Source organism: Trichococcus flocculiformis, from assembly GCF_900113645.1.
GTDB lineage: Bacteria > Bacillota > Bacilli > Lactobacillales > Aerococcaceae > Trichococcus > Trichococcus flocculiformis.
Genome location: NZ_FOQC01000014.1, coordinates 1 through 48816 on the forward strand (window position 1 = coordinate 1; position 48816 = coordinate 48816).

Here is a 48816-nt window from a genome sequence, read left to right on the forward strand (position 1 = left end):
CGCTTATTCCTGTCATCAGGCCATCCAACTGGTCTCGCAGTGAGGCCCTCTGATGTCGCACTGTGACATCAGAGTACTTGACCGATTAGGTCACAATGTTTCCTTACTCAGGGCTGAACGAACCCGTTCAGCTTTTCTTAGTTTTGGGTTTGTTCTCGAGGTCAGTCCGGACTACCAACACATCGCAAGGTGCGTTGCGGATGACATACTCGGATACTGAGCCTATGAAAAGTCTCTCGATGGCATTAAGACCAGTCGCTCCAATCATAATTAGATCCACACCGTGTTCGGCAGGCAAATCTTTTGCGATGATCGCTTTTGGAGAACCATATTCGATGACTGTTTGAACATCTGTAATGCCTTCATTCGTAGCATAGATTTTGTATTCTTCCATCAACGTTTTGGATTGACGGACAATCTCATCTGTAAAGCTACCCTCGAAACCTGTAGGGGTCTGTATGGCTCTTGTGTCGATAATATGAGTGATGATGATGGCTGCTTTATTCCGTTTGGCTACTTCCACTGCCTTACGGAAAGATAATTCTGATTCTCTGGATCCGTCAACCGGTATCAAAATCTTCTTATACTCTTGAAACATATTAACCACTCCTCTAAACTAGTATCGCTTACAAGTTTATTTTACTTCACTTTCCTTAAAAATGAAAGCGCATGCGATTTTTTTCGGTAATTTATTGATCAGTGGCTTTGATCTTTCATCATGCCGGCCAAGCGGATGCTGAAGAGTGCTGTATACCCTGAGGAGATCAGCACGGCAAATACATAAAGCAGGGTACTCCTGAAAAAAATCGTCAGGAGGCAGAGAAATCCGATCAACATGTACAGAGCTCCGCCATTACGGAAAAAGAGCCAGATCTGCTGGCGTTGTTGTTCCGTGATCCGGTCCGGAGCCAATACGAAAACAGTGGGGCCTTTCAACGTCATGAAAAGGCCGGTCGAAACCAGCAGTAATGAAAAAAGGGCAATCAACAATTCTAACAATATGCATCCTCCTTAAAGGAATTGTGGGATAAGAGCTCAAGTAGTACTTTTACGTGCTTTTAAATCTGCAAAAAAAGCTGCTCAATGAGCAGCTCCAAAAGTATAAAACTTTATTAGAAATCCGATGGTGCCGGTGAGTATATTCTACTAGTTTTGAACCCGCATATAAGCAGGTGGGCTCCAATATCCAGTCTCTAACTACCAAATGATAAGGCGTGTTATCCACCGAAATAAACAGGATCCCAAGGTAGTAATAAATTGTTCGGTCAACACATTGAGAATATGTCGAACACCTCAGAAATCTATATACGTATAGTAGCATACTAATCAATTGTTGGCAAGCAAAACACATGGAACTGAGTCCGGAAACATAATGGCGACAATGGGTTAAACGCTACCAACAAATCATCAAGAATCTTTGTTGAAGCGGTGCTGCAATTGGTTGGCCAAGGCTTGCTCGTATTTGCCCGTTGCAGCCGGCTCGTAGTAGCGTCTACTCTTCAGCGAGTCTGGTAAATACTGTTGTTTGACCCAGTGGTCCGGGAAATCGTGCGGATATTGATAACCGATGCCGCGGCCTAACTTATTTGCCCCGCTATAATGGGCATCACGCAAGCTATCCGGTATGTCGCCGGACTTTCCGGCGCGCACATCCGCCAGTGCGCTATCCAAGGCAAGATAAGCCGAATTGGATTTCGGGGAAAGGGCCAGATCAACGACAGCATTTGCCAGGGGAATCCGAGCTTCCGGCAAACCTAACTTTTCTGCAGCCTGAACGGCCAAAACGGTCCGAGCCACAGCTTGAGGATTGCCTAGGCCGATATCTTCGTAGGCGCAGACCATCAGTCGTCTGCAGGCGATCAGCAATTCGCCGGCTTCCAACAGCCTGGCAAGATAATGCATGGCTGCATCGACATCACTGCCACGGATCGATTTTTGGAATGCCGAGATGACATCATAATGAGCATCGCCATTCTTATCGTGAACCAGGGCTTTCTTTTGGATGCACTCCTCAGCGATGTCCAAGGTGATATGGATCGTTCCGTCCGCATCAGGTTTAGTGGATAAGGCAGCCAACTCCAAAGCATTCAGCGAACCGCGGACGTCTCCCATCGTACTCCTGGCGAAATGGAGCAAGGCGTCTTCCTCGATCAGGATCTTTTCTTTTCCCAATCCGCGCTTTTCATCCGCAATGGCACGTTCCAGTGCCTGTATGACGTCTTGAGTAGTAAGGGGCTTCAATTCAAAAATTTGGGTCCGGCTCCGGATAGCAGGACTGATGCTGATATATGGGTTTTCGGTGGTGGCGCCGATCAGAATGACCTGGCCGCTTTCAAGGTGCGGCAAGAGAAAATCCTGCTTGGGTTTATCCAACCGATGCACCTCATCCAACAAGAGGATGACCTGGCCGGAAAATTTGGCTTCTTCCACGACGATCTGCAAGTCTTTTTTTGTGTCGGTTGCGGCGTTCAACTGACGGAAAGCCGAATGGGTCGATCCGGCGATGGCGCTCGCAATGCTGGTTTTACCGATTCCCGGTGGGCCATACAATATCATGGAAGAAAGCATCTTCGCATCGACCATGCGACGGATGATTTTATTTTCGCCGACCAGATGACTTTGACCGATGACTTCGTCAATGTGGACGGGACGCATACGGTATGCTAAAGGTTGTTTCATGATTCTCCGCTCCTTTTTCTCTACCCATTATATGCCATCTGATAAAAAAGAACAAACATTCGCCCGATTGTTTTTTGAAGAATTCTGAAAATTGATTGAAAAGAAAGACAGGCAACATCTTTACTATTTACAAGCAGAAAAGCTATAATGAATACATTGAAAATTGGAAGCAGAAAGTGAGCGTACATAATGACGGATTTCAAAGAGATTATTCTAACACACAAATTATCGGCATTATTTTCGAAAGCCTCTTTTGGAATCGAAAAAGAAAGCCAAAGGATAACGGACGAAGGCACAATCGCCAAAACTAATCATCCGACAATATTCGGGAATCGCAGTTTCCATCCGTACATACAGACTGATTTCGCGGAGAGTCAACCGGAATTGATCACTCCACCGATGCAATCGATCGAAGAAATGCATGAATGGCTGATGGCTATCCATGACGTTGTTCTGCGGTCTTTACCCGAAGGTGAATACCTGTTGCCTTGCAGTATACCACCTGCTATGCCGGCAAGTGAAGAAATTAAGGTAGCCAAATTGGACAATGAGAGTGATATCGCTTATCGGGAATATCTAGTATCAGTGTACGGAAACAAGAAGCAGATGGTCAGTGGCATTCATTTCAATTTCGAATTGAATCCTGTACTTATCAAAGAGCTTCATCAGCTTTCCGGTTCCGTCAGGACGCTTAGGGAGTTCCAATCGGATGTATACTTGAAGATGGCTCATAATTTTATTCGTTACCAATGGATCATGACCTACCTTCTGGGCGGATCGATATCAGCTGACCGTTCGTACTTTGAAAAAGAATCACAGCATGATCTGCCGTTGGATCAGTATACAAGAAGTATCCGCAGCAGCAAGTACGGATATGTCAATAAAGCGGACGTGCATGTTTCTTTTGAATCGATTGATGCCTATGTGCAGGATATCGAAAAAATGGTGACAACCGGTAAGCTTATTGCCGAAAAAGAATTTTATTCCACTGTCCGTTTCAGGGGGGCCAACAAAGCGCGTGATTTGCTGACGAACGGAATCGCCTATCTCGAATTCAGGCTGTTCGATCTGAACCCATTTGCTGAGTTTGGCATGCATAAAGAGGATATGTACTTCATCCATTATTTCTTGCTCTATTTATTGTGGATCGATCAGGATGCCAGTGAGGCAGAGATGCAGCTCGGTAAAGAAATGAATTACAGCACTGCTTTGGAGAATCCTTTGCAGCCATCCGCATTCCAAGCGGAAGGACTATCCGTCCTGGAAGGTATGCTGCAGATGCTGGAAGCGATCGATGCAGAAGAGAAAATCAGCGCAATCGTCAAAGAAAAAATCGAAGCATTCCAAAATCCGGAGAAAACAGTGGCGGGCCAGATGGTCAAGGCATTGGAAGCGGGAGAGGACAAAACGGCTTGGGCCGCTTCCTTGGCCAAGAAGTACAAAGAGGCTGCCTGGAAACGTCCATATGCTTTGAGGGGATTTGAGGACATGGAACTCTCCACGCAAATCCTGATGTTCGATGCCATCCAAAAAGGTTTGAAAATCAACATGCTTGACCGTTATGACCAATTCATCTCGCTGACTTACAAGGACCATCGCGAATACGTGAAGAATGGCAATATGACGGCAAAGGACAGCTATATCGGTCCGCTCATTATGGAAAACAAAGTCGTCACCAAAAAAATATTGGCGGAGAACGGATTCGTGGTGCCGGACAGCGGCGAGTATCATTCTGCGGCAGCAGCTCTCCGTGATTATTCCATCTTTGCCGGGAAAGGCATCGTCGTCAAACCAAAGACCACGAACTACGGGTTAGGGATTTCCATTTTCAAGGACGGCGCATCCTTTGAGGGTTATGAAAAAGCCATCCATATGGCATTTGAAGAAGACGAAGATGTGCTCGTGGAAGATTACTTGTCCGGCACCGAGTACCGTTTCTTTGTCATCGGAAACGAAACGAAGGCTGTATTGCTGCGCGTACCCGCCAATGTGGTGGGCGACGGCAGCCAAACAATCCGCCAATTGGTCGAGGAAAAGAACAAAGACAGCTTGCGCGGCAAAAATCATCGTACACCGTTAGCATTGATCGGGACCGGGGAACTCGAGAAGTTGACGATCCAAGGCCAAGGGTATACTTTCGACAGCATTCCGCCCGCAGGAGTGACTGTCCGGTTGAGGGACAATTCGAACATCAGTACCGGTGGGGATTCGATTGATGTCACGGATCAGATGAACGACAGCTATAAAAAACTGGCCGTGCAGATGGCAGCCGCACTGGGTGTTGCGGTCTGTGGAGTGGATATCATCATCCCGGATCATTCGGTTCCGGCCACGCAAGCGGAGCCAAATTATGGGGTGATCGAGGCGAACTTCAACCCGGCCATGCTGATCCATATTTATCCGTACAAAGGGAAAAGTCGCCGTTTGACGATGGAAATCCTGCGATTATTGTTCCCGGAAATGCACCTGGAGGAAGAGTAGGGGGAACTGTATGAAAAAGTCATTTCTGAGAATTGCCTTCTACATTTCAGTTTCCGTCATTATGGCGTACGGATATCTGATTGCGAAGGGATTCAACAATTGGGGGAATCTGTTGTCATTTGATCCCCTCCTTATCCCGATACTGTCGGCAGGTTTGTTCCTATCCGTCTATGTGCACCTCCTCCTCCATGAAGGGGGACATTTTCTGTTCGGAAAGTTGAGCGGTTACCGGTTGGTGAGTTTTCAAGTCAGACATTTTAAGTACAGCCAAGCGGATCATAGACTGCATCATATTCAAACTACCTCGCCTTTGTTGGCGGGCCAATGCTTGATGGCGCCGCCGAAAGGGGACTATGCGGAATTACCGTACCGCGGTTATCTTCTGGGTGGGATTTTGGCGAATGCTTTGACGGGGGCGGCCCTCTACAGCTCGGCTTATCTGATGGAGCTGAAGGTCGGCTCCCTGTTCGTTTTGTTCAGCTTTGTGCCTGTCTGGATGGCTTTAGCGAATCTGCTGCCGAAAGGGCAGAACGATGGAGCCGTGCTGAGGGAAGCAAGCCGATCTTTGCAGGCGCGCAAGCTCCTGTTCCGGCAATTGGAAATGGCGCAGCTGATCGAAGAAAAAGTCCCTTTTGCGGATTTGCCGGATGCCTATTTCGCATGTTTAAGGGATACGCAGTATCAAAAAAGCTTCCTGGTGGATTACTTCTACATGGTCGCTTATGTCCGCGCTTTGGGGGAATTGGATTTTGAAGAAGCCGATAACTTGCTGTTGACATTTTCAGCCAACCGTCCGGTCAAAGAATCGGTCTATTGGCCGATTTATCTGATGGAATCGTTGTTTTGCGATGCGTTGTTCGGACGGATCGGAACCGCAGAAGAAAAATACGTCCAAATACAAACCCAGCCTTTGTTGAAAAGGTACTGGAATGCAAACAACAGGATAAGGGCGGCCTATGCGTTTTTCTGTCTTATCGATCTTGAGGCAACGAAGAAAATATTGGGACATGGTCCAGCAGAGGCTGAAGACTCCAATAAGGAATTGGACAACAATATCGAACTGCGCCTGTACCGATGGCTGAACAGTTATTTTGAACAGTAGAAAGACAAGTGAAAGAAAGAAGGTAACAAATTGATTTATTTCGACCATGCCGCTACCACACCAGTGAGACCAGAAGTTGTCGCGGTCATTCAGGATTCGCTTATCGAAGATTACGGGAATCCTTCCAGCACTTATGCGTTGGGGCGACAAACAAGACAGCATATCGACCAAGCCCGCAGAATTTTTGCGGCGTCAATCAAAGCGGATCCGGCTGATATCATCATCACAAGCTGCGGCTCCGAATCCAACAATACCGCAATCATACCGACTGCATTGGCTCTGAAGGGAAAAGGCAAACACCTGATCACTTCTGCGGCGGAACACCACGCAGTCCTGCATCCGATGCATTATCTGGAAACGCTAGGATTTGAGGTGACCTATCTGCCGGTGGATGAAACCGGCAAAGTAACCGTACAGTCTGTGGTTGATGCGATCCGGGAGGATACGATCCTTGTCTCATTGATGTACGCCAACAACGAGGTGGGCAGCATCAATCCGATTGCCGAAATCGGTGCGCTATTGGCTGGGAAGAACATCCTTTTCCATACCGATGCCGTCCAAGCGTACGGCAGCGAGCAGATTGATGTCCTGCAGCAGCATATCGATCTGTTGTCCGTTTCCGCACATAAGATCAATGGTCCCAAAGGAATCGGATTTCTATACCGCAAAAATAGCCTGCATCTGCCTAATTTCATCCATGGCGGCAGCCAAGAGAACGACCACCGCGGCGGCACGGAAAACACGCCTTACATCAGGGGATTTGCCAAAGCCGTCGCACTGATGGAAGCGGAACGCAAAGAGAGCAACCGCAAAAAGCGTGAATTGGGCGCTTATTTCCTGAACGGACTTGAAAAGAGTGGTGTCCCATTCGAATGCAACGGTGTCTACCCGGAAGGGGTTCCGCACATCTTGAACATCTGGCTGCCCGGCATGCGTTCTGACAAAATGCTGATCCAGTGCGATCTCAAAGGAATCATGCTGGCGGCCGGATCCGCCTGTACAGCCGGCAGCCTTGAACCGAGTCACGTATTGGCAGCGATGTACGGTAAGGGGAATCCGCGCGCAACGGAGTCCTTGCGCATTTCGTTCGGACCGGCTAACACAACCGACGAAGTGGACACCTTGATCGCATTGCTGCAAAGCATCCACAATAAGCAATACAAGAACGGCTGAACAAAGAAAAAAAGTATGTTATGATAGAGAAAACGTTATCTTGGAGGACTGCATATGGCATTCGAAAAAAATGTATCTTTAAAGGGGTCCGGCAAAACCTTTCAATTGAATGAACAGGTGAAGCGCTACACTTTACGCGACAATGGCTTTGAAGAAACCAAAAACGGTAATTTCCAGCTGGTCCGCGATTTGGACAGCAGCGTGCTGCATAAGCGAGGCATCAAAGTGAAAATTGTCGTCGCTGCCGATCTGAAGACATTCAAAGTTTCCACCACGACGAGCAACGGATTGCAGACAGTGGATGTCTACGGCAAGGAAACCATGTCGGCTGCGAAAGAACAGTTGGAATATATTTTGGACAGCTTGGTCGAAAACGGCGTCCTGACCGAAGCGGCGGAGTGAGCCAAAAATATCGGCGACAGATGAAAAGAACGGACCGGTTCTGTGAGAGTTGTTTAAATTCTTACGGCCGGTTTTTTTGTCACAAAATAAAAAGTGCAGTCCGCTTGGATACATGTACACAAAAAAACATGATGCACACTATAAGTGCATTAATATAATTATATAAACCGCCATTTTTTTCATTCCATTTTCTATGAAATATGATATACTTATTCAGAATCGCACAAACAATTCGGGAGATGAAGAAAGTGGAACAAAAATATCAAGGCGCAGCCATGACTACTGTTGATAAAAGCGCCCTAAAGAAGTCAAATTTATTTGAGACTTCGCAAGTAAAATATTTCATCAGATGTATGCTTGCCGGTATGTTTTTGACGTTGGGTACATCAATCGCTGTTATGGTCGCTGAAAAAGCAGAACATATGCTGCCAGGTAGCGGGAAATTTTTCTATTCATTCATGTTTGCATGGTCTTTGGTCATGATCAATTACATGAACACAGAATTGGGTACATCCAATATGATGTACATGACGGCAGCTGTTTACCGCAAGGTGTTGGCACCAAAAAGAGCTTTAGCAATTTTATTCGCTTGTATCCTTTTCAACCTAATCGGAGGCGCAGTCGCTTCATTCGTCATGTCATTCACGAATATTTTCCAAGATTTGCCGGCTGAGCACTTCCTGTTCCATGCAGTTGAAGGCAAATTGCTCAAAACACCTGTTCAGATGGTAGCAGAAGGTATCTTCGCGAACGTCATCGTGAATACGACTGTATTTGTGAGCGCCCATATGAAGGATGACGCGGGCAAGCTTTATTCGACCATTTTCATCATCTTCATCTTTGCCTTCTTAGGCTTTGAGCACGTTATCGCCAACTTCTCTTCCTTCAGCCTTGCGTTCTTCGCATTCGGCGGCGCTTTGCCAGGGATGACGGTCGGCAGCGTACTGACGAACTGGTTCTTCGCTATGATCGGGAATTACATCGGCGGCGGATTGATCATCGGTTTGCTTTACTCTTGGATGAACAAAGGTTCTGAAGTTTACGTAGACTAAAGACTATGGAAGCCCAACTGGGTACCTCTAAAAACGAGAAGGATCCGCAAGGACGGATCCTTCTCGTTTTTTCTTCTGCGGATAAAATACAGTCCGAATCAAATTATGTTCGTTTTTTGGGGGAGGATGCTTGCCCCAACGGATGATAAGCCTTAGGGATGGTTGACAAAAACGAAGATTATCTGTATTGTTTTATTGTTATTTGTTGATGGAAATAAAGCCTGCTGGCCGGCTGTGGCAAGCGGCTGATAGATAAAACGGAATGGAATCAGGGAGGATTTTTTATGAAATTGCTTGAAGAGCGCATATTGAAGGATGGCATTGTGTTGGGGGACAACGTGTTGAAGGTGGACAATTTCTTGAACCATCAGATCGACCCGGTATTGATGCAACAAATGGGAGATGAATTTGCAAGGTATTTTGCCGACAAAAAAATCACCAAGATTCTGACGGTGGAGACATCCGGCATCGTGCCTGCGGTATTCACAGGTTTGGCGTTGGGAGTGAAAGTTGTTTTTGCAAGAAAGCAAAAGAGTCTGACGATGAAAGACAATCTGTATTCGGCCACTGTCTATTCCTTCACAAAGGATGTAACAAACGAAATCACAATCTCCAAAAACTATTTGGATGCGGAAGACAATGTGCTGATCATCGACGACTTTTTGGCGAACGGACAGGCAACCAACGGTTTGATGGAGATCTGTAACCAAGCCGGAGCGGAGATCGCCGGTGTCGGTATCGTCATCGAAAAATCATTCCAAAAAGGCAGAAAAATTCTGGAAGAACAAGGCATGGATGTCTATTCATTGGCGCGAATCAAATCCTTTGAAAACGGAACGGTGCAGTTCATAGAAGAATAGCAAGTCAGGAAGACAGATAATCTCTGTCTTTTTTTTCATTTTCAAGCACGGGATTTTGCCCATCATGGATCTTTCGATTTAGCTTCAATATCTCCACAAAGCTTTTTGGAATTGTGGTAAAATGTTAAATATACATGAGATTATGAGCGTTATCTTAATGAGGAGGTTCAATAATGAGAATTGAAACACAATGTTTACACGAAGGGTATCATCCAGGGAACGGTGAGCCAAGTGCGCTTCCCATTTACCAAAGCACGACATTCAGATATGACTCAACGGAACATATCGGGAAATTATTCGATTTGACGGCTGCCGGACACATGTATTCGCGCATCTCCAATCCGACGGTTGCAGCCGTAGAAGAAAAAATTGCGGCGATGGAGGGTGGCGTAGGGGCTTTGTGCACAACATCCGGGCAAGCAGCCACCATGATCAGCTTGATGAACATCCTGAAGGAAGGCGACCATTTCATCAGCACCGCCTCCATTTATGGCGGAACCATCAATCTCTTTGCCGTAACCTTGAAGCGATTCGGAATCGAATGCACCTTTGTCGATCAAGAACTGCCTGAGGAAGAAATCCAAAAAATGTTCAAACCGAACACAAAGGCTGTATTCGGAGAAACCATCGCAAACCCCGCCTTGTCCGTCCTGGATATCGAAAAATGGGCAGCGATCGCGCACAAAAACAACGTGCCTTTGATCGTGGACAACACGTTCCCGACGCCGTACCTTTGCAGGCCGTTCGAGTTTGGAGCCGACATCGTGGTCCATTCCACCTCGAAATACATGGATGGCCACGCTGTGCAGATGGGCGGGGTCATTGTCGACAGCGGCAATTTTGACTGGAAGAACGGCAATTTCCCTGAATTCACCGAACCGGATGAATCGTACCACGGCATCGTCTATACGGACAGCTTCGAGAAAGCTGCGTATATCACAAAAGCACGGGTACAGATGATGAGGGACATGGGTGCGTACCCAACTGCCAACGCCGCCTTCTTGCTGAATCTGGGGCTTGAAACGCTGCCTGTAAGAATGGACAGACACTGCAGCAACGCCTTGAAAGTTGCTGAATATTTCAAAAAATCCGAAAAAGTCGAATTTGTGAACTATCCGGGCTTAGAAGGAGACAAGTACCACGAATTGGCAAAAAAATATCTGCCGCTCGGAACGTGCGGCGTCATTTCGCTTTCGATCGAAGGCAGCAGAGAGAATGCCATCAAATTCATGGACAGTCTGAAGCTGGCGTCCAATGAAGTCCATGTGGCCGACATCCGGACTTGCGTGCTCCATCCGGCAAGTTCAACCCACAGACAGCTGACCGATGAACAATTGGCGGCAGCAGGCATCACACCTGGCCTGATTCGCTTTTCGGTAGGGCTTGAAAACGTGGATGATATCATCGAAGACATCGAGCAAGCTTTGGCAACCCTGAATTTGGATGCAAAACCTTATACAGTCTGATCGACAGTCTCCCTGAAAATGAAGCAGAATTCCTTCCAAGGTGTTCTGCTTTGTTTTCTTTGTTGCGAAAGATTTTTTTGCAACGCATATAATTTCAGAAGATCGGATGTGACGGAATGGCGTACAACAACAAGACAGCGCTCATCAAATGGATCGCGATCCTCACCATGACGATTGACCACATCGGCTATTATCTGTTCCCTTCATTACTTTTTCTGCGTGTCGTCGGACGCATCGCCTTCCCCTGTTTTTTGTATACAACCGTGAAAGGGGTAAGGGAGACGCGTGACTTCCGCAAATATCTGCTGCGTTTGGTGCTGACCGGCGTCATCAGCATGCCAATAACCGCACAAACAGGGAATGTCTTCAATATCCTGTTCACTTTGGCTCTTTTTGCCTTATCGATCAAAGACTACCGGTTCATCTTGCCGGCAATCTTTTTAGCCCAATTTACGGAATATGGCTTATACGGCTTTTTGATGGGCTGGACAATTTATGTGCTGGCTGAAAAACAGGTCGGAGCGGGAATTGTTTTATTTTTATTGGTGAATGCTCTGCAATTCCCATCATTGCAGGGGTTCGCTGCCTTGGCGTTCATTCCGTTGCTTCTGCCGGTCACTTTCCCAGTCAGACCGTTGCCAAAATGGGCCGGGTATGCCTACTATCCCATCCATCAAGTTGTACTGATATTTATCGCTAGGCTGATGTGACAGTCAGCTTGTTTACGGATAGGCAAGAAAGCTTGAAATATGCGCCAGGATGGTGTAAACTGTTTCTTTGTATCGGATGTTACTTATATAATGTAAGAAGTGAGAAAATACACAAATCAAGTAAGGGTGTGATAGGCATGCAAGACAATTCAAAAATACGCGTGGTGGTCGGAATGAGCGGTGGTGTTGACTCTTCTGTCACAGCATTGCTTTTGAAGGAACAAGGTTACGACGTCATCGGCATTTTCATGAAGAATTGGGATGATACGGATGAATTCGGATGCTGTACGGCAACGGAAGATTACAAGGATGTTCAGGCTGTCGCACAACAGATCGGCATTCCTTATTATTCCGTCAATTTCGAAAAGGAATACTGGGATAAGGTCTTCCAATATTTCCTGGACGAATATAAGAAGGGCCGGACGCCGAATCCGGATGTCATGTGCAACAAGGAAATCAAATTCAAAGCTTTCTTGGATTATGCGATGGAACTGGGTGCGGATTATGTCGCAACAGGGCACTATGCGCAAGTCGTCCGTGATGAAGACGGCACCGCTCATCTGCTCAGAGGCGTGGACGACAACAAGGACCAAACCTATTTCCTGAATCAGCTATCACAAGAGCAACTATCCAAAACGATGTTTCCGCTGGGCGGAATCAAAAAGCCGGAAGTGCGCCGCATTGCTGAAGAAGCAGGCTTGGCGACAGCGAAGAAAAAAGATTCTACAGGCATCTGTTTCATCGGCGAGAAGAATTTCAAAGAATTCTTGACGAATTTTCTGCCGGCAATTCCGGGGAAAATGGTCACATTGAGCGGCGATGTGATGGGTGAGCATGCGGGATTGATGTATTATACAATCGGGCAAAGAAAAGGTCTGGGAATTGGCGGGGGCGGAGAATCCGATGATCCATGGTTTGTTATCGGCAAGGATCTGGCGACCAACACGCTCTATGTGGGCCAAGGTTACCATCATGAGAATCTGTATGCGGACAGCCTTGATGCGACCGATATCCATTTCACATCCGAAGGCAAGAAGCCATCCGTCTTCACGTGTACGGCTAAATTCCGCTACCGCCAACAAGACACGGCAGTCACTGTCTATCTGAACGAAGACCAAACGACCGCTCGTGTAGAATTTGCGGAACCGGTCCGTGCCATCACACCTGGCCAAGCTGTTGTGTTTTACGATGGGATGGAATGCTTAGGTGGGGGCACAATCGACAAGGCATATCAAGCCGACCGTGTCCTGCAGTATATTTAGAGGAAAAGAATAAGCGAGAGGCCGGTTTTTTCTCCGGCCTCTCTTTAATTTGGCCGCGAATTGTGGTATCGTTCTTAAGGAATCTTATAACAAATCTGAATAGTCAAAAAAGGGAGGGGATCATCCGGATGGATACAGAACAAGGCTATATCGTCGGAGAAATCAAAGCGATTTTCTTTGAAAACGCGAGTAATTTCTACAAAGTCATGCTGATTTCAGTCAACGAATCGAATCTCCCGCAAAAGCAGGATGAAATTGTTGTGACGGGAAGCTTCGGGCAGATAACCGAAGATACAGCTTACCGCTTTTTCGGTGAGGTCGTGGAGCACCCAAGATACGGTGTCCAATTCCAAGCCACTTCCTATCAGCAGGAAAAACCCACCTCCAAGAACGGCTTGATTGCATTCTTGTCAGGGGAACGTTTCCCAGGCATCGGTAAACGGACAGCTGAAAAAATCGTCGAGACTTTTGGCGAGGAAGCGGTCGACGTCATCCTTGATGACCCGGAAGCGCTGAAAAGCATCAGCGGCATGACGCCCAAAAAAAGGGAAATGATGCGCGATGTACTGATGCAGACGCAAGGAACCGAGAAGATCCTGATCGCATTGGGTAACTATGGCTTCTCCAATAATCAGGCAGCGAATATCTTTCATTTCTACCGCACTGAAACGCTGACTGTCCTAAATGAAAATCCTTACCGACTGCTCGAGGATATCGAAGGCATCGGCTTCAAGAAAGCCGATCAGCTGGCGGAGGAGTTGAACTTCGCTCCGGATCACAGCAGCCGTCTGAAAGGTGGCCTGATAGCGACGCTGCAGGAACTTTGCCTGTCAAACGGAGATACCTATGTCGATGGGACCGTCTTGCTTGAGCGAACAATCCACTTGCTTGAACAAAGCCGGCGCTTCATTATCGAAGATGCACCAGTAATCGAAGCGTTGATGGAAATGGTCATGGACATGAAAGTGGTCGAGGATCATAGCCGCTTTGCCATCCCGTCCCTTTATTTCGCCGAAGAAGGCATCGCATCATCGATCGACAGACTGCTGAAACGGAAAACAAAAATTGCTTATCCGGGAGTGAATTTGGATCTGGAAATCGAGAATCTGCAATCCAATCTGCAGATCCGCTATGGGGCCTCCCAAATCGAAGCGATAAAAGCAGCTTTGCTTTCACCGTTCTTCATCCTGACAGGTGGACCCGGTACTGGTAAAACGACCGTTCTCAAAGGGATCGTGCGCATGTTCTCCGAATTGAACGATCTGCCGGAAGACCCTAAGGATTACAAAGACGGACTTTTCCCGATTTTGCTTGCCGCTCCGACCGGCCGTGCCGCAAAAAGGATGCAGGAGACGACAGGTCTGCCCGGCAGCACGATCCATCGCTTGCTGGGTTTGACGGGCCAGGAAAAGGAATCCGAAGAACTTTATACGCAAGAGTTGGAAGGCAAGCTGTTGATCATCGACGAAGTTTCGATGGTGGATACGTGGCTGATGCATCGACTCTTGAAATCCGTTCCGCCTGGTATGCAAGTGCTGTTTGTGGGGGATAAGGATCAATTGCCTTCAGTCGGTCCAGGCCAGGTGTTGTTCGATCTTCTGAACTGCAAAGCGTTACCGCAGGTCGAGCTGAATGAGATATTCAGGCAATCCGGCGATTCATCGATCATCCCGTTGGCGCACGAAATCAAGAACGGCATTCTCCCGCGCGATTTCCGCAACAATCAAGCGGACCGCTCGTTTCTGCCTTGCCAAACGCATCAGATCGAGCCGGTGATCCGGCAAGTCGTCGAAAAGGCGAAGTCAAAAGGGTTCACTGCAAAGGATATCCAGATTCTGGCGCCGATGTACAAAGGAGCTGCCGGCATTGATGCCATCAATACGATGATGCAGGAGATCTTCAATCCAAAAGGGAACAAGAAAAGACGGGAAGTCGCTTTTTTTGATGTCGTCTATCGGGTAGGCGACAAGGTGCTTCAGTTGGTGAACCAACCGGAAAATAATGTCTTTAATGGGGATATGGGTGAAATCACTGCCATCCAATTCGCCAAGGAAACGGAAGAGAAGGTCGACCAGATCACGATCCTGTTCGATACCGTGGAAGTCACTTACAATCGAAACAATTGGAATAAGTTTGTTTTGGCTTACTGTTGTTCCATCCATAAATCGCAGGGCAGCGAATTTACGATGGTCATTCTGCCGATGGTGAAACAGTACGGGCGGATGCTGCGCCGCAATCTGCTTTACACAGCCATCACCAGGAGCAAAAGCAAATTGATTTTGTGCGGGGATTATGAAGCTTTCGAAACGGCAGTCGTAAGCACTGGCGATATCCGGAAAACGATGCTGCATGAAAAACTGGAGCGCAACCTGAACAATGACAAGGTCTTCACTGCGGAAGAGTCTGCAAAGGACAAGGAAGCGAAGGCGCTCGGTACCGGGATTGAAGTTGCTGAAACGATCACCGAAACAACTGTAGAACCCGCAACCCAAAAGCCAGAAAAGAATGCGTCCCCAAATATATTACCCGTCTACCAATTGACGATCGAACAGATCTCCAACGGGAGCATCGATCCGATGATCGGCATGGGAGATGTAAGGCCGGAAACTTTCATGAGTGAAAAATAATCCGGGAAAAGTCCTCAGACAATGAATAATTTGTCTGCGGACTTTTCAGCTGTCAGAAAATCAATCAGCGCAGAATGCTCCGATCAAAGTCGCATCAAAATTCGGTAGGCTCAGCAAAAGAAATAAGCTACTCGCCGGATCAATATTCTGCTATACTGACAGTAAAGCATGTTACTGGTTTTCCAATACAGCTACAAGAAGAGAGTGGTATAATGGAACTATTTGATCAATTGATGAATCCGAACTGGAAGAACATTCCGATGGAGCACAAGCTTGTTTTGGCCAGCAGTGTCGTCCGTTATTTTGTGAACCCCCTGTTGCCTGTCGCGAATATCCAGCCGGTGTATTATCAAATGGGCGGAATCAAGACCGAGACATTTACAGTGGACATCAACGGAGCGGCGTTTGTTTTTGTGCCTGGGCACAAGGAGGCAGTCCTCGGATGGGACAGCGGAATCAATGGCCTGGACCCGTTGGATATCAGCTCCGACAGGAAAGAGATGTACCTTGCCATCGAAAATTGTCTTAAGCTTTCGGTTCAAGGCGCTGAGTTTCTGCATGACGATCATTGGATGAAGAAGAAAATCGGACCAATTCATAATTTGGAAGAATTGGAAGATTTGGTCAACAGTCAAATGTCTCAACTCCGGACAACAGAAATTCCGCCTTTATTGGTGGAAGTCAGTCCGAATTATGTGGGCATGACGAAAGTCGGGGATTATGCAGTCATAAATGGGAAATTTGAAGGCCAGAGCGATTGGTTCAGTATACACGAAAAGGACATTCATCAAGCTTTGATGCCGAGCGCAACTGGATCTTCGGTATTTGCGGATTTTCCGGCGCATCTGGTTCAAAATGACTCCTTCTTCCTGAGACAGAACGAAGATTTAGATTCATACACAGTTTTCGCGCCTTGCCAGACTACCTATGCAGAGATACGCAAGCAATTGGAGAAGGATGGCATGGGACTTTTATCCAGCAATGAGTGGGAATATTGCTGCGGGGCATCGACCCGCAGGCTTTTCCGTTGGGGCAATCAGTTGCATCGCAACCTGTTTGAACCGGAAGACAGTCATCTCTACAAAAAGAACATGTTTGGTCTGGAAATTGCGAACATGGGTTGGGGCCCGGAACTTGTCGAAGACGGGTTGTTGGTAAAGGGTGGTTGGATATCCATCCAAGCCGAGAATATATTGGAGAAACTCCTGCCGTATGCTACTTATTATGAAAACCATGCGGATGCTTTAAACGAGAAGCAGCAAGAGCCTTTGGCACCCGGATATTACTGTGCAAGACGTTCCATCCGCATAGAAATGTAACCTGTTCCGCTTTTCTGAAGAACAGCTTGCATGCGGCTGTAATTTTGGTTATACTAGTTTTTGATTGAAGCAGAGGATATACAAATGGATAACAAAAGAGAGTTTCCGCTTGGTGAAAGGAAACGCATCCGTTTATGCTCCCTTTGCGTGAATTATAGTAGAAATACTATCGCTTCCAGCGTTAACGGATCCGAGAGGTAGTGAATGATCAAAACATTTCATTGCAAACAAGGTGGTACCGCGTGATTCGTCCTTGTATGCAGTGGGATGTTTTTTATTTTTGTTCACTCAAAAAAAATAATGAAGAGAAAAGGAAGGTAACAATGAAAAATCTGACAAGCAGTGACATCCGTCAAATGTATCTTGATTTTTGGGCAACAAAAGGGTCGAAAGTGGAACCGAGTGCTTCGCTGATACCGGTCAACGACCCTACGCTATTATGGATCAACTCAGGAGTAGCGACATTGAAAAAGTATTTTGATGGCACATTGATTCCTGAAAATCCGCGCATCACCAATGCCCAAAAGAGCATCCGTACAAACGACATCGAAAATGTCGGGGTGACCGCAAGACACCATACTTTATTTGAAATGTTGGGGAATTTCTCGATCGGGGACTACTTCAAAGAAGAAGCAATCCCTTGGGCTTGGGAATTCCTGACTGACGAAAAATGGTTGGCGTTCGATCCAGAACTGCTTTATGTCACTTACTATCCTGAAGACACAGATACGAAACGCATTTGGCAGGAAAAAGTCGGTTTGCCGGAAGATCATATCGTTCCGATCGCGGACAATTTTTGGGATATCGGGGCAGGACCATGCGGACCGGATACGGAAATTTTCTACGACCGCGGACCATCCTTCCAGGATTTGCCTGACGGGGATCCTGAAATGTATCCGGGCGGAGAAAATGAACGCTACCTTGAAATCTGGAACCTTGTGTTCTCTGAATTCAACCACAAACCGGACGGCACCTATGAGCCGTTACCGCACAAGAACGTCGATACGGGGATGGGTCTGGAGCGCGTCACGAGCGTAGTCCAAAACACACCAACCAACTTTGAAACGGATCTGTTCATGCCAATCATAAAAAAAATCGAGACGTTGAGCGACGGCAAGAAGTACGGCGAAAACAAAACATTGGATATCTCTTTCAAAGTCATCGCCGATCATGTCCGCGCCGTCAGTTTTGCGATCGGGGACCGTGCCTTGCCGTCCAATGAAGGCCGTGGCTACATTTTGCGTCGTTTGATCCGCCGCTCGGTCATGCATGGGCAAAAATTGGGCATCGAAAAATTGTTCCTGAACGAATTGGTTCCGGTTGTGGCAGATGTTATGGAATCCTATTATCCAGAAGTAAAAGCGGACCAGGATTTCATCATCAAAGTCATCACAAATGAAGAGCAACGTTTCCAGGAAACGATCCACGAAGGGATGGACATCCTGAACAGCGTCTTTGAAGAGATGAACGAAAAGGGCGAAACAGCCGTAAATGGCAAGAACGCCTTCAAACTGTATGACACATACGGCTTCCCGTTGGAACTGACGAGCGAATATGCTGAAGAAAAAGGCTTCACAGTTGATACAGAAGGATTTAACCAAGAGATGCAGGAGCAACGGAACCGCGCCCGTGCAGCAAGACAAGTGGAAGACTCCTTCTCTGTGCAATCTCCGGTATGGGCTGAAGTGTTGGTTCCAAGCACGTTTTCCGGATATGCACAAACAAAAATTTCGTCCGAGCTTTCAGTGATGGTTGTGGATGACGAAATCGTCGAAAAAGCAGCTGCAGACGATCGCGTTCAGATCATTTTCCGTGAAACGCCTTTCTATGCAGAAATGGGTGGTCAAGTTGCGGATAAAGGAACGATCGAAACCGAAACGGGTGAAGTGATCGCAGAAATCGAAGATGTCAAACGCGCTCCAAATGGGCAAACGATGCACATCGCGCGTGTCCTGACGGAAATCCATTCGAACGAAACCTATGTCCTGCACGTGGATGAAGCCCGCAGAAGAAACATCACGAAAAATCATACAGCGACGCATTTGTTGCACCAAGCTCTGAAGGATGTTTTGGGCAATCATGCCAACCAAGCTGGATCGTTGGTGAATCCGAACCAACTTCGTTTTGACTTTACGCATTTCGGCCAAGTAACTGCAGAAGAGTTGGTGCGGATGGAAGAAATCGTGAATGAAAAAATTTGGGAGAGTCTGCCAGTCGTTACTGTCGAAACAACCATCGATAAGGCAAAAGAAATGGGTGCCATGGCTTTGTTCGGCGAGAAATACGGTAAAGAAGTCCGAGTAGTCGATGTCGGAGGCTATTCAGTCGAACTTTGCGGAGGAGTCCATGTTCAAAATTCACAGGATATCGGCGTCTTCAAGATTTTGTCCGAATCCGGAATCGGTGCGGGCGTTCGACGTATCGAAGCAGTGACCGGACAGGCAGCTTATCAGTATTTCCGTACAAAAGAAGCTGAGTTGAGCGAAGCGGCGCACCTTCTGAAGGCTCAACAAACAAAAGAAGTGGCCGGTAAAATCAATCAGCTTAAGCAGGAAATGAAGGAAATGCAAGGCGAAAATGAGTCTTTGAAAGCCAAAATCATGAATGCCGAAGCCAAAGACCTCTTTGAGAACGTGGAGACCGTCAACGGTGTCACGTACATTACCTATGAAACAAAGAATCAAGATATGAATGCCTTGCGTCAATTGGCTGACCAATGGCGTCAAAAGGCTGTCTCTGATCTTTTCGTGGCAGCTTCAGCTACAGACGGCAAAGTCAATATGCTGGCTGCAGTTTCCAAAGGCAAGTTGGAACAAGGCCTGAAAGCCGGCGATCTGATCAAGACGCTCGCTCCGTTTGCTGGAGGCAAAGGCGGCGGACGCCCGGATATGGCACAAGCAGGCGGCAATAACCCAGCAGGCATCCCGGATGCGCTGAAACACGTTGCAGTCTGGATCGCTGACAATACCAAATAAGCATCCTTTCCTAGGGGGCGGCATCCACATATGGATGCTGCCCCCTTTTTGGACATATAGGAATTTATAATTTTTTTCAACTGAGAAGTGCATCACCGTAGGTGTTTCACAAGTTTGCAACATGTTTCATGCATCTAAACTGATGTCCAGCTTCACGGGTTAGCCCTTCGGAAATTAGATAAATCTGTCCTATTGCGCTCTTCGATGCTCAGTCGGACAGATTTCCTAAATTTCTTTCAGGGCTGAACGAACCCGTTCAGCTTTTCTTACACAATCTGTCTGCAACAAAATGCGGAATATACTGACAGGAGGGGGAGCAGAAAGGTCATGAAGCCGATCTGAGGAATGACAACGGCATTTCTTTGTTGTAGTTTTTTGTGATTTCTTGTAAAATGGTAAATATACTAAAGAAAACTGGGGTGTCGCTATGAGTTCGAAAGATGAAACGATGTTGTTCAATTTTGATGACAATCTTAAAAAGAATGTACAAGAGACATTAGCCCTTGTTTATGACGCATTGGAAGAAAAAGGATACAACCCTATCAACCAGATTGTGGGATATCTGCTTTCTGGAGATCCGGCTTATATCCCGCGTCATAACGATGCCAGAAACCTGATCCGTCGTCACGAACGTGATGAAATAATGGAAGAATTAGTAAAAAGCTATCTTTCTGGAACAGGCAGAGTCATCCAATGAGGCTTATGGGCTTGGATGTCGGATCCAAAACGGTAGGAGTGGCTATCAGTGATCCGATGGGATGGACGGCGCAAGGGATAGAAATCGTCAAAATCGATGAAGCTAATGGAGAGTTTGGCCTTGCTCGTATTGCCGAATTGGTTAAGCAGTACGAAGTCGAGAAGTTTGTGCTCGGCTTGCCGAAGAATATGGATAACAGCATCGGGTTTCGGGCGGAAGCTTCCATTGCCTACGGAAAGTTGCTTGAAAAAGAGTTAGGCTTACCCGTCGATTACGTTGATGAGAGATTGACTACTGTCCAAGCAGAAAAAATGTTGATCAATGAAGGAAACGTTTCCCGAAAAAAAAGGAAAAAAGTAATTGACAAACTTGCTGCTGTCATTCTTTTGCAGAATTATCTGGACAGCCAGTAAAGAGAGTGGTTTTTTTGACCTTTTTGCGTTACAATATCCTTTGTTTGAATGAAAAAACAATACTTAGATAAAGAGGTGCATACCATGACTGACCATAATCACGATCACGATCATGACCATAATCACGACCACGACCATGACCACGAGCACATCACTATCGTGGATGAGAACGGAAATGAAGAGTTATTCGAAATCTTATTCACTTTCGAATCAGAAGATTTCGGAAAGTCCTATGTTCTGGTTTACCCTGCAGGAACTCCTGAAGGGGAAGAAATCGAGTTGCAAGCCTATTCTTATGTTGAGACAGAAGATGGCGGAGAAGGCAATTTGGAACCAATCGAATCGGATGCAGAATGGGATATGATCGAAGAAGTCCTGAACACATTTATGGAAGACGAAGATCTTCAATAATAATGTAAGTGACTTGTAAGGAAAACAAGGAAGGATCGGGACAAATGATATTGTCTGGATCCTTTTTTTGTTGCGGGATCGCTTTTTTGAATTTTTGGAATCCGAATGGACACGAACTGAAAATCTGATGAGAAACCTGTCCAAGATGTTCCGGATGTCTATGCAAATAGCGAAAAAGATTCAATTTAGATTGGTTTTCGTGTATAATTACGGAAGTCGAATGGCTAGTAGTGCATAAAATAGCCATATACTCAAGTAAGGAGGGCCTTATCTTTGTCACAAAATGATCAGCAAGAACCTCAAGGGCAACAAAAACTCATTCGTCCTACGTTGGAAAAAGAAGCCGTAGACAAAATGAAAATTCGCAGAAAAGAACGGTCACTAGTGCGGAAAATTGTCTTTGCAATCGTAACGATAGGAATCCTTTTAGGGCTCATCGTTGGCTTTGCAGGCTACAAATATATAACAGATGCACTTCAGCCACTGGAGCCAGAAAGTACGGAAGTTATAGAAGTGGAAATTCCGATAGGGACATCCACAAAAGGGATTACACAATTGTTGGAAGAAGGCAACGTCATAAAAAATGCTACCATCTTCAACTACTACATCAAGACGCAAAATGTTTCTGATTTCCAGGCAGGCTTTTATGAATTATCGCCTTCTATGAGTCTGGATGACATCATTGCGTCGCTTCAAGCAGGTGGCAGCCCTGTCCCGCAATCGAGCGATCATAAAATAATCGTAAGAGAGGGTAATACAATCGAAGAAATCGCAGCGGAAGTCGAAGAGAAGTCGGACTTCACTGCTGAGGAATTCTTGGCGAAAGTAAATGATCCGGATTTTTTGGCGAATGCGACTGCACGATACCCTGATATTTTGACGGAAGTCTCGCAACGCACTGATACGCGTTATCGTTTGGAAGGATACCTCTACCCGGCTACTTATGATTATCTGAACGGAAGCGGTTTGGACGAAGTCATTATGCAGATGCTTCAAAAAACGGATGATGTGATTAGGCCATATGCAGAGCAAATCGCTTCTTCAGGCTATACGCTTCATGAAATTCTGACAATTGCCTCTCTTGTCGAAAAAGAAGGTGTCACTCCGGAAGATCGTGCGAATATTGCCGGCGTATTCTTTAATCGTTTGGAAATCGATATGCCGATACAGTCGGACATCAGTATTCTCTATGCTCTGAATGAGCATAAGGAACTAGTGACTTTCAAAGACCTTGAAATAGATTCGCCATACAACCTGTATAAAAACACAGGAATGGGACCAGGTCCATTCAATAGTCCGAGCGAAGGGTCCATTCAAGCCACGTTGTCCCCAGCGGATACAGAATATCTGTATTTTGTTGCAGACACAGAAACCGGTATTGTTTATTTTTCCGAAACATATGAAGAACATTTACAGTTGCAAAATCAATACGTAGATAGCGAATAAGCCGAATATAATGCGTTTCAAAAAGAGAGGAAGTATACACCAGTGAGAAGACCTATCGTTATTGGGGTGACAGGGGGATCGGGAAGCGGGAAAACCAGTGTCAGCAGGGCCATCTTAGACAAGTTCACCGAAGTTTCCATTTTGCTGTTGGAACAGGATTTTTATTATAAAGATCAAAGCGAGCTACCGTTTGAGGAGCGTTTAAAAACAAACTATGATCATCCGTTTGCTTTTGATACGGATTTGTTCATCAAAGATCTTCAAAAATTAATCCAATACGAGAGCATTGAACAACCAGTCTACGATTACTCCAAACACACGCGAAGTGATCAAGTAATCCATCGCGAGCCGAAAGAAGTCATAATCGTTGAGGGAATCCTCATCTTAGAGGATAAGCGACTGCGCGATCTGATGGATATAAAAGTCTATGTGGATACGGACGATGATATCCGTATTATCCGCAGAATCAAGCGCGACATGGAGTCAAGAGGCCGGACTTTAGACTCTGTCATCCACCAATATCTGACAGTGGTCAAGCCAATGCATCAACAATTTATCGAACCAACCAAAAAATTTGCCGATATCATCATTCCTGAAGGTGGGCAAAATCAAGTCGCGATTGATCTGATGACTACAAAAATTGCTTCAATTTTGTCTGAAAAAGCAGACTAAAAATAAATCACAGTAATATTTTAAAAATATAATTGCTTTTACTGGAATTAAGTGGTATTTTATATTCACTATTAATTAGGCAGCCAATCAACGATATAGAGTTACAGGAAATGATTATTTCTCTTTGGATGAAATGCTGCCTGTTCTGTATATTGTGAATTGAATCATTACTTAAAAGGGGCATATTTCTTATGATCGAAAAAGCATATCCGATGACAGCTGAAGGTAAAGCTAAATTAGAAGCTGAACTTGAAGATTTAAAAGTGAATAAAAGAAAAGAAATCGTTGAACGCATCAAGATTGCCAGAAGTTATGGGGATCTATCCGAAAATTCGGAATATGAATCCGCAAAAGACGAGCAAGCTTTTGTTGAAGGCCGCATCACTACGCTAGAAAAAATGATCCGTTTTGCGGAAATCATCGAAGTGCAAAACGTCGACACTGATATGGTTTCGCTTGGACGCAAAGTGACATTCGTGGAATTACCGGATGGCGATGAAGAAACGTACATTATTGTCGGTAGTGCAGAAGCAGATCCGCTGGAAGGCAAGATTTCAAACGATTCTCCGATCGCTAAAGCTTTGTTGGGCAAGCATATCGGTGAAGAGGTTGTCATCGGTACACCAGGCGGCGATATGAACGTGAAGATCGTCAGAGTGGAGCAAGCTTAGACGCAGCAATCAAGAAGAGGGTAGGACAAAAATCATTCGGAATGATTTTGCTGTCCTATCCTCTGTTTGTTTATGCTTGATTGGTGGGTACGACTTTAGTCGTACGATCCTATCCATCCTTAGCTCACTGCCAAATTATTCAAGGTAATCTATAATATTGTAAGCAGGTAGTCAGGCTAATATTCAGCAAAAAAGTAAACTAGTTTATGGTATACAACAAAGGAAGGAGGGCCTGAGATGAAAAAGAGTGCCCTGAAATTATTTTTGCTCATGGAAGGGTTATTGGGGTTGGCCGTCCTGTTTCAATTGGTGCAGGATACCGATTTGCTGCTGGTTTTTCTGTTCGGGCTAATCTTCATCAAATTTGGTGCCGCTAAAAGCGAGCGGCGCCAGATTCTTGGCTTGGTAGGCTGGTTTATGGTAGGCATGAGCATACTTTCCACTTTCTCGGTGTGGCTGATGCTGATTCTTCTCATACTGTTCGTTGTTATCCATGGGAAAGGAATCTGGTCTGAGTTGAAGTTGGATTCGTATGTGGACGTTCCTTGGGAAGAAAAAGCATTCCGTACTGTCAAAACGAGAGAACCGGGACAGCGGAGCGGTACCAGAAAGCGCCAGAAATGGATTGGAAACACCAGTATCGGGACGGATGTCTATGAATGGGATGATGTCAATCTGACTATATTCATGGGCGATACAATCATCGATTTAGGGAATACGCTGCTGCCGAAAGAGGAAAATATCATCCTGATCCGCAAGGGATTCGGAAAGACCAGGGTAATCGTACCGTTGGGAATCGGCGTGTCTGTTCATCATTCCACCATCAAGGGCCAGCTATCATTCAACGAAGAAGAAATTGACTTGACCAATGAAATGGTCAAATTGTACAGTCAGGGCTATGATGAGGCAAACAGAAAGATCAAAATAGTGTCCAACAGTCTGCTGGGCGATCTGGAGGTGATCTACCTATGAGGAGAAGCGCCATTTTGATTCTGTTCAGCACGATACTCGGCGTTTTTGCCTTCATCGTGGGTGGTGTTTTATTTGCCCTGAGGCCCTACTTAAGCTACCAGGAACTGATTGAGGTGGATCGTTTTTATGTGCCGGCGTTTCTTTACATCATCGTATTGCTGCTGTTTGCTGCTATCGTTGTAACCTGGATCGCCCACCTCTACTTAAAAAATCAAGAAAACCGTATTAAAGACAAACTGCATTGGCTTTATCTCGGCAATTATGAGCATGCGGTATTCAACAAAAAACAGGATAAATCACTATTTTTGGATCAGTACTGCCATGCAATCCATGATGAGATCGAAATGCTCCGGAAAAAGATGCTCAGCTTGTCCCGTGAAGTCCAGCAACTGAGCGCACATCCGCAGCAGGTCGGCAATGAAACGAAAGAAGAAATACTCGAGCAGGAAAGGCATCGTATCGCAAGGGAGCTGCATGATTCCGTGAGCCAACAACTCTTTGCCGCCATGATGATGTTGTCCGCAGTCAATGAGCGAGCAGAGGCTTTTCCGGAAAAAATACAGAAACAGATGCGTCTCATCGAAGGCATCATCAACGAATCCCAGTCGGAGATGCGGGCCTTGCTCTTGCATCTTCGTCCAACCAAACTCGAAGGTAAATCCCTGAAAAAAGGGATCGAACAGTTGTTGGTGGAATTGAAGTCGAAAGTCCAAATCGCGATCAAATGGGAAATCGATGATGTCCACACGATGAGCGGCATCGAGGATCATTTTTTCCGTATTGTGCAGGAGTTGCTTTCGAACACCCTGAGGCATGCAAAGGCAAGTAATCTGGAAGTCTATCTGAAACAAACCTTTCAGGAAATCAGTCTCCGTGTATATGATGATGGCGTAGGATTCGATACCTCAATTGAAAAATCCGGCAGCTATGGCCTAATGAACATAAAGGAGCGCGTGCAAGGGATGGGGGGGAGCCTTAAGATCATCAGTTTCCCCAATAAAGGTACCGTGATCGAAATCCGCATCCCCAATACGAATATGAATAAAAACAGCGCAAGTGCTGAATAGAATAAGCAGAATTTCTGAAAAAAGTTTCTTGAGGAGGGTTCAGTTTGATACGTGTTTTGATTATCGACGATCACGAGATGGTAAGGCTGGGTTATTCGGCCTATTTATCCATCCAAGATGACATTGAAGTAGTAGGGGAAGCAGAAAACGGCTTGATTGGCTATGAAATGGCCTTGGATTTACGCCCGGACATCATTTTGATGGATCTGGTCATGGAAGTCATGGATGGCATTGCTTCGACAAAAGCGATACTGAACGAATGGCCCAAAGCAAAAATTATCATCGTAACCAGCTTCATCGATGACGAAAAGGTTTACCCGGCATTGGAGGCGGGGGCTTCCAGTTACATGCTGAAAACCTCTTCAGCGCATGAAATTGCCGACGCAATCCGTTCCACTTACCACGGCGAGTCTGTCCTGGAGCCGGAAGTCACCGATAAAATGCTGGAGCGTTTCTCGAAAAGAAATATTCGACCGTTGCATGAAGAGCTTACCGCCAGAGAACGGGAAGTGTTGCTGCTCATCGCGCAAGGCTATTCCAATCAGGATATTGCGGATCAACTGTTCATCACACTGAAGACTGTCAAAACGCATGTGTCCAATATTTTGACCAAGTTGGAAGTGGATGATAGAACTCAAGCGACAATTTACGCTTTCAAGCATCACCTGATTCAATGACTCTGAGCAAAGTGTTATAAAATGAGGCTTCCTTATGATAAGATAAATATGATAGAGAGTGGAGAGGGGGCAGGCTGATCATCCGATCAGCGACTAGATGAAAATAGAAATCAGTGAACGCGCACAAAAGTGGTTTGAACAGGAAATGGGCATTTCAGGCAAAAAAGGGGTTCGTTTCCTTGGTAAAGTATACGGCAGCAGCCAAATACATGAAGGGTTCTCCGTGGGGCTTGATGTGGATGAGCCAGTATCTCCGATCGGAAAGGCTGAATACAATGGTATTTTGTATTATGTAGAGGATGCCGATGATTGGTTTTTTAATGGCTATGATCTGCATGTCGGCTTCGACGAGAAACAACGCGAACCGGAGTATAACTTCATCGCACAAAATAAAGAGTAAAATAAGAAAAGCTGAACGGGTTCGTTCAGCCCTGAAAGAAATTTAGGAAAACTGTCCGACTGAGCATCGAAGAGCGCAATTGCTGAGAGACTTCCGAAACAAAGGAATCAACGTGACCGTACCGGTCAGTTGTATCATGTTTCTAAGCCATCAAAGATGGCAAGAACCATGACAAGTCGAACAGTATGTCTTGGCTCGCAGAGACAAGAGGTTCCTTATTCTTTTTTCCGAAGGGCTAACCCGTGAAGCTGGACATCATTTTAGATGCATGAAACATGTTGCAATCTTGTGAAACACCTACGGTGATGCACTTCTGAGTTGAAAAAAATTTATAAATTCCTACATGTTTAAAAAGAGGGCACTGGATTTCTGATCCAGGCCCTCTTTTTGTCTTTGATTCAGTTCTACTATAGTTTTAGACACCCATAACGACGGGTACGATCATAGGACGGCGCTCTGTTTTTTCATACAGATAAGGTTGAATGGCATTCGTAACGGTATCCTTTAATTTTTTCTCGGAGATTGCATCAGACCCCTTCAGCAAAGAAAGCACCTCTTGTCGGACGATGGTCTGCGCTTCATGAATCAGATCGCCTGATTCGCGCATATAGATGAATCCTCGGGACAGGATATCCGGTCCTGCCAACAGATCTTTATTGCGGAAATCGACAGTCAACACTACGACCACCAGACCATCTTCAGAAAGGACACGCCGATCGCGCAACACGATGTTTCCGATGTCGCCGATGCCTTTTCCGTCAACGTATACATCGGCAGCAGTGAAGTTGCCCGCTCGTCTTGCGGAATCAGCTGTCAAAGCAAGGATTTCGCCATTATCGGATATGAAACAGTTCTCAGCCGGAATGCCGACTGATTCTGCTAATTCTGTATGAATCTTCAACATACGATACTCACCATGAACCGGCATGAAATATTTAGGTTTCATCAAGGTCAGCATCAGTTTTTGTTCTTGTTGGCCACCATGTCCGGAGGTGTGCACATTGTTTACTTTTCCGTGAACAACGGCCGCTCCAGCTTCCAAAAGCAGATTGATGACGCGGTTGACGCTTGTTGTGTTGCCTGGAATCGGTGAACTTGAGAAAATCACAGTATCGCCGGGTTGGATGGAAATCTGTCTATGTGTACCATTGGCGATTCGGCTCAAAGCAGCCATCGGTTCACCTTGAGAGCCCGTACACATAATCAGCACTTTATCCGCTGGAAGACTGTTCAGTTCGCGCGTTTCGATGAAAAGATCATCCGGAGCCACGATGAAGCCCAACTCTCTGGCTGTGCGGAAGTTCGTCTCCATGCTGCGTCCGAATATTGCGATTTTCCGACCGGTTTCGAGCGCGACTTCAGTCACTTGTTGCAGTCTGTAGATATTGGACGAGAAGGAAGCAAAAATGATTCTTCCTGAAACTTTTTGAATGATGTTTTTAAGGGATTGACCTACGATTTGCTCTGATTGAGTAAATGTAGGTGTTTCTGCATTTGTGCTGTCGCTCAGAAGCAAAAGCACACCTTCTTCTCCGATTTTTGCCATCTTATGGATATTCGCCGGTTTGCCGTTCGCAGGTGTGAAATCGAATTTGAAATCACCTGTGAATACAATGTTGCCTGGAGGAGTCTTGACCACGATCCCCATGGTATCCGGTATGCTGTGGGTTGTTCCAAAGAAGCTGATGCTGGTTTTACGGAATTTGATGACAGAATCTTCATTGATTTCGTGCAGGACCGCATCCCTGAGTAAACCGTGCTCATCCAGTTTATTGCGGATCATGGCGAGTGCCAATTTGCCTGCGTAGATTGGGACATTCAATTCTTTCAAAAGAAAGGGAACACCACCGATGTGATCTTCGTGTCCATGAGAAATGAACAAGCCTTTGATTTTGGTTTGGTTTTGCACCAAATAACTGTAGTCGGGTATCACATAATCAATGCCAAGCAGATCATCTTCGGGAAACATGATCCCGGAATCAAGAATGATGATTTCATCCTGGAATTGTATGCCATACATATTTTTGCCGATTTCCCCTAAACCCCCGAGGGCAAATACGCCGACTTCATTATTTTTTATATTAGGTTTCATACATTGAACTCCGTGATTTTAAAATCAGGATTTTTTTGCTCATATTCTAAATGGTTGCCTTCCAAAGGCTGGATGAATTCAATGTTGTAGGGGGTATTTTGTTCGACCAATCTTCTGGCTATTACGATGTCGGATGCCTCCACGTAAAGAGATTCCGTGTTTTCTCTGGTAGGTGCATCAAATTTTGCTGGTTGGTATGTTACTTTAAATATCATATAGTTCACTCCATTTTTCTTTTTGTTTTTGATAGTACTGTACTTAAAAATTACAATCTTAGTTTGTTAACTTGGTCAATAGTTGTATTTTTTCATACAATCGGTACTTTAAGTTTACCACAATTAAGGCATTTAGTATAGAAATGACTAGCAAAATCATTTTTGCAGAAGTGCAAGCCTTTCCATTAGTAAGGCAATTCTCTTTCGTTTTTTTTATCAAAAGGAATCAATATTTTTGTAGACTAAAATAGCGAAATTGGCTAGACTAGATAGGAAGGATTTGACAAGACTAGAGAAAAAAGAGTAGAAGCTTTTTTTTGTTTGAAAAAATCTGAAGAATCGTTTCTATTAAGGTAGGTGTATCGAAATGTCTTTGATTTGGCGTTATATCAGTAGGTATAACAAATTATTTTTAGTGAATGTATTGGGAGCTTTTGGATTCGTGTTTGTGGAGCTGGGCTTACCCACAATGCTTGCACGTTTGATCAATGAAACGGTGGCTGGCGGAGGCAAGGAGAACATCCTTCGCACGACTGTTTTTATGGTCGGCTTAGTTTTGATCGGTTTTGTTGGAAGGGTCATCGTCGCCTATGCAACCGGAAGAATCACAACAAATATGGTAGCAGATATGCGGAATGACATGTACCAAAACATCCAAACATTTTCTCATGAAGAATATGATCGCATCGGCGTGTCGTCATTGGTGACGCGGGTTACCAATGACGCTTTCATTCTGATGCAATTTGCCCAAATGCTGTTGCGTATGGGTTTGATGACTTTCATTATGATGTTCGCGAGTGCTTTTATGATAGCGCGCACGAGTCCGGAACTATCGGTTATCCTATTGCCGGCTTTTCCGGCACTGCTTGTGATGATCTTGGTGATCGGCAAGAAATCGCAACCGTTATCTGAGGCGCAACAGCAAAATCTGGATGACATAAATGGCAACTTAAGGGAATCGCTTTCCGGCATGCGTGTCATTAGGGCCTTCGTAAAAGAAGCTTTTCAAGCTGAACGTTTTGAGGGAGTCAACAATGCATACAGCTTAGTTTCAAAAAAACTGTTTCGTTTGATGGCCTGGAATCAGCCGGTATTTTCACATGTGATCAACTTGATCATCATCGCCATCGTGTGGTTTGGATCCGAGCAAATCGAGGGAGGCAGCCTCCAGTTAGGTGATATGACAGCTTTCATCGAATACAGTTTCCATGCCTTGTTTTCGTTTTTGAATTTTGCTGTCGTCTTCATGATGTATCCACGCGCCTCAGTTTCAGCGAAGAGGATCCAGGAAGTGTTGGATACAACCAGCAGTATTTCCCCTAACGAAGCAGGTATAACGGAAACCCGTACTCGGGGTTATCTGACTTTTGAAGCAGTCAGTTTTGCGTATCCGGGCAATACCGGAACACCGGTGATCAAAGATATTTCCTTTTCGGCGGAACCAGGTCAAACAATCGCTTTCATCGGTAGCACTGGAAGTGGCAAATCAACATTGATTCAGTTAATTCCGCGTTTTTATGATGTCACAAAAGGGCGTATCCTGATTGATGGGCATGATGTGCGCGACTATAATCTGAAAGCTCTGCGCAAAAAAATCGGTTTTATTCCACAGAAAGCTTTGCTTTTCACCGGAACGATATCTGAAAATCTTCGCTACGGGAAGTGGGATGCCTCAAAAAAAGAAATCGAAGAAGCGTCCGATATTTCCCAAGCCAAAGAATTCATTGCGCGCAAACCAAAACGTTTCGATGAGCATTTGGCAGAGGGCGGAAGCAATCTTTCTGGGGGACAAAAGCAGCGTCTATCGATTGCCAGAGCCATCGTCCGCAAACCGGATATTTATATATTCGATGACAGCTTCTCGGCTTTGGACTACAAGACGGACGCTATCTTGCGCGCTCGGCTCAAAAAAGAGACCGGGAAAGCAACGGTAATCATTGTGGCTCAACGCGTCAGCACGATTATGCACGCAGATAAGATCATTGTGATGAACGAGGGCGAGGTCGTAGGCCAAGGAACCCATAAAGAGTTGTTGCGGAAATGTGAAATCTATTATGATATTGCATCCTCTCAAATGAGCAAGGAGGAACTCGCATGAAAAAAGTGGACAAAAAAACGTTGCTTCGGGTATGGGACTACCTCAAATTTTATAAAATGAAGTTTTTTGGATCCATCCTTTTGAGCATAACCATGACGATACTGAATGTACTGGAACCTTTCATCATCGGATTTGCCATCACGGAAATCGGCAGAAATGTATCGGATATGTTGAAAGGCGTGGAAGGTGCCGGTATCAATTACGATTATTTGTCGAAAGTGCTGCTCATCTATTTTGTTCGGGCACTGCTTTACCAAGGTACCAATCTCTACTCGCAATTGTTCATGACGGATGTTGTTCAGGACGCCATGCATGATCTGCGTAAGGATCTGAGCAATAAATTGAACCGTTTACCGATTGCCTATTTTGACCGTAACCAATTCGGGGACGTATTGAGCAAAGTGACGAACGATGTCGACTCCATCGCCAATGCGTTGCAACAATCCTTGCTGCAGGTGCTGAATGCTGTTTTGGGGATCACCTTCGCACTCATCATGATGTTCACGATCAGTTGGAAATTGGCTCTTACCATGGTCGTGCTGATTCCGTTGGCGAGCACCCTTTCAAAAAAAATCACGCAGCTGTCGCAGCCGTATTTCCGCGGACAGGCGAAATATCTGGGGCAACTGAACGGATTTGTTCAGGAATCGCTCACTGGCTTCTCCATCATCAAGCTTTACGGTAAAGAAGAGGATGCTTATGCTGACTTCCATTCCATCAATGAATCATTGAAAAAGAATGGCTTCAAAGCGGCCTTCATTTCCGGCTTGCTGTCACCTGCTGTGGCGCTCGTAACCAATGCTTCCTATATCATCATCGCTGTGCTCGGGATTCTGCAAGCGATGGCGGGAGTGATGACGATAGGGAATGTGCAGGCTATGGTGCAGTATGTCTGGCAAGTGAACCAACCGATCTCGACAATCACACAGCTGTCGGCCATCATCCAATCGGCTACTTCTTCCATCCAACGCGTCTTCGATCTCCTTGACCAAGAAGAAGAGGTGCAAGCAGAAGTGAAAATGAGTTTGCCGAAGGAAATCCGCGGCGATGTCACTTTTGAAAATGTCTCCTTCAGCTATGACAAAGAAGATCCGCTGATCAAAAATTTCAACATCGACGTAAAAAGCGGGGAAACAGTAGCTATCGTCGGTCCGACAGGCGCCGGCAAAACTACGATGATCAATCTCCTGATGCGCTTCTATGAGGTGGATTCGGGCGCCATCAAAATAGATGGTTATGACACGAAAGAACTGACCCGCGCTGACTTGCGTTCCCAATTCGGCATGGTGCTGCAGGACGCATGGCTTTATAAGGACACGATCACAGGGAATATCCGCTTCGGAAAACTGGACGCTACCTTCGAAGAAGTAGTGGACGCGGCGACCACAGCCAATGTTCATCACTTCATCCAGACTTTGGGTGCAGGCTACGATACGGTCATAAACCAGGAGGCCTCCAATATTTCCTTGGGGCAAAAACAATTGCTGACGATCGCCCGCGCCTTCATCGCGGATCCTAAAATCTTAATACTTGACGAAGCGACAAGTTCCGTAGATACTAGACTGGAAGCTTTAATCCAAAAAGCGATGAAACGCATCATGCAAGGCAGAACCAGTTTTGTGATTGCGCATCGACTTTCCACCATCCGTGACGCCGATTTGATTCTCGTCATGGATCAAGGCGAAATAATCGAACATGGCAAACACGCAGAATTGCTGGAAAGAAAAGGGTTTTACTACGATTTGTATACGAGCCAATTCAAAAACGATTCAGAACAAGAGGAGCAAAAAATTTGAAAAACAAAAAATTCATTTTCTTTGATATCGACGGAACATTGCTGAATGATGAAAAGATGCCACTTGATAGCACTGTCCAAGCGTTGCGCCAACTACAAAAGAACGGGCATGAAATCGCGATAGCGACAGGGCGAAATCTATTTCTGGCGCGAGAGGTCATCGATACGTTCCAATTGGACAATTACATCGTCTGCAACGGCGCTGCAGGTTACTTCAAGCATGAACTAAAGTATGAAAATAAATTGGATTTGACTGCATTCGAAAAATTGCTGCAAGTTTCCGATGAGAGTGGTCATCAGGTGGTCTACGAATCAGCGCATGCGCTGGCTCGTCGCCATGAATCAATCGAGAACAACGCAAACGAAGCGATGCGCAGCATCGAGTTCGAAGTCCCTGACCACGATGTGTCTTTCTATCAAAACAATCCGCTTTATCAAGCACTTTTGTTCTACAAAGAAGAAGAGAAAGCAATCTATGAAGACGGCACTTTTCCGGAATTCCGCTTTGTGCGTTGGCACGACGCCGGCGTCGATGTGTTACCGAATCCGGGGTCCAAAGCACAAACTGCTCTGTGGATGGCGAAACACCTGGGTTTTGCGCATGAAGATACCATTGCTTTCGGGGACGGAAACAATGATTATGAACTCATTTCCAGCGTCGGCTATGGTGTCGCGATGGGAAATGCGGTCGCTCCCGTCAAGGAAGTCGCCAAATTTGTCACAAAAGATTGCAATTCGGGCGGAATTGCCTACGCACTTGAAAAATTAGGCTTGATATAGAAGCGAAAATAGGGTATCATATCATTCATAAGGCGTTTTTGCCGAACGCGATTGATACCCTGTTATTCTGGGGGCGTAGCTCAGTTGGGAGAGTGCTTGACTGGCAGTCAAGAGGTCGTGGGTTCGAGCCCCATCGTCTCCATACATCATTAATTAAAAAGCCTTAGAAACGTTGATAGGACGCTATTTCCTAAATGTTTCTAGGGCTCTTTTTTGCTTTCCACTCAGAAAAGCACTCAGAATGGAAAAAATACGTTACATTTCAATGTAGGCGGCGAATTTTTCGGCGCTTTTTTCTTTGGCTTTTTCGGTTACGTGCGTGTAAATATTCATGGTGGTTTGAATATCCGAATGGCCGAGACGTTCCTTCACTTCCTGAATGGAAACTTCTGCTTCAAACAATAAGCTGCAATGAGTATGCCGCAGGCCGTGAACCGTTATAGTCTTCAGATCGTGATTCTTGATAATCCGATTCATGCGGTTGGTAATGGTGGCATGCTGCAAGTATTCGTTACTGTAGGTGGTGAAGATAGGCTGAGACGGCTTCATGGTATTGATGCCAAGCTTGATATAATCCTTCGCCTGCTCTTTGCGCCAATCTTTCAAGATGGATAGGGTGTTATCATCTAATGAGATGGTACGCAGGCCACTCCTTGTTTTTGGTGTCTGAATGATAAGCGCGTTATTTTCGCCCCTGGTGAGCGTTTTATTGATGGTAAGCTTCTTGTTAGTGAAGTCTATATCCTTCCATTCAAGAGCCAACGCTTCGCCTTTACGCATACCAGAGAAGGCCAAGAGCCGGAAGATGGTATACCATCTACTTATCCCATCTGATTTTACACACGAAAGAAAATGCAGTAGTTCCTCTTTGGTGTAGAAGTTCTCCGATTGTTCTTCATCTACAACTTGCTTCCGCTTCGGCAGCGTGATCTTCTTCATAGGGTTATCCCTCAGAAGTCCGAGTGTTACCGCATAATCCAATACCCTGGCGGTATAATTCCGCATTACACGGTACTTAGTGTACGACTCACACCACTTATTAACGGTTGCCTGGCAATACGTCACGGAAATTTTATCCAGTTTACGGCTGCCGAACGCTGGCAGAATATGATTCTCAAACATTTCGATCGTTTTAACGTAGGTGCTTTCTTTGACCGTGTTCTTATATACGGAATCGAACCAAAGAATATAGAGTTCCTGGAACGTGTTGGAGGTGGCTTTCTGATAGCCGCGCTCCTCGAATTCCACTTTCAAACGTGATATGGCAAGTTCTGCATCTTTCTTCGATGCGAATCCCTGCCGTGTGACGTTTATTTCTTTGCCTGTATCCGGGTTCATGCCGAGGTAGGCTTTGATTCTGTAGTAAGTCTTTCCATCTTTTTTATTGTACTTCTCAATCTTGTTAGCCATGATATTTTCCTCTTTCCAACGCAGGCAGCGGTTTTCAAGAGGCGCCCGGAAGCCGGGCATTATATTATTTTTGTTCTTGTAAATCTTTTACCTCAGCAATGAACTTTTCAATCAGTTGGATCCATCGCTCATACTCTTCCTTTTCGTCCTCATGCAGAAGCATGCCTTCTTTCAATTCGGTCAATTCTTTATTCAGTATTCCAAGAAGGCTGTAGTCTTGAATGCTGATTGAAGGAAAATCCCAAAAATGTTTCACGGCTAGCAACTGCAATTCGGCTTCTATTTTTTCCTTATCTTCATAGGAAAGCCGCTTTCTTTTTACCCGCTCAATTAATACAGAAATGAGCATTTTATATTGGTCTTCGCTCATGTTCTCAAGGGATTCCCTGGATTCTTTATCGGGTGGATTCTGTTTGAAGTCTTCCGCAAGTGCATATACATAATTAGTTAGATCTCCATACAGGAGTTCGTTTACAGATATACCCCCTGCATTAGCGATTAATTTTAATCGCTTAGCATTAGGTACGGATTTTCCCTTTTCCCAACGCGAAACGATTGAATCACTAGTATTATCGATGTAGTACCCGAATTCTTTCAAATTCATAGATTTTTCTAACCGTATTGATTTAATACGGTTGCCTAATGCAAGCTTATTTATCTCCATAAATAACCTCCTTTATAAAGCTAGTATACAGTTATCAATTATGAAAGGGAAGAGGAATCCGACGTAAACCGAAATATTATTGTATATTTGTATTGCTTTTTCTTTCTGTATAGTTTAGTATGGACTTACGGAACCGACTTAATCCGACGTGATTGAAAGGGGTGCAAAAGTAAAATGGCCGAGAAAGTAAAAGGGTACCGCAATATCGCCGGAATGACCCAAGCAGAACTAGCGGCGAAACTGGGAATCAGCGTGCAAAGTTATCGTAATAAGGAAAAAGGCAGAGTGGCTTTCAAAGATAGCGAAAAAATCGTTATTCGAGATATGTTAGACAAGATAATCAATGGTATAAAGATCGATGATATATTTTTTTAACGGAAAACCGACGTAAACCGAACAGGAGGAGTGAGCGTGTTAAGGTTGAAAAATTATTATTTGGCGCATGAAGGCACCGGAGAGCGCGTTTTGGTTGGGTACAAGGTTTCGAGTCTGGATCATTTGGAAGAACTCGGATACCGCATATCGCGGACCGCAGAAGAGGATTTCCTAAAGGCTAGGCGCCGCGGAGTAGTGTATATCAGCCGATCACAATACGATGCAGCCGAACCGGAAGCAGTCCTGTATAACAACAAAGGTTCCATGTTTGCAGTAGCATATCGACTCAAGCAGGATCTAAGCGACACCAGGTATATAAAGGACAGCTACTCCATAGAGTTGGACGGTTACCAGGTACAAGCGCTGCAGGCATACCTCGAGGAGAACTGGGAAGAGCGAAGCGCTCCGGACCAGCTGCCGCTTGAAACGCAGGTAAGGCTGGCGATCTACAATCTGATTGAAAATAAAAGGAGATGATAGCATGGTGGAAAAAGTAAAAGCTGAATTGAAGATTCCTATTCCTGAATCATTTAATGATGATCTTCGGGAAATGCTCCGGGCAGCAGCAAGAGAAGTGATCCAGGAGACGGTAAAGCAAGAAATCAAACTGAAAGATTGGTTATCCGTTCAGGAAGTGCAAGAACTGTTTGATCTTTCTCCGAACACCGTTAGCGCTTGGTTCAGAAGCGGTCTTCCGGTTTCAGTAGTAGGGCAGAAGCGATATGTTAGCAAGAAGAATCTGGATGAATTTTTAGCGAATCATCAAAAATAATAGTGTACGCAGGCAGCGGTAAAACACACTAAAAATTCAAAATCTGAGTTTTTTTCTGAGTAGGTTTCAGCCAATCTCATTAGGAATCGGGCAAAAGCATTTATGTAGAAGGCAAATGAAAGTTGCAAGTGGCGAGTGTGGGAGTATCGAACCCACTGAAAAGAGGTGAAGAATTATGAATGATTTAGAGGCAGCCTTCACGGCTGGGATGATGCTCGCGTTCTTTACGTGGGGAGTTTGTAAGATCGTGCTGATGGAGTTCAGGGAAGAAAGAGAACAAAAAAAGACCTTATAGCAGACCCGGCAAAGTCAAAGGCTATAAGGCAACGAGGATATTTGAAGCTTTAGACGGCTTCTTTTATCCCTAATTATATCGTACAAGGGGAGAAATTACAATGACAAAAAATAATTTACACACAATAGAAGGCCATAAGGCTGCTGCTGATGCGGTCAATAGAGAATCATTCATCATACTTTTTGGAAGAGAGCCTCAGGGCACAGAGTTGCAGGACTGGATCAGCGGACTGCGAGAAACTGCAGAGGCTGACATCGAGAGATCGTTTCCTGATAGACTAGTACAAATCAGAGAAGGCCAGTGGCGGGTGGAACGCGACCTATGTGCATGGCAGGAAGGGGGAATCGCAAATGACTAAAGACCACAAATCACGTCTGAACTTTATCCCTGCATTGCTGGAGCAAGTGTTAGATAATACGGATCGAATAGGTTCCCTGGTATCTGATGCCGAGAGTGCTGAATCAATCGACCTCATGAAACGTGAGACTGAAAAGCTAAGCGCAAGGAACGAGAACCTGCTGCACCTCATAGCGAATCTGCTAGAAGAGGAGCACAAACAGCCGAGAGCGGCTCCTAAGGCGGGGGGAACGCTCATATATTAACCATAAAATAAAGAGAGTGAGAAAGGAGGGTTATTGTTTGAGAAAAGCTGATGAACAAATAGCGGCTTCACCGCCGCGCTTAAAGCACGACAAAGAAATAAATCTAGCAATGGCCAGCCGCAGAACGGCGACCGACTGGAAGAATCGGCCCATGGCCTGGAGTGACTTCCTACAGCGGCTATCTGAGCCGACCAGGACGCAAGAAACGGCTGCCGAGTATAAGAGTATGCCGAAGTCTGAAAAGGACGCAGCCAAAGACGTAGGAGGCTATGTAGGCGGCTTTCTGAAAGGCGGGCGCCGGAAGGCCGATGCCGTGCAATCACGTAGCTTGCTAACGCTGGATGCCGACCATCTGACTATGGACCTCTGGGAAAGCGTTCCGCTCCTGCTTGAATACGCCGCAGCGATATACAGCACTCATAGCCATACACCGGAGAATCCCCGGGAGCGGCTGATTATTCCACTTTCAAGACCAGTCACACCGGACGAGTATGAGCCGATCGCGCGGAAAGTGGCTGAGATTTTTGGACTTAATCTCTTCGATGATACAACGTACCAGGCAAGCCGCCTGATGTTTTGGCCAAGCTGCCCGAGAGACGGCGAGTATATATTCGAGTACCAGGACGAAAATTTTCTAGATCCCGATACCATCCTTGCTAAATACGAGGACTGGACAGACATATCTTCCTGGCCGACCAGCGAGCGAGAGAATGCCGTAAAAATACATGAACGAAAGAAGGCAGGAGATCCTGCAGCGAAGCCGGGCATCATAGGCGCGTTCTGCCGGGTGTACGACATAGCGACCGCGATCGAGACGTTCCTGCCGGACGTGTACGAGCCTACCAGACGGACAGATCGATACACCTTTATCGGCGGCAGCACTAGCGGCGGATTGGTCTTGTATGATAATCAGTTTGCTTATTCGAATCACGCAACGGATCCGACAGGCGGTAAGCTGACGAACGCTTTCGACCTGGTGCGAATCCACCGCTTCGGCGATCAAGACGAAGGGGCGAAGTCGGGAACGCCCAGCACGCGCTTACCTTCGTTTCTGGCTATGGATGAATTCATTGCTGCAGATAAGAACGTTTCATTTGAATTGAAAAGGCAAGCCCTTGCCAGTGCAGACGAAGATTTTGCAGCGTCCCTGCAGGATGATACAGGAGCCCGCTGGATAGCTGATCTGCGAACAACTAAAGCAGGCAAAGTGATGAATAATATTTACAATCTTACGTTAATCCTGGCGAATGATCCCGAGTTCAAAGGCTTGCTGGGTTTTAATGAATTCACCGGGACTATAGAGAAGGTACGAAAGCCTTTCTGGGAAACGGTTTTCCTGAAGGATTTCTCCGATCGTGATGCCTCAGAAATCCGAACTCGTGTAGATACCAGGTACGATTGCACGTTCTCCAGTAAAAACCTGGATGATGCGATAGTGACCGAGGCTAGGCGGCAGGCTTTTAATCCAGTAAAGGATTACATCGAAAAAGCCGAATGGGACCATACACCGCGTATAGGCAAGCTGCTGATAGATTATTTCGGGGTTCCGGACGAGCCGCCTTATACAGCTGAAATAATGGAATTGTTCTTCGCTGGAGCAGTAAGCCGCATCTACAACCCGGGCTGCAAGTTTGATTTTGTGCTAACGCTGATTGGGACGCAGGGAATAGGCAAGAGTACGTTTTTCAGGAAGCTGGCGCCGGAATTCTTCACGGACTCACTCACAAGCCTGGACAGCAAGGACGATATTCAAATCATTTCGGATAACTGGCTGATCGAACTTGGAGAGCTCGCTGCTGCAAAGCGTACTGATATTACGAAACAAAAAAACTTCTTATCGAGAACCGAGGACGTTTACCGCAAGCCTTACGAGAAAAACAATATCCGCATGAAACGCCACTGCGTATTTGTTGCCACCACGAACGAATACAGACCACTGAAAGATGAGACAGGCGGCAGGCGCTGGCTATATGCCATATCAGATAAAGACAGCCGAACAAAGTCAGTATTCGATGGCAGCCTGGAGGCAGTTATCGCTCAACTTTGGGCCGAGGCGGTGCATCTACACAAGACCCGCTACAAATACGGTAACTGGCTAGACTTGTCCGAAGAGGCTCAGAAAATCGCCAGAGAGAAGCAAAACGAGGCAAAAGCCGACGATCCAATGCGCGACGACATAGCTTTGTATTTGGAAATTCAAATACCTGAGGATTTCTATGAGTGGGGTGCAGGTGAGAAAAGCGACTACATCCAAAGCAGACTCCGCGGAGAAGAGGGGTTCTATAAAAAGGAATACGAAGAACTCGCGCCACGGGATAAAGTCACTTCCCGAGAGATCATGCAGGAGCTATTCAACTTCCAAGTCGGGAGTACGGATATGAGATCAGTGAGTGTATCGAAAAAAATAGGCATGATTATGAATAACTCGATGCCAGGATGGAAAAGTTCGACTGTCAGGATACCAGGATTCGAGAAACCGATACAGGGCTTTAAGAGGGTAAATTGATTTGTAATATGTAATTTCGATGTAATATAGGACGTTCTAAAAGCACGTAATATGTAATAAGTGTGTAATACGTCCTATATTACAAAATCGAAGCCCGAAAAAGCCGATATAACAAGGATTAGTAAGCTATGTAATATGTAATATGTAATTTATATATAAAAGTATATTTAGGTGATTAAAGGGTAATTAGGCTGTGTATAGCACCTATCGTCTCCTTAAATCAGTATTTTAACTTTTTTGGAAAGTTATATATTACATCCCGAAACAGCACAATTCTGAAATTAGAGAGGTGAGAATGTGAAACGGAAAAGAAGGATCGATACTCTCACGGAAGACCTGGGCGAAGAATATTCTATTCGGATGATCGATGGCGCGGATTGCATCTATCGAAAGATAAATAGCTACTGTGATATCGAAATCTCGGGAGCCCTATCGAGAAAACGAGTGCCTGAAATGATGGTCTGCGTTTGGGATATCAGCCTAGGGGATGCAGTCAATCCTGATAACCTGCTGATGAGGCCGCTCAGCTTAGAGTACTTCTGGTTTCAAGGCTTTGAGGAATTGAAAAAGGAATTGCCTGGCATCATCGAGAAATACAAAAACTACAAACAGGAGAAATAGAGAGGGGAAACCGAAATGAAAGACATAGAAGATTATGAGCTATTAGACTGGGTGTGCGTGGTAGATGAATCAATGTATGACAAGGTGGCCTGGTTCCGTCTGAATGGGGTAGATACGAAACTGAAAGAGATCCGCTTGTATCCTGATCGAGTGCAGCTGCACTACCTGCCACCGAAGGATGCTAAAGGCTATCATTTTACTTATCCGCTGCACAAACTGATTAAGTACAAAATCATGAATGTTGATACAGCAGAATTCTTTGAACAGTAGCGACAGATGCCGCTAAGAAGGGTGGTGGTGTTTTGAGTGCTAAATGTGGACATGATCGAATATTACTTTTCACTTCACTATAAACTGCCGAATGCAAGGCTGCGGGTATTTCAATACCGGGAAGATTTTTACCAAAATCAAACGCTGCATAGTTATTTCACGTACGAGGAAAGCCGCTGGGTGGTAAAGGGCTTCCGGCAGGATGTTCAGGTAGTCAATCTTCTGGATACGCTGTTAGCCCTGGATCGATATATCGAGGTACTGGAGTTTAAGCTGAAGCATTTTCGGCTTTTCCTCCAGGAGCTGCCGCAGGGAGATAGGGTAATGCTAAATATGAAATACTTCCATAAGCAGGAACTGCCGGATACTGAGAGCCTGAGGAATGCTGAGAGACTTTGCTTCAGTGAAGTACAAGAAATTGAAGAGGCTGCTTGTTTTCGCTTTAGGTTTTATAAGATGCCCGACTTCCTGATAGAGGCAGCGGAGATCCTGGATCTAGAGGACGAAAACTTCACGGATTCCTTCAATGTAAACTTCACAGCCATGTTGGAACTGCTAGGAGTTGATGCAGTATAGAACCCTGGCAACTGGTCTTGAAAAAGTGGCCAAAATACCAAGCGAGATTGAGCAGCCTGAGCGATTTGAACACGAGGCGGGTGAAGAACCTATATCAGGCATTAAGCGCCGTGAGCGAAGAAAATCGCCTGATTTTAGCGGAGAAATACTTCACCAGAACTCAGATAAGCATAAGTGATCTGCGAATGGCTCAGATAAAAAAGATGAAGCTGAAGGACTATCAGAAAATTCTGAAGGCGGCTCAGTCGGAATTTTGTACGCATTATAACCCGCTGGATAAGCTGCTTATTGAAGAGTATGAGAACAAGCGAAAGCAGGAGCAAGAAAGAAGAATTAAAGCATTTGAGAAATGGCAGCAGAACTGGAAAAACGGCCGTTATTATAAGTGATACTTTGAATCCTGAAATGCTTCTATGTCGGCAAATGTGAGTAAATGTGAGCATAAGGCCTATATAGAGGACATACCAAGGCAGTGAAATGAGTCAGAAAGGAGAGGAGACATGCAAGAGAATGAGAGCGATCAAAAGTTACTGAATCTGATTTGTAGCAATTTTACCGGATTGACCATGACTGAGGCCATGATCGGGACGGGGCTTGATTATCAGTCAGTGAAGGATGCCGTAGAAGTTTTGTGTGCAGCCGGGCATCCGATCGGAGTTGTAAAAGTGGGCCGATCGATATGCAGGCTTTACCCTTTGGAAGATGCAGGATCTTCCTGAATCGATAAGGAAATGCACTAGTTATTAAGAAGAAAAGCTGAACAAAAAATAAAACAATCTAAAGACGAAAAGGGGAAACAATTATGATTAACCGCGAAGAGGAAAAAATTCAAGCCGCTTACAAAGAAAGCGTAGTAGATACCACGCAAGAGGCGCCACTTACCAAAGAAGAAGTTTACGTCCAAGACAAGATTCTGGAGCATTACGATGACGAAGAAGAAGGTACGTTAGTATTCACGCAAGCTATGGCCGAAGCCGCAGCAGATGCCATCCTGAAAGCCGAATCTTATTTATACAATACTGGCATTGAAAAGCATGAAAAAGCCGTCAATGTTTTAGGCGAACAGGCCCAGGAGCTATCCAATGAATTCAGCGCAAAAAAAGAAGCCATCCTAAACCGTAACGAATATACGGACGTAGCGAAGGCTGAGCGGCTGAACGATCTGTATGATGAGTACGAGAAGAAAATGAAAGCCGTCATGGGTGAGCAATACACGGCAACGATGCACCACCAGAAGGACCGCCGCGAAAAGGCGCAGCAAGCACTCGAAGGCATCATGAAGAAGGCGTCCATAAACGACTTTGATGCGAAGGATATGACTTATATTACTTACATGTTGGATCATGGGAGCAATGACGAAATTCTAAGCATCCTGAAGGAGTACAAATTCCACCCGCATCTGCTCAAGATGGTAAATGCCAGGGACAGGAAGAAGCCGCTGCAGTATGACGCGAAAGGCCGTCCGATGGATAACCGTTTGAGCATTAAGCATCCGCTGCAGATGATTGCGGAGGAACAGCCTTATAGACCGAATACGAACACGATCAGTGTAGCCCTTGGCGATAGCCGACTACAACGGACTTTGACAGATATGATCCCCACTGCAGGCATACCGAAAAAAGATGCCTGGGCGTTTCAAAATTTAGAGGGGACGCAGCGAGACAAGAACCTAAGACTTGATCCATGGGGAATGCCATATTAATGACTGGAGGGATGTTACATGGCGTTAGGCAAGTATCAAGAATGGCTGACTGAAGAAGGACTTCTAAAGATTCAAGGCTGGGCTCGTGATGGGCTGACCGATAAACAGGTAGCAGCAAAAATGGGCATAAACCCGGATACGCTCTATAAGTGGATTAAGAAATACCCCGACATTTCCGAGGCCTTAAAAAAGGGCAAGGAAGTCGTTGATAGGGGAGTAGAGAACGGTCTACTGAAAAGAGCCCTGGGTTACCCTTTTGATGAAGTGACCTATGGAGTCGATGAATCTGGTAAAAAGGTTGTTTCAAAGATAGTCACGAAACAAGTGAGTCCAGACGTCACGGCTCAGATCTTCTGGTTGAAGAATCGCAAGCCGAAAGAGTGGCGAGATCGCAAAGAATCGGAATTCAGCGGGAATGTGGGTATTAATAATCCATACGAAGGCCTGACCGTCGAGGAATTACGCAAGCTGGCAAGAAGTGAGAAGTTGAAGGCGAAGCTGGAAGAATAGTCCGTTAATTCGGAGGGTGGGTGGCAGGGAATACTGAGGCATAGTTTTTTGATTTACGATTTTTCCTCTCTAATGGACCGTCGTCCAAGGCAGCGGCGGTCTGATATTTTAATACGCATATTCAGGCTATCGGGATCCCGGTAGCCTTCTTTTTGATTTATAATAGGGATCAGAGCAGCTACAAATTAAATACAGGAGAGGTGATCCTATGGCCCAAAAATTACATTTAACGGTGGAGATACCTGATGAATATGTATTGATAACGAAAGTCGAATATGAAGAGCTGCAAAAGCTTGCCGCTAAAGGCAATAGCTGGGAGAGTCTCGCCTGGTTCAAACAAGAAACAGGGATCAAGCATCCGGACACGCTGAAAACGATGATCCTTTATCCGTACCGGAGCGAACTCGAGAAGTTTGTGAAGTATCCGGAAAAGAAGGGAAGTCCCTGGAGATTTCACAAGGGCGCTACCTTGGACTGGCTCGAAAACAATTTTGAAAGAATAGCCCGAGGGAAATAACACGCTCCAGTAAGTGGAAATAAATATTTTAAAAATGTATAGCGTTTTCAATCCGATAGAATTATAATGGGTTGTAAGGCTGATTTTTAACCCCCAAGGTTAGTCAGTCTTATTTTTTCGATAAAAAAAGACTTCTCAAAAGAGAAGCCCGAACCGCTGCCTACTAAAAAATGCACTCAGAAACGCACTCAGAACGGTTTGAAGTAATTTCATTACGCTTGAATGGCGAATCAGTTTCTTACTATTATATATTGGTAATACCTGACGAAGTATGAAACACTCTAAAAATGTTGCTTCAATACCCATCGTCTCCATACATCATTATCAAAAATCCTTAGAAACGTTGATAGGACGCTATTTCCTAAATGTTTCTAGGGCTCTTTTTTTGTTTTTCACCACTCAGAAAAGCACTCAGAATGGATAAAATACGTTACATTTCAATGTAGGCGGCGAATTTTTCGGCGCTTTTTTCTTTGGCTTTTTTGGTGACATGGGTATAAATATTCATGGTTGTTTTAATGTCTGAGTGGCCCAAGCGTTCTTTTACTTCCTGGATCGGTAAACCAGCTTCAAACAATAAGCTGCAATGGGTATGCCGCAAAATAAACATTTTCAAAGATACTTGAATACATTGCCGCATGACAATAGATATGCGATCAAGAAGAAACATAGAAATCATGAAATTTTGGATTCTTATGTTGGTGTAACTGAAGAATTGTGCTGCTAGGAGATCATGGAAATAGAAGAGGCTGCAAGTTACCGCTTCAAGTATTACGTTAAGCCCGAGTACCTGATGGAGATCAGCGAAATTCCGGATAACACAGAAGAAAACTTCATCGAATCGTTTGAAGAGGATTTCAAAAGCATGCTGGAAATGTTAGGAGTGACCTGAAATAGAAAAGTGGAAACTGATTCTGAAGAAATGGCCCAAATACAGGGCAGAATTGAGCAGTTTGAGCGAATTAAATACAAAACGGCTAAAGGCCTTATATACAGCCCTGAACGCTATAAGCGTAGAAAATAGGCAGATTTTGACAGAGAAGTATTATACAAAGAATCATCAATCAAACAGCGATTATAAAATGGCCACTTTAAAGAATATGCCAGTGTCTCATTATCGGGCGATGCTTCGAGAAGCTCAAGAGGAATTTTGTATATTTTTCGGCTCTGTCTTTTATTTCAGACTGAAACCATCAAAAGTGTTGACATTTTTTTCGAAAAAAGGCAAACTATTAACATAGCATGTATAAGATTAAGTCAGGAGGGTTATTATTGGAAATTTTATCAAATCACTTGAGATCAAATTGTGATCCTGGATTAGCTGGTGTTTTGTCTTTGAGTGTTAAAGAGGCTTATCGGTTCTTGGATGATTTAGTTGAAAGAGAAAAGATTTTGAAGCATAAAGACATGAAAAAGACGTTGGGACATTTACGGCATGGCTTGATTGATGTAGCACTCAAACAAGTTCTTCAAAGCTCAAGTATTCCACATGAAATCGCAGATGAAACATCAAGTAAGTACCGTAATGGTCATACTTATTTAATGATAGAAACCAAAGGCGCAATTATTACGCCGGCAAAGGTTTTCAAATCGCGCGATGTACCAAAGAAGGCTATTTATCGAAGCAAGGGTGGCTTATTAAATAAACAATATAATCTATTTGAAGAGCCGGCAGACATTAATGCGCAATATGACGAAAGTAATCCTCCATTTTTATTGTTAACTTATGGCGGACTAAATCATAAATTAGAATTTGTCACATTGGGATTGCCTAATGTTGGGGTGTTAGGATGGATTGATCAAGTGAATATTACTAATGCACCTGTACTATTGATAAATCAGGAAGAAGTTAGCAATGACCTACAGTTAACATTCACATCAGAGGCAGAAAAGATTATTATGAGAGGTGTTGACAATGGAGGAAAGGAAGGAGCTATTTAATCCTCACCAATTAACCTCAGCGCGGATTTCGAGAGGTATGACGATGAAAGAGTTGTCTGAAAAAAGTGAGATTTCAAGGCAAATGATCTCTAATTATGAGTCTGGGAAAACAACTCCCAAGGCTGAAAATTTGTTGAGAATAATAAATGTTTTAGGTTTTCCAAGAAGCTTTTTTGTTGCTGAGATGCCTGAGTTACATTCTGGAGCGACTTTTTTTAGGAGTCAAACCGCTGCAACTAAAAAGGCGCGAGATATGCAAAAAGAAAAATTAAAATATACTTTTGAAGTATACAAAAAATTAGCTACGTATGTTAATTTTCCAGCAACTAATTTACCGGTGCTTATAGAAAAAGATATTCACGATATTACAGAGGAAGATATCATTCAAAAAGCTTTTGAACTTAGAAGTATTTGGGGAATTGATCCGGTTTCTCCTATAAAAAATTTAATTTCTACAGCCGAGAAGAACGGTATTGTTATTGCAGAGGCTAATATGTCTGATGGTGCTTTGGATGCAGTTTCAAGATGGATAATTGATCGACCATTTATAATCTTAACAGATAATAATGAGTCGTCTGTTCGAAGAAGGTTTAATGTTGCTCATGAGATCGGGCATATTCTATTACACAACAGTGTAGAGAGTGTCCATGATTATTCGTCAAAAGAACTAAAAAACATTATAGAAAGACAAGCGAATTCATTTGCTTCACACTTCCTGTTGCCTTCGGGAGCGTTTGAAGAGTCTTTATTGTCTACTTCATTAGAATATTATAAAGATTTGAAAAAGTATTGGAAGGTATCCATTCAAGCTATGGTGTTTAAGACACATTCCTTAGGCCTGATAAGCGATGATCAAAGCCTCTATTTGAATAAAAAAATTTCATGGAATAAATGGCGAACGAAAGAACCTTATGATGATTTAATTCCAGTTGAAAAACCAAGTTTGATGGATACTGTTTATAAGATGATTGTTGAAAATAACGTTGTATATCCTAATGAATTGAATAATTCATTTCGTTTACCCAAAGATGAACTTGAAAAAATAATAAGTAAATCTATCTTTGATATAAAATCTACGGAAAAAACAACTCCTATTTTACGATTAGTTAAGCAATAGTCATTTTGAGGCCTCACGCGAGGCCTTTTTTTATATTATAGGAAAGTATAAAATTTTTCAGCTGTGGAATGTGATGATAGCACATGTTCCACAGTTTTTGTTTTGGTTTCACAGTGGTAAAATAGAGGTATGAATCAGAATATTCTCCATACCATTTTCTTTGATAAGAATAACCATTGGGACCAGCTCTCTAAAAGATTCAAACTGAAGATAAGACCTGTGGTCTTTAAAGAGGTTGAAAAATTTAGATACTGTGGGGATATTTCGAAAGGCTTTCGGTTATATGTTTGTGAAGGTTGCCATGCGGCAAAAAAAGTTCCGATTCGGTGTAAAGGCAAATTTTGCCCGACATGTTCTGTCGGTGAAAGTGAGCGGTGGAGTGAAATTGTGTCTCAGGATATGTTCCACACCACCCACAGACATA

49 protein-coding genes, 1 tRNA gene, 1 other RNA gene and 2 pseudogenes are annotated in these 48816 nt (G+C 44.9%); 44 read left to right on the plus strand and 9 right to left on the minus strand.

The features are described 5' to 3' along the window. Positions 1 to 127: 127 nt before the first annotated feature. The 4 genes from BMZ71_RS06825 to BMZ71_RS06840 form a co-directional block, all read right to left on the minus strand. Positions 128 to 598, minus strand: a complete 471-nt coding sequence (locus BMZ71_RS06825) for a universal stress protein (RefSeq protein ID WP_068560133.1) — start codon at positions 596 to 598, stop codon at positions 128 to 130. A 98-nt stretch (positions 599 to 696) separates the two neighbouring features. Continuing rightward, positions 697 to 999 (minus strand): hypothetical protein, encoded by a 303-nt coding sequence (locus tag BMZ71_RS06830; RefSeq protein WP_068560135.1) that lies wholly within the window; start codon positions 997 to 999, stop codon positions 697 to 699. A 114-nt stretch (positions 1000 to 1113) separates the two neighbouring features. Next, positions 1114 to 1303: non-coding RNA, 6S RNA (gene ssrS, locus BMZ71_RS06835), on the minus strand. Positions 1304 to 1407: 104 nt separating this feature from the next. Continuing rightward, a complete protein-coding gene (locus tag BMZ71_RS06840) occupies positions 1408 to 2679 on the minus strand; it encodes a replication-associated recombination protein A (protein ID WP_068560137.1) in 1272 nt (423 codons plus the stop codon). 189 nt (positions 2680 to 2868) lie between these two features. Here BMZ71_RS06840 and gshAB point away from each other — a divergent pair, with 189 nt between their 5' ends. The 22 genes and pseudogenes from gshAB to BMZ71_RS06950 all read left to right on the plus strand — a co-directional run bounded on the left by gshAB (position 2869) and on the right by BMZ71_RS06950 (position 27534). Further along, complete coding sequence (gene gshAB / locus BMZ71_RS06845) at positions 2869 to 5160, plus strand: bifunctional glutamate--cysteine ligase GshA/glutathione synthetase GshB (protein WP_086988562.1); 2292 nt, start codon at positions 2869 to 2871, stop codon at positions 5158 to 5160. Between the two features lie 10 nt (positions 5161 to 5170). Then, on the plus strand, positions 5171 to 6262 hold the full coding sequence (locus BMZ71_RS06850; RefSeq protein WP_086988563.1) for a hypothetical protein: 1092 nt from the start codon (positions 5171 to 5173) through the stop codon (positions 6260 to 6262). 30 nt (positions 6263 to 6292) lie between these two features. Beyond that, entirely contained in the window at positions 6293 to 7435 is a 1143-nt protein-coding gene (locus tag BMZ71_RS06855) for a cysteine desulfurase family protein (RefSeq protein WP_086988564.1), read from the plus strand. A 54-nt stretch (positions 7436 to 7489) separates the two neighbouring features. After that, a complete protein-coding gene (locus tag BMZ71_RS06860) occupies positions 7490 to 7837 on the plus strand; it encodes a cysteine desulfurase (protein ID WP_086988565.1) in 348 nt (115 codons plus the stop codon). Between the two features lie 275 nt (positions 7838 to 8112). Continuing rightward, positions 8113 to 8889: a formate/nitrite transporter family protein gene (locus BMZ71_RS06865; protein ID WP_086988600.1), complete on the plus strand. Its 777-nt coding sequence runs from the start codon at positions 8113 to 8115 to the stop codon at positions 8887 to 8889. A 284-nt stretch (positions 8890 to 9173) separates the two neighbouring features. Further along, positions 9174 to 9749 (plus strand): xanthine phosphoribosyltransferase, encoded by a 576-nt coding sequence (locus tag BMZ71_RS06870; protein WP_086988566.1) that lies wholly within the window; start codon positions 9174 to 9176, stop codon positions 9747 to 9749. A 173-nt stretch (positions 9750 to 9922) separates the two neighbouring features. Beyond that, positions 9923 to 11215, plus strand: a complete 1293-nt coding sequence (locus BMZ71_RS06875) for an O-acetylhomoserine aminocarboxypropyltransferase/cysteine synthase family protein (RefSeq protein WP_086988567.1) — start codon at positions 9923 to 9925, stop codon at positions 11213 to 11215. 116 nt (positions 11216 to 11331) lie between these two features. Next, positions 11332 to 11925: a TraX family protein gene (locus tag BMZ71_RS06880; RefSeq protein WP_086988568.1), complete on the plus strand. Its 594-nt coding sequence runs from the start codon at positions 11332 to 11334 to the stop codon at positions 11923 to 11925. 137 nt (positions 11926 to 12062) lie between these two features. Next, complete coding sequence (gene mnmA, locus BMZ71_RS06885) at positions 12063 to 13187, plus strand: tRNA 2-thiouridine(34) synthase MnmA (protein ID WP_086988569.1); 1125 nt, start codon at positions 12063 to 12065, stop codon at positions 13185 to 13187. 128 nt (positions 13188 to 13315) lie between these two features. Beyond that, positions 13316 to 15814 (plus strand): SF1B family DNA helicase RecD2, encoded by a 2499-nt coding sequence (recD2, locus tag BMZ71_RS06890; protein WP_086988570.1) that lies wholly within the window; start codon positions 13316 to 13318, stop codon positions 15812 to 15814. Between the two features lie 212 nt (positions 15815 to 16026). Continuing rightward, positions 16027 to 17133: a DUF7278 family profilin-like fold-containing protein gene (locus BMZ71_RS06895; RefSeq protein WP_068560165.1), complete on the plus strand. Its 1107-nt coding sequence runs from the start codon at positions 16027 to 16029 to the stop codon at positions 17131 to 17133. Positions 17134 to 17456: 323 nt separating this feature from the next. Continuing rightward, positions 17457 to 20108, plus strand: a complete 2652-nt coding sequence (alaS, locus tag BMZ71_RS06900) for an alanine--tRNA ligase (protein ID WP_086988571.1) — start codon at positions 17457 to 17459, stop codon at positions 20106 to 20108. A 427-nt stretch (positions 20109 to 20535) separates the two neighbouring features. Continuing rightward, positions 20536 to 20805: an IreB family regulatory phosphoprotein gene (locus BMZ71_RS06905; protein WP_068560171.1), complete on the plus strand. Its 270-nt coding sequence runs from the start codon at positions 20536 to 20538 to the stop codon at positions 20803 to 20805. Continuing rightward, positions 20802 to 21218: a Holliday junction resolvase RuvX gene (ruvX, locus tag BMZ71_RS06910; RefSeq protein WP_068560174.1), complete on the plus strand. Its 417-nt coding sequence runs from the start codon at positions 20802 to 20804 to the stop codon at positions 21216 to 21218. Before BMZ71_RS06905 ends, ruvX begins: the two co-directional genes overlap by 4 nt. Positions 21219 to 21302: 84 nt before the next feature. Next, the gene (locus tag BMZ71_RS06915) at positions 21303 to 21629 is read left to right on the plus strand and encodes a DUF1292 domain-containing protein (RefSeq protein WP_068560177.1); all 327 of its coding nucleotides are present in this window, start codon (positions 21303 to 21305) and stop codon (positions 21627 to 21629) included. Positions 21630 to 21902: 273 nt separating this feature from the next. Continuing rightward, positions 21903 to 23075, plus strand: a complete 1173-nt coding sequence (gene mltG / locus BMZ71_RS06920; protein ID WP_086988572.1) for an endolytic transglycosylase MltG — start codon at positions 21903 to 21905, stop codon at positions 23073 to 23075. Between the two features lie 30 nt (positions 23076 to 23105). Further along, positions 23106 to 23747, plus strand: a pseudogene (udk, locus tag BMZ71_RS06925) (uridine kinase); the annotation flags it as partial. 191 nt (positions 23748 to 23938) lie between these two features. Next, entirely contained in the window at positions 23939 to 24418 is a 480-nt protein-coding gene (gene greA / locus BMZ71_RS06930) for a transcription elongation factor GreA (RefSeq protein WP_068560186.1), read from the plus strand. 237 nt (positions 24419 to 24655) lie between these two features. Further along, positions 24656 to 25390, plus strand: a complete 735-nt coding sequence (gene liaF, locus BMZ71_RS06935; protein ID WP_068560189.1) for a cell wall-active antibiotics response protein LiaF — start codon at positions 24656 to 24658, stop codon at positions 25388 to 25390. Continuing rightward, entirely contained in the window at positions 25387 to 26457 is a 1071-nt protein-coding gene (locus BMZ71_RS06940; protein WP_086988574.1) for a sensor histidine kinase, read from the plus strand. The genes liaF and BMZ71_RS06940 overlap by 4 nt, the downstream gene beginning before the upstream one ends. A gap of 44 nt (positions 26458 to 26501) precedes the next feature. After that, the gene (locus BMZ71_RS06945; RefSeq protein WP_086988575.1) at positions 26502 to 27134 is read left to right on the plus strand and encodes a response regulator transcription factor; all 633 of its coding nucleotides are present in this window, start codon (positions 26502 to 26504) and stop codon (positions 27132 to 27134) included. 97 nt (positions 27135 to 27231) lie between these two features. Continuing rightward, positions 27232 to 27534 (plus strand): HesB/YadR/YfhF family protein, encoded by a 303-nt coding sequence (locus BMZ71_RS06950; protein ID WP_068560198.1) that lies wholly within the window; start codon positions 27232 to 27234, stop codon positions 27532 to 27534. A 415-nt stretch (positions 27535 to 27949) separates the two neighbouring features. Here the strand turns inward: BMZ71_RS06950 and rnjA are convergent, their stop codons facing one another. Both rnjA and BMZ71_RS06960 read right to left on the minus strand, forming a co-directional pair. Then, positions 27950 to 29626, minus strand: a complete 1677-nt coding sequence (gene rnjA / locus BMZ71_RS06955; RefSeq protein ID WP_086988576.1) for a ribonuclease J1 — start codon at positions 29624 to 29626, stop codon at positions 27950 to 27952. Next, complete coding sequence (locus BMZ71_RS06960; RefSeq protein WP_086988577.1) at positions 29623 to 29841, minus strand: DNA-directed RNA polymerase subunit epsilon; 219 nt, start codon at positions 29839 to 29841, stop codon at positions 29623 to 29625. The genes rnjA and BMZ71_RS06960 overlap by 4 nt, the downstream gene beginning before the upstream one ends. 367 nt (positions 29842 to 30208) lie before the next feature. Between BMZ71_RS06960 and BMZ71_RS06965 the strand changes: the two genes are divergently transcribed. The 4 genes from BMZ71_RS06965 to BMZ71_RS06980 all read left to right on the plus strand — a co-directional run bounded on the left by BMZ71_RS06965 (position 30209) and on the right by BMZ71_RS06980 (position 34656). Continuing rightward, positions 30209 to 31939: an ABC transporter ATP-binding protein gene (locus BMZ71_RS06965; protein ID WP_086988578.1), complete on the plus strand. Its 1731-nt coding sequence runs from the start codon at positions 30209 to 30211 to the stop codon at positions 31937 to 31939. After that, the gene (locus BMZ71_RS06970; RefSeq protein ID WP_086988579.1) at positions 31936 to 33735 is read left to right on the plus strand and encodes an ABC transporter ATP-binding protein; all 1800 of its coding nucleotides are present in this window, start codon (positions 31936 to 31938) and stop codon (positions 33733 to 33735) included. Before BMZ71_RS06965 ends, BMZ71_RS06970 begins: the two co-directional genes overlap by 4 nt. Next, a complete protein-coding gene (locus BMZ71_RS06975; protein WP_072763709.1) occupies positions 33732 to 34514 on the plus strand; it encodes a Cof-type HAD-IIB family hydrolase in 783 nt (260 codons plus the stop codon). Before BMZ71_RS06970 ends, BMZ71_RS06975 begins: the two co-directional genes overlap by 4 nt. A 69-nt stretch (positions 34515 to 34583) precedes the next feature. Further along, positions 34584 to 34656 (plus strand) — tRNA-Ala (locus BMZ71_RS06980). A 113-nt stretch (positions 34657 to 34769) separates the two neighbouring features. Here BMZ71_RS06980 and BMZ71_RS06985 read toward each other — a convergent pair. After that, positions 34770 to 35924 (minus strand): tyrosine-type recombinase/integrase, encoded by a 1155-nt coding sequence (locus BMZ71_RS06985; protein ID WP_086988580.1) that lies wholly within the window; start codon positions 35922 to 35924, stop codon positions 34770 to 34772. Between the two features lie 64 nt (positions 35925 to 35988). Next, positions 35989 to 36588 carry a helix-turn-helix domain-containing protein gene (locus tag BMZ71_RS06990; protein WP_086988581.1) on the minus strand — a complete coding sequence of 200 codons (600 nt, stop codon included), beginning with the start codon at positions 36586 to 36588 and terminating at the stop codon, positions 35989 to 35991. A gap of 174 nt (positions 36589 to 36762) precedes the next feature. On the opposite strand from BMZ71_RS06990, the gene BMZ71_RS06995 reads away from it, so the two are divergent. From BMZ71_RS06995 to BMZ71_RS07060, 14 genes are all read left to right on the plus strand, one after another. Further along, positions 36763 to 36963 carry a helix-turn-helix transcriptional regulator gene (locus BMZ71_RS06995; protein ID WP_086988582.1) on the plus strand — a complete coding sequence of 67 codons (201 nt, stop codon included), beginning with the start codon at positions 36763 to 36765 and terminating at the stop codon, positions 36961 to 36963. Between the two features lie 36 nt (positions 36964 to 36999). After that, entirely contained in the window at positions 37000 to 37440 is a 441-nt protein-coding gene (locus BMZ71_RS07000) for a hypothetical protein (RefSeq protein ID WP_086988583.1), read from the plus strand. A 4-nt stretch (positions 37441 to 37444) separates the two neighbouring features. Continuing rightward, entirely contained in the window at positions 37445 to 37735 is a 291-nt protein-coding gene (locus tag BMZ71_RS07005) for a helix-turn-helix domain-containing protein (protein ID WP_086988584.1), read from the plus strand. Positions 37736 to 38130: 395 nt separating this feature from the next. Beyond that, positions 38131 to 38388: a hypothetical protein gene (locus tag BMZ71_RS07010; RefSeq protein WP_086988585.1), complete on the plus strand. Its 258-nt coding sequence runs from the start codon at positions 38131 to 38133 to the stop codon at positions 38386 to 38388. Next, positions 38381 to 38632 (plus strand): hypothetical protein, encoded by a 252-nt coding sequence (locus BMZ71_RS07015; protein ID WP_086988586.1) that lies wholly within the window; start codon positions 38381 to 38383, stop codon positions 38630 to 38632. The genes BMZ71_RS07010 and BMZ71_RS07015 overlap by 8 nt, the downstream gene beginning before the upstream one ends. 37 nt (positions 38633 to 38669) lie before the next feature. Further along, positions 38670 to 41138, plus strand: a complete 2469-nt coding sequence (locus BMZ71_RS07020; RefSeq protein WP_086988587.1) for a virulence-associated E family protein — start codon at positions 38670 to 38672, stop codon at positions 41136 to 41138. Positions 41139 to 41435: 297 nt separating this feature from the next. Further along, entirely contained in the window at positions 41436 to 41759 is a 324-nt protein-coding gene (locus BMZ71_RS07025; RefSeq protein WP_086988588.1) for a hypothetical protein, read from the plus strand. Between the two features lie 15 nt (positions 41760 to 41774). Further along, entirely contained in the window at positions 41775 to 42029 is a 255-nt protein-coding gene (locus BMZ71_RS07030) for a hypothetical protein (protein WP_086988589.1), read from the plus strand. A 45-nt stretch (positions 42030 to 42074) separates the two neighbouring features. Further along, positions 42075 to 42605 carry a hypothetical protein gene (locus BMZ71_RS07035; RefSeq protein WP_143071399.1) on the plus strand — a complete coding sequence of 177 codons (531 nt, stop codon included), beginning with the start codon at positions 42075 to 42077 and terminating at the stop codon, positions 42603 to 42605. 110 nt (positions 42606 to 42715) lie between these two features. After that, positions 42716 to 42994 carry a hypothetical protein gene (locus tag BMZ71_RS07040; protein WP_143071400.1) on the plus strand — a complete coding sequence of 93 codons (279 nt, stop codon included), beginning with the start codon at positions 42716 to 42718 and terminating at the stop codon, positions 42992 to 42994. A 111-nt stretch (positions 42995 to 43105) separates the two neighbouring features. Next, positions 43106 to 43324 (plus strand): hypothetical protein, encoded by a 219-nt coding sequence (locus tag BMZ71_RS07045; protein ID WP_086988592.1) that lies wholly within the window; start codon positions 43106 to 43108, stop codon positions 43322 to 43324. Positions 43325 to 43407: 83 nt separating this feature from the next. Then, positions 43408 to 44307 carry a hypothetical protein gene (locus BMZ71_RS07050; protein ID WP_086988593.1) on the plus strand — a complete coding sequence of 300 codons (900 nt, stop codon included), beginning with the start codon at positions 43408 to 43410 and terminating at the stop codon, positions 44305 to 44307. 18 nt (positions 44308 to 44325) lie between these two features. Beyond that, positions 44326 to 44817, plus strand: coding sequence for a helix-turn-helix domain-containing protein (locus BMZ71_RS07055; RefSeq protein ID WP_086988594.1), 492 nt, complete (start codon positions 44326 to 44328; stop codon positions 44815 to 44817). A 208-nt stretch (positions 44818 to 45025) separates the two neighbouring features. Beyond that, positions 45026 to 45334, plus strand: coding sequence for a DUF771 domain-containing protein (locus tag BMZ71_RS07060; protein ID WP_086988595.1), 309 nt, complete (start codon positions 45026 to 45028; stop codon positions 45332 to 45334). Positions 45335 to 45764: 430 nt separating this feature from the next. On the opposite strand, the pseudogene BMZ71_RS07065 reads toward BMZ71_RS07060, so the two are convergent. Then, positions 45765 to 45932: pseudogene (locus BMZ71_RS07065) on the minus strand (tyrosine-type recombinase/integrase); the annotation flags it as partial. A 135-nt stretch (positions 45933 to 46067) separates the two neighbouring features. On the opposite strand from BMZ71_RS07065, the gene BMZ71_RS14835 reads away from it, so the two are divergent. The 4 genes from BMZ71_RS14835 to BMZ71_RS07085 form a co-directional block, all read left to right on the plus strand. Further along, positions 46068 to 46226, plus strand: a complete 159-nt coding sequence (locus BMZ71_RS14835) for a hypothetical protein (protein WP_177187526.1) — start codon at positions 46068 to 46070, stop codon at positions 46224 to 46226. A 380-nt stretch (positions 46227 to 46606) separates the two neighbouring features. Then, positions 46607 to 47275 (plus strand): hypothetical protein, encoded by a 669-nt coding sequence (locus tag BMZ71_RS07075; protein WP_177187527.1) that lies wholly within the window; start codon positions 46607 to 46609, stop codon positions 47273 to 47275. Beyond that, on the plus strand, positions 47250 to 48392 hold the full coding sequence (locus tag BMZ71_RS07080) for a helix-turn-helix domain-containing protein (protein ID WP_086988598.1): 1143 nt from the start codon (positions 47250 to 47252) through the stop codon (positions 48390 to 48392). Before BMZ71_RS07075 ends, BMZ71_RS07080 begins: the two co-directional genes overlap by 26 nt. 129 nt (positions 48393 to 48521) lie before the next feature. Continuing rightward, positions 48522 to 48816 (plus strand): transposase zinc-binding domain-containing protein (locus tag BMZ71_RS07085; protein ID WP_177187528.1); only part of this gene is annotated, 295 nt, incomplete at its 3' end.

Coding starts and splice junctions, on each gene's coding strand:
- BMZ71_RS06825 (WP_068560133.1), bottom strand. CDS start 598: ATGTTTCAAGAGTATAAGAAGATTTTGATACCGGTTGACGGATCCAGA.
- BMZ71_RS06840 (WP_068560137.1), bottom strand. CDS start 2,679: ATGAAACAACCTTTAGCATACCGTATGCGTCCCGTCCACATTGACGAA.
- gshAB (WP_086988562.1), top strand. CDS start 2,869: ATGACGGATTTCAAAGAGATTATTCTAACACACAAATTATCGGCATTA.
- BMZ71_RS06850 (WP_086988563.1), top strand. CDS start 5,171: ATGAAAAAGTCATTTCTGAGAATTGCCTTCTACATTTCAGTTTCCGTC.
- BMZ71_RS06860 (WP_086988565.1), top strand. CDS start 7,490: ATGGCATTCGAAAAAAATGTATCTTTAAAGGGGTCCGGCAAAACCTTT.
- BMZ71_RS06865 (WP_086988600.1), top strand. CDS start 8,113: ATGACTACTGTTGATAAAAGCGCCCTAAAGAAGTCAAATTTATTTGAG.
- BMZ71_RS06870 (WP_086988566.1), top strand. CDS start 9,174: ATGAAATTGCTTGAAGAGCGCATATTGAAGGATGGCATTGTGTTGGGG.
- BMZ71_RS06875 (WP_086988567.1), top strand. CDS start 9,923: ATGAGAATTGAAACACAATGTTTACACGAAGGGTATCATCCAGGGAAC.
- BMZ71_RS06880 (WP_086988568.1), top strand. CDS start 11,332: ATGGCGTACAACAACAAGACAGCGCTCATCAAATGGATCGCGATCCTC.
- mnmA (WP_086988569.1), top strand. CDS start 12,063: ATGCAAGACAATTCAAAAATACGCGTGGTGGTCGGAATGAGCGGTGGT.
- recD2 (WP_086988570.1), top strand. CDS start 13,316: ATGGATACAGAACAAGGCTATATCGTCGGAGAAATCAAAGCGATTTTC.
- BMZ71_RS06895 (WP_068560165.1), top strand. CDS start 16,027: ATGGAACTATTTGATCAATTGATGAATCCGAACTGGAAGAACATTCCG.
- alaS (WP_086988571.1), top strand. CDS start 17,457: ATGAAAAATCTGACAAGCAGTGACATCCGTCAAATGTATCTTGATTTT.
- BMZ71_RS06905 (WP_068560171.1), top strand. CDS start 20,536: ATGAGTTCGAAAGATGAAACGATGTTGTTCAATTTTGATGACAATCTT.
- ruvX (WP_068560174.1), top strand. CDS start 20,802: ATGAGGCTTATGGGCTTGGATGTCGGATCCAAAACGGTAGGAGTGGCT.
- BMZ71_RS06915 (WP_068560177.1), top strand. CDS start 21,303: ATGACTGACCATAATCACGATCACGATCATGACCATAATCACGACCAC.
- greA (WP_068560186.1), top strand. CDS start 23,939: ATGATCGAAAAAGCATATCCGATGACAGCTGAAGGTAAAGCTAAATTA.
- liaF (WP_068560189.1), top strand. CDS start 24,656: ATGAAAAAGAGTGCCCTGAAATTATTTTTGCTCATGGAAGGGTTATTG.
- BMZ71_RS06940 (WP_086988574.1), top strand. CDS start 25,387: ATGAGGAGAAGCGCCATTTTGATTCTGTTCAGCACGATACTCGGCGTT.
- BMZ71_RS06950 (WP_068560198.1), top strand. CDS start 27,232: ATGAAAATAGAAATCAGTGAACGCGCACAAAAGTGGTTTGAACAGGAA.
- rnjA (WP_086988576.1), bottom strand. CDS start 29,626: ATGAAACCTAATATAAAAAATAATGAAGTCGGCGTATTTGCCCTCGGG.
- BMZ71_RS06960 (WP_086988577.1), bottom strand. CDS start 29,841: ATGATATTTAAAGTAACATACCAACCAGCAAAATTTGATGCACCTACC.
- BMZ71_RS06965 (WP_086988578.1), top strand. CDS start 30,209: ATGTCTTTGATTTGGCGTTATATCAGTAGGTATAACAAATTATTTTTA.
- BMZ71_RS06970 (WP_086988579.1), top strand. CDS start 31,936: ATGAAAAAAGTGGACAAAAAAACGTTGCTTCGGGTATGGGACTACCTC.
- BMZ71_RS06985 (WP_086988580.1), bottom strand. CDS start 35,924: ATGGCTAACAAGATTGAGAAGTACAATAAAAAAGATGGAAAGACTTAC.
- BMZ71_RS06990 (WP_086988581.1), bottom strand. CDS start 36,588: ATGGAGATAAATAAGCTTGCATTAGGCAACCGTATTAAATCAATACGG.
- BMZ71_RS06995 (WP_086988582.1), top strand. CDS start 36,763: ATGGCCGAGAAAGTAAAAGGGTACCGCAATATCGCCGGAATGACCCAA.
- BMZ71_RS07005 (WP_086988584.1), top strand. CDS start 37,445: ATGGTGGAAAAAGTAAAAGCTGAATTGAAGATTCCTATTCCTGAATCA.
- BMZ71_RS07010 (WP_086988585.1), top strand. CDS start 38,131: ATGACAAAAAATAATTTACACACAATAGAAGGCCATAAGGCTGCTGCT.
- BMZ71_RS07015 (WP_086988586.1), top strand. CDS start 38,381: ATGACTAAAGACCACAAATCACGTCTGAACTTTATCCCTGCATTGCTG.
- BMZ71_RS07030 (WP_086988589.1), top strand. CDS start 41,775: ATGAAAGACATAGAAGATTATGAGCTATTAGACTGGGTGTGCGTGGTA.
- BMZ71_RS07045 (WP_086988592.1), top strand. CDS start 43,106: ATGCAAGAGAATGAGAGCGATCAAAAGTTACTGAATCTGATTTGTAGC.
- BMZ71_RS07050 (WP_086988593.1), top strand. CDS start 43,408: ATGATTAACCGCGAAGAGGAAAAAATTCAAGCCGCTTACAAAGAAAGC.
- BMZ71_RS07055 (WP_086988594.1), top strand. CDS start 44,326: ATGGCGTTAGGCAAGTATCAAGAATGGCTGACTGAAGAAGGACTTCTA.
- BMZ71_RS07060 (WP_086988595.1), top strand. CDS start 45,026: ATGGCCCAAAAATTACATTTAACGGTGGAGATACCTGATGAATATGTA.
- BMZ71_RS14835 (WP_177187526.1), top strand. CDS start 46,068: ATGGAAATAGAAGAGGCTGCAAGTTACCGCTTCAAGTATTACGTTAAG.
- BMZ71_RS07080 (WP_086988598.1), top strand. CDS start 47,250: ATGGAGGAAAGGAAGGAGCTATTTAATCCTCACCAATTAACCTCAGCG.